The sequence below is a fragment of the Kribbella sp. NPDC003557 genome (assembly GCF_040610805.1).
Lineage (GTDB): Bacteria > Actinomycetota > Actinomycetes > Propionibacteriales > Kribbellaceae > Kribbella.
This window is the reverse complement of the sequence record NZ_JBEXMY010000006.1, coordinates 646873-701814: the sequence shown is the minus strand read 5'-3', so window position 1 is coordinate 701814 and position 54942 is coordinate 646873. Positions and strand designations below refer to the sequence as shown.

Here is a 54942-nt window from a genome sequence, read left to right as displayed (position 1 = left end):
CCGTCACCCACACTCGAGAACTTCGGCAGCTGCGGAGGGACCCGCACCAGCCTCGGCAACTGGTACACCCGACTGACCAAGCTCAGCCAGTAACCCGACCGCCCCCGCGGACCCGGTGATGGTGTGGGGAGTGAAGCGGATAGGTCAGTGGTGATGGTGTGGGGAGTGAAGCGGATAGGTAATTGGTGATGTGGGGGGAGCGAAGCAAACCCACGCGTGCTACGCAGACGCTCCGGTCGCTACGCTCCCTCCCGCGTCTGCTCCGCGCGCTCCCACCTACCCCCGGCTCAGCGCCGGAGCATTGGTTGCCGGCTGGCGCCGGCGAGTTGCGCGCTGCCGCGCCCTCGACCGCCGCGTGTTGACGGACGGGCAACCCATCGAGGCGAACCGCGTCGGATGTGGCCGGTGACCGGGGAAAGGTGATCGACCCGCGCGTACTACGCAGTTGGCCGGGCCGGCCGCTGCGGGTAGGCGGCAGCGGCCTTGACAGGCATCTCGCGGGCCCCGGGCCGGACATGTCCGGCTGGTCTAACAAGCATCAGCGGTCGGCCGGCTCCGGGGGAGCGCCCTGAGTACATGCTCTGCTCGTGGTCGTCTTTCAAGGAGTTTGGGACGTGGTGTCGGATCCGGGTGGGGATGCTCGTTGTAGGGGTGAGTAGGTGTGGGGGAGGCACCTGTTTTGCCGTGCGCCGGACGTGTCGGGCTTGGTGAGTCATGGAGGAGTGGTGACGATGAAGGTTCTGCTGACTTCTGCGGGTGTTCAGAACGCGAGTATTCATAGCGCGCGCTGGTTGAGCTGTTGGGTAAGCCGGTGGCCGAGGCAAGCGCGCTGTTCGTGCCTGCCGCGCTCTACCCGTTCCCCGGGGGAGCCGGGATGGCTTGGCGGGCTGTTCGTGGGGAGTCTCCGTCGCCGTTGGCCGAGTTGGGGTGGAAGTCCCTGGGGATCTTGGAGTTGTCGGTGTTGCCGAGCATTGACGAGGGGGCCTGGGTGCCGGCGGTTCGGGAGGCGGATGCGTTGCTGTTCGCGGGCGGTGACCCGTTGTTCTTGGCGGGTTGGATGCGGCGGTCGGGGTTGGCCGAGGTGTTGTCGTCGTTGCGGGCTGAGGCGGTGTACGTCGGGGTGAGTGCGGGCAGCATTGCTGCTGCGTCCACCTTTGTCGAGACGTACGTCGAGCCGCCGCGTGGCGCGGATGGGCCGTCGGAGTCGGAGAAGGTCGTCTTCGGTACGCCGCAAGGTGACGTCGACAGGATCCTGGTCAGCGGTCGGGGGGCGGGGCTCGTCGACTTTGCGGTGATTCCGCATTTCGAGCACGTGGACCATCCTGATGCTTCGCTCGCGAACGCGGAGAAGTGGGCGGCACGGATTCCCGCGCCGACGTACGCGATCGATGATCAGACCGCTGTCAAGGTGATCGACGGGGCTGTGGAGGTCGTCTCGGAAGGGAGTTGGCGGCTGTTCAAGCGCCCCGAGCACTAGGGTGACTGGCGTGACAGAGGCATTCCAGGGGTGGCCGCGGGGAGCGTTTGATGTGCTTTTGCGGCTTGAGGGGGAGCCTTCTGTTGAGGTGCGGCGGGGGTGTCGGCGGGAGCGGGAAGAGTTGGTTCGGCGGCCGATGGTGGGGTTGCTGAATGCGGTGGCTGATGCGGATTCGGCCTATGAGGACTTTGCGGTGTGGGGGTATGGGGAGGTGCTGCTGCAGGCGTGGCAGCGGCAGACGGCGATTGTTCGGGTGGCTCGGAATGTCGAGTTCGGGGTTCGGTTCGATCTTGATGGGTTAGAGGTCGGGCTGGCCTGGTGGTATGCGCCGTCGGTGCAGATCGAGCGGTACCGGGCGGCGGTGGCGGACGACGGGTCGGGGGACCGGTTGGTGACGGTTCTGGCGCGGCTCGAGCGGGACGGGTTCGGGATTTCGGGGGAGCGGTTGAAGCGGCCGTTGCGGGGGTATCCGGTGGACCATCCTCGGGCGGAGTTGTTGCGGCACAAGTCGGTGATCGCGTCGCGCGGGCTCGGGTGTGGGGAGTGGATTCATACGGCGGAGGCCGCGGATCGGGTGCTGGAGGCGTTCGGGCAGTTGCGGCCGCTGGCGCGGTGGCTGGTCAGGAATGTGGCTCTCGAGCCGGCTTGATGGTGGCGGGCGGGACGGGCGGCATGTCAGGATGCGAGAGGCTCACCTTCAGGCCCCCTTCGGATGGAAGGGGCAGGAGATGGCACACCAGGTCGAGTTTCGGTTGTCGGAGAATCCCTGGGCGCCGACGGCCGTCGTCGAAGAGGTGAACGCCCGGACGGGCAGTGGGCTGGTGCTGACGGGCCTGGCTGATCAGGTCGGCGGTACCAGCAGTGCGGCGTACGTCGCTTGGCCGGACGGGCGTGAGGCCGCGATGACGCGTACTCGGACAAAGCTGTCGACGATGCGGCAGACGGCGAGCGTGCTGAACGACGTACGCAGCGGGGGTCTGCCGGTTCCGGCGCATCAGTTGGTGCTGGAGCTTCACGACGGGTATGTCGCGGTTGTGCAGGAGAGGTTGCCGGGGCGGCATGTGGACTCGCTCGATCCGGGGACGGCCGCCGCGTTCATTGCCATGAACAACCGTTTCGCCGGTGTGCTGCGGGACCATCCGCAGGTTCCGCGGCCAGGAGCGTTCCGAGGCGGTGGCGTGTTCGAGCGCACCGTCGGACAGCTCGGTAGACGTGGTCGGCGGCTGCTGGAGCGGCTGCTCGAAGTCGATGGTGGGCGGCCCTTCCGGATGGAAGGCGATGATCTCGTGCACACCGACTACACGCCGGGCAATGTTCTGTTCGATGCCTCAGGCAACGTCAGCGGGGTTGTCGACTGGAACTCCGGTGCGGCGCGTGGCGACCGGCGGTACGCCCTCCTGGCGATGCGGTGGGGCGGCATCGGAGCCGGGGAGCCGGACCAGATCGAGGCGGAGCTGGCCCAGCTGACCCCGGCGACGAGACGTAGCTATGAGGCGCATTGGATGGTCGACCAGGTGCACGAGTCGGTGGTGAAGGGCTTCTCGCCGGAACGCGTTCAGGCCGACCTCGCACGCGCGGAGAAGGTACTGGGCTGAGGCCGGGAGCGAGGACGGTCAGCAGCAGGACCTCGTCCATTGAGGGACGGGGCGGCCGTCCTTGGCCCACCAGGTGTGGGTCGGGTGTTGGGGCCAGCCGTCGGGGGAGTCTTCCCAGGTCTCCTGGCGGCCGTACACGGTCAGGTCGAGCAGCCGGGCCTGCGTCATGGCTGCCTCGACGCCGCGCCCGATCGTCTCGTTGGTGAGATAGACCCGGTCTCCACGGCGCAGGTAGCACGCGAAGTAGCCGGGTTCGTCGATCAGGCCGGTACCGACCGCAGCGTCCCGCACTCCGAGCATCGAGTACCACGGCAACGTGTAGCCCATGAAGGCGCGGAACGGCGCGATCTCCTCCCACGGCCCCTCGCAGAACACCGCGAACGACACCCCGCGATGGTTCAGGTAGCCGGCGTCGTGCACGTCGAAGATGGACGCCGTACAGCCTTCGCACTGCCCTTCGATCCCGGCGCCCGCGTGCCACATGTGCTTGTACGCGATCAGCTGGTCGCGCCCGTCGAACACGTCGAGGAACGACACCGGCCCGTCCCCGCCGACGAGCGTGGCCGAGGCGTCGACCTCGGTCATCGGCAGGCGGCGCCGGGCCGCCGCGATCGCGTCGCCCTCGCGAGTGTGGGCCTTCTCGCGGACGAGCAGGTCGCGGCGTTCGCGGGCCCAGGTCTCACGGTCGACGATCGGCGGTGCTGCGGTCATGGGGGTTCTCCTTGTCGGTCCGGTGTCATCAGTACCGACGAGCCACCCGGCGTACCGTCATCGCACTTTCTTTGGAAGGATCCGGCGGTATGGCGGACGAGGCGTGGTTCCGGGAGGTGTTCGAGGCGCACCGGCGCCCGCTGCACGCGCACTGCTACCGCCTGACCGGCAACGTCGCCGACGCCGACGATCTGGTCCAGGAGACCTTCCTGCGGGGCTGGCGCTCCCGGTCGCAGTACGAGGGGAAGGCCTCGATCCGGACCTGGCTCTACCGGATCGCCACCAACGTGTACCTCGACCACCGCAAGGCCGCGGCGCGACGGACCGTATCGGTCGGCGACCCGCTGGAGTGGTCGACCGACATCGGTCCGTATCCCGACTCGCTGCTGGGCGAGGATCCGTCCGCCGCGCTGGTCGCGGGGGAGACGGTCGAGCTCGCGCTGATCGCGGCGTTGATGTTCCTGCCACCGAGGCAGCGGGCGGCGTTCGTACTGCGTGACGTGTCGGGCTGGACACCCGCCGAGATCGCCGCCGGCCTCGAGCTCGCCGTACCCGCGGTGAACAGCCTGATCCAGCGTGCGCGGAAGACCCTCCGGCACTACGCGCCGGGTGACGCCCGGAACTGGCGCCGGCCGACGCTGACCAGCGAGGACGAGGAGGTCCTGCGCCGGTACGCCGAGGCCGTCGATCCCGTGAGTGTGCGGGAGCTGCTGGCCGACGACGTACGGATCACCATGCCGCCGGACCCGCCCGTCGTCGGGCGCGAGGCGGCGGCCGAGTTCCTGGGCCGGCCGCTGGACTGGCTCACGTTCCCGTCGGCCGCCAACGGCCGGCCCGCGCTGATCTGCTATCTCCGCAAGACCGGCACCGACCTGTACGAGGCGACGGTCGTCGACGTGCTCACGATCAGCAACGGCCGGATCGTCGAGAGCAACGCCTTCGTCGGAGCCCACCACGTGACCGCCTTCGGCCTGCCCGCGACCATCGAGCGACCCGCCTGATGCATGCCACCGGCCACAATTCCGCGCACGTCGCGTGGCCGCCCGGGCCGGGGGAGTAGCTGGAGCTCAAACCGTTGTAGGTAAGGGGATCCGGGCGTAACGTCGGCAGCGGGATTCTGGCGACGCGGCCGGCTTGGGGGGCCTGGTGCGCGACCTCGCCTGGGGGGCCTGTTCGGCAGGCCGATGGGGAACACACGGGCTGCGTAGGGAGGGACTGCGCACGGCTCGCCGTGAGGAGACTGCCTGGCCCGAGACACGGGCCGGGACCTGGATCTCCAAAGGGGGAGAGATGGGGTCTTCACTGGGAGCCGGCCCGCGTGCCGGCACAACGCGTAGGACACGCCGGCCGTTGGTTCTGGCGGCGAGTCTGTTGCTGGTGGGTAGCGCCTTGATCGCGTCACCGGCACTCGCGTCCCATCCCGAAGTCAGTCTGCCGGGCAGCAACTTCGAGATCGACACCGACGCGAACCTCAAGGTCGACGACGCGGGATCGCTCGACTGGGCGAACGTCACCGAGACCCGCAAGGCCGACAAGACGAGCGGCCAGACCGACGACTCGTTCGGTCAGGGCACGAAGGAGGACACACCGGTACCGCAGGTGGTCGACGGCAGTATCCCGCCGCAGAAGAGCGATCTGCTCAACTTCGGTGTCTACCTGGAGGACACCGCGACGACGGACTTCCTGCACCTGTTCTGGCACCGTGTGCAGGAGCCGACCGGAACGACCAACATGGACTTCGAGTTCAACAAGTCGCTGACGCTGAGCGCCAACGGCACCACCCCGCTCCGGACCGCCGGCGACGTACTGATCCAGTACGACCTGGCCCAGGGAGGTACGAACCCGCAGCTGTTCCTGTCCCGCTGGGAGACCGCGGACAAGACCAAGTGCGAGGCGTCCAACTCGGTGCCGTGCTGGGACAAGAAGGTCAACCTGACCACCGCCGGTCTGGCGACCGGATCGATCAACACCTCGCCGATCCCGGCCGCGCAGTCCGACGGTCTCGGCGACGTCTCGGCGCGCACGTTCGGTGAGGCGTCGGTCAACTTCAGCGCGCTCGGCGGCGGCGACCCGTGTGTGTCGTTCGGTTCGGCGTACCTGAAGAGCCGGTCGTCCGACTCGTTCACCGCGGCGCTGAAGGACTTCATCGCCCCGACGCCGCTGAACCTCGCCAACTGTGGCGCGATCAAGGTCACGAAGCTGCGCAAGCACGCGGCCGACGGCTCCGGCGATCACCCGCAATCCGGCGTGACCTTCACGCTGAACGGCGCCAATGCGAAGGTGACCGACGCCAACGGCCAGGTCTGCTGGGACGCGCTGCAGTTCGGCACGTACACGGTGACCGAGACCTTGCCGGCGGGCTACGCGGCTGACGGTCCGCTGTCGCAATCGGTGACGGTGGACAACGTGGCGACCTGCGGTGGCTCGCCGTACGCCGGTGAGACCGCCACCTTCCACAACACCCCGTTGACGAACCTGTCGGTCTCGGTCGACTCGCAGATCAACGGCGGTACGGCGTCGACGATCGTCTGCACCGGCCCTGGCGGCGGAACCGTGGCGAGCGGCAGCACCGGCACGAACGGTGACGGCTCGGCGACGGCGTCCAACCTGCGGCCGGGTACATACACCTGCACGATCGTCATCGACCCGTAGGTAGACAGAACGCTCCGCCGTGGCATCCCTCCAGCCCGGTGGAGCTCAAGGGAGCCCGGGATGCGCGAGCCTCCCGGGCTCCTGCGTCAGACGAGGGAATCGCTGACTGCCTCGCAGTAGGACCTGATGAGGTGTGGTGTCGTGGTGGAGCCGGGTGGGACCGCGCTGCGGGCGGCGCGGGACAGTTCGACGACGGACCAGTGGGTGGCGGGGTTGCAGGCCATCATTCGCAGGCTCTGGTCGAGGTCGGCGGCGGTCATCGTGAGGAGTTCGTCGAGGGCCTCCCGCAGTTTGGTGCGGGCCACCAGGATCTCGCGGGCGTTGTAGCGGCCGAGGTTGCGGTACGCGACGAAGCTCGCGGTGTCGAAGAACTGGTTGAGGGTCGATTCCCGGGGGTAACTGGGATAGCGCTCGTGGAAGGCGAGCAGGGCCGCGGGCATCTCCTTGGCCAGGCCTGGCTTGGCGTACCAGAGAATGCCGACCCGGGTGTCGTGGGTGAAGGTGCCCGCGCCCTTGGTGAAGAAGCCGATGTTGACGGTGCGCGGGGAGTACGCCGGGACGCGCGAGCCGCTCGGCGCCGCGCGGAGCGGGTCGAGGCTGATGTCGATGCGGATGTCGCACTCGCTCGGCGCGATCGCGATCGCCTTGCCCAGCGAGGCCGTCGCGTCGCCGGGACCGGAGTCGGCGTCGACGCAGACGATCTCGGTGATCTCCGACATCCGGAGCAGTTCGACCAGGCCGGTGTTCTCCCAGTGGCCGCCGTCGGTCAGGTACAGGTACGGGTCGTCGAGGTCGTGGATCCCGAAGAACTCCTTGAACAGGTAGCCGAGCCCGGTGCCGGGATACCGGAGGCCGGGCTGGTCCTGGAGATTCGCCGCCTCGAGCTGGGTGATGAACCGGGGGTTCGCGATCCAGACGCCGAGCCGGATGTTGAAGAAGGTCAGCAGCATGCTGGTCGGCCCGATCTGGAACCGGCCCATCGCCGGCGAGACCGCGGCGCTGGAGATGGCCACCGCCATCATCGTGGTGATCCGCTTGTGCAGCCGGGCGCCGAGCCGGTCGAGCACCCGGGTCGAGGCGGCGAACTCCAGCGTGTTGCCGCGTCCGTCCTGGGGCAGGTGCAGGGTGGTCCGCTCGGGATCGAAGGTCACGCTGAGCGCCGGCGTGCCGTAGTGGGTCCGGACCGCGCGCGAGCTCACCGTGCTGGTGGTGCAGACGACGAGCGGCGTACGGACGGCCGTCTTGCCGTTGTTGAAGGCGAACAGGCCGGGCTCACGCTTGGTCAGGTCGGCGCCGGCGACGTCGTCGTTCTCGTACGGATGCACGCTGAACTCGCCCTGTGCGTTCCTGGTGCGGTACGTCGCGTAGGCCAGGCGCAACTTGCCGCGGTAGAACGGCGCCAGCGCCCAGCTCTCGGGGCTCGGCCCCAGGAGCGCCAGAATCACGAGACCGACGGCCAGAACCCAGTTCCAGCCGGATTGCCAGCTGACCAGATCGCTTCCTGACCAGGTCACCCCGTGCTTGGCCGCGGTCCAGGTCGACAGCGCCGCCAGACCCAGTGCGACGACGATGAACGCGAATCCGCCGAGCTTGGGTGCGAAGCGCGCGGCCGGCTTCCGGAGGATGCGGACGACCGAACCGACGACGCCGGCGCTGGCGGCCGCGGTGGCGACGAGCGCGGGCAAGGACAGGTAGGCGACCGCGCCGACGAGCTCGACGAAGGCCCAGATCGTGAGTGCGAGCAACGCCCCGATCGCGAGTGCGGCGTACGCCGCTCGCTTGAGCGTCCGCAGCGTCAGCCGCGCCCACCCCTGGTTCTGGGCGGTACCGATGAGGAGACGGCCGGCCAGAACCCAGAGCAGCAGTACGGCGAACCCGGCGACCAGGAAGACGATTCCGGGCAGCGCGAGCGAGTGTTCTTGGACGAGATCGTGCAACGCACCCTTCGGCAGCGTGCCGTCCAGGCCCGTGAAGTTGCGCAGTGCCCACCCCACCGGCCGGGTGATCGCCCAGAGCATGCTAAGCAGCACCACCACGTTGACGGTGAGGCCGGCGATGACGGTCGCGAACACGGCCGGCCGGTAGGAAGCCTGGTTGTCCGTGCTCTCGCCCTGCCGGGTCGCGTTCGTGGCGGCGGGGTCGGTGTCGGATCCGCGGGGCTCGTTCGACGCGAGGTAACCGAGGTTGTCGACCAGGTGCCGCTCTTCCGGGGTGAGCCAGCCGTTGTCCTGCCACTCCCACGGCACCGGGTTGAGCACGTCCGGACCGAGGCGGGCAGTGCTCCCGCCGTCGGTCGTGTCGTAGCTGGACCGCGAGATGCTCCAGCCGGCGGCCAGGTTCGAGCCTCCGGACACGGCGGTGACCGCACGGGCCCCGGACCAGCCGAGTACGCCGTCGTCGAGTGTCTGGAGCGCGCCGAGGCTGATCGACGATGCGCGGATACCGCCGCCGGACAGCGCGATGCCGTACTGCGCCGTTCCACGCGGGGCTGTGCCGCGTTGCGTCTGCTTGCCCTCGGCCTGCTGGGTGACCTCCTGCGACGGCGGTTCCTTGGCAGGTGTGGCGGCCGCCTTCCGGGCGTACGCCGGCAGCGCCCAGGAGGCGAGCCGGACCCAGCGCGGGGTCGACCACCACGCGAACGCGCCGGCGGTGACGTAGACGACGGCGACGAGCAGGATGGCGAACTTCGCCCACGCGCAGATCGCCACGAACTGCCAGGCCCGGTTCGACGATCCGGCCGACAGCATGAGGATGTTCTCGGCGATGTCGAAGGCGCCGGCGACGAAGACCGAGATGAGCACGGTGATGCGGGCCCGCCGCAGCGCGGGCAGCCGGAAGTACGCGCCGGCCCAGAAGACCAGCAGGCCGAGCAGGAGCACGTAGGAGACGATGAACCAGAAGTCCTGCTGCACGGCTCGCGTGAACTCGGCGTCGCACGCGCAGTCCGTCCACGCCTGGCTGGTGCCGGCGAGTTCGATGTCGACGATCGACTCCGACTGACCCTTGAGACTCGCCGCGGCGCCGAAGTGCGCGGCCACGAGTACGGCGAGCACCAGCGTGGCCCAACGCAGTACGGCGAACCAGTGAGGCAGCCTGTCGATGCGCGTGAAGAGCCGTTCGGCCCAGCCGGGGACCTTGCGACCCTCGACGCGGGCGGCCGCGAGCAGGACCGCCCCGGTGAGCAGGATGGTGACGAACAGCAGCACGATCCAGAACGCGTCCGGCAAGAAGTCCCCGAGCCGGTCGCCGAGCAGCGCCACGAGCACCCCGAAGACGGCAAGGCCCACGACCAGCCAGAACACCCGGCGCCCGTAGTGGAACGACACGTCCGTCTCCGGCGCCAGGCCGCCGGTCGGCGGATCCAGAAGAATCGCCATGATGCTGCACCCCCACGGGTTCATCGGCACGGAACGTGCTCACCTGTAAGAGGAGCGAAAAGAACGACTGATACGCCCACGGCAGGACAGTGACCTGCGGTGACGTCACAGTTCCGCATCGGCCCGGTGGCCTGTCGTGGAGGTTGGCCGCCAACGGGCATCAACTGGCGTTCTAACGGTGGAAGGCCAGCGCCGGTGCGGGGGAGTCTTGGAGCCATGATCACGGACGAGCTGCAGAGAACCTTCGTTCTGGTACCCGGGGCCTGGCATGGGGCTTGGGCGTGGGACGGCATCGTGGCCAGGCTTCGGCGAGCCGGTCACCAGGCTGTCGCCGTCACGCTCGACGGCCTGGAGCCGGACCCGTCGCCGGACAGCGCCGGAGCGAACCTGGATACCCACATCGAGCGAGTGCTCGCGGTGCTGGACAAGTGCGGCCCGGGGCCGATCACCTTGTGCGGACACAGCTATGCAGGGCTGGTGATCGCCGGCGCCGCGGATCGATCCGGCCGCTCCGTCGATCGGCTGGTCTTCTGCGATGCCTTCGTGCCGGCTGACGGCGACTCCTGGTGGTCACTGGCCAACGAGCACTATCGGACCCGCATCATCGACGGGGCGCGGGCGGATGGTCGCACGGCCGCTCCGTCCGCCGACGCGGATCCGCGGAGGCGACCGCATCCCGTCGCGTCGTTCCTCCAACGGCTTCGGCTCGGGGACGGTATCGACCGGGTGGCGCGGCGGACACTGATCCACGCGTCCGCCTGGGAAGCGACGCCGTTCCAGGCGCAGTTCGAGCGTCTGCGCACCGAGCCCGACTGGGAGGTCCACGAGCTCGCGGTCGGACATGCTGTCTACAACGAGGCTCCGGATCGCCTCGTGGACATCCTGACCGACAAGGCCCGTGGTTAGCGAGTGCGGCGGAGAAGGCGTTTGAGGAAAGGGAAGAGGGCCGCAGCGGCCAGGAGGGTGAGGCTGGCGACAGTTGCGTACTTGTCGATCATCAGGACCAGGTCGACGGCTTCTTGGCCGGCCCGGTAGCCGATGGCCGTGACCAGGGCCGTCATCAGCGCGGCGCCCGCGAAGTCGAGGGCGAGGAAGGTGACGAGCCGCATTCCTGCCCAGCCGGCCATCGCGTAGACGACCGCGGTGGGGACACCTGGCAGTACGGCGAGAAAGACCGCGGCGCGCAGCGTCCACGGGCTCAGGTCCCTGGCGCGGCCGGCGAAGCGTACGGCGCGCTCGCTGGTCGTGAACATCTTGATGATGCCGAGGCCCCAGCGACGGCCGGTCCACCAGGTCAGCCAGTCGAACTTCACCATTCCGGCCGCGCCGGCGACGACGACCAGCCAGAGGTCGGCCTCGCCGATCCGGGCGAACGCGGCCGCCGCACCGACGGCGGTCAGGTCGCCGGTGAGAAACTCGAGCAGCACCGGATGCGACGCGATCAGGAACGGCTTGGCCGGCCGCAGCGCCAGCCCGACCGCGACCACGCCGAGGATCGCGCCCATCAGCGCGAGATCACCTCGGTCGGCGGACCCCTCCCAGGGCACGAACCGGCGCCACGCCCGGCCGGCCGGCTGCTGTGCGTTGGTCATCAGTGCTCCTGGGACGGCTGATCTCGAACAACGGTGTTCGAGTTAATGTAGCATCTAACTCGAACATGCATGTACGGGTTATCGAAGCCATGTAGGTGCTAGCATCGCCAAATGGCGATGACATCGGATATGGGGGAGCCGGCCGTCGACGAGGCGGCGGCGCTCTCCGTGGCTGCGTGTCTGTTCAACGGCTTCAGCGACGCGTCGCGGTTGGCCATCGTCAGGCATCTCGCGTCGGGGGAGCATCGCGTCGTCGATCTGACGGCGCACCTGGGGCTCGCGCAGTCGACGGTGTCCAAACATCTGGCGTGTTTGCGGGACTGTGGGCTGGTGGAGTCCCGGCCGGAAGGACGAGCTTCGGTGTTTCGGTTGACGCACCCGGAGGCGACGCTGGAGTTGCTGTCGGCCGCCGAGCGGCTGCTGGATCTCACGGGTGACGCGGTTGCGCTGTGCCCGGTCTACGGACAGGGAGCCGGAGCGTGAGCACGCCCGAATTCCTGCAGATCAGCACCTGGACGGCGGATCCGGAGCAGCGCCGGCGACTCGGGCGGCGGGCGCAGCTGCTGGCCGCGGCGTCGGTCACGTACAACGTGATCGAGGCGGTCGTCGCCATCACCGCCGGCGCGATCGCCGGTTCGGTCGCGCTGGTCGGCTTCGGGCTGGACTCCGTGGTCGAGGTGTCCAGCGGGCTGATCATCTTGTGGCAGTTCCGGCACCGGATGCCCGAGAGCCGGGAACGGCAGGCGCTGCGGCTTCTGGCGATCTCGTTCTTCGCGCTCGCCGGCTACGTGACATTCGAGTCGGTCCGCGCGCTCATCGTCGGGACCGACCCGGACAGCTCACCTGTAGGCATCGGGCTGGCTATCGCGTCCTTGATCGTGATGCCGTTCCTGTCCTGGGCGCAACGCCGTACCGGCAAGGCGCTCGGGTCGAACGCGGTCGTCGCCGACTCGACGCAGACGCTGCTGTGCACGTACCTGTCCGCGGTACTGCTCGTCGGCCTGATCCTCAACGCGACCCTCGGGTGGAGCTGGGCCGACCCGATCGCCGCGCTGGTCATCGCCGCTGTCGCCGTCCGCGAAGGCATCGAAGCCTGGCACGGCGAGGGCTGCTGCGCCCCGTCCGGCGCAGGCACGAACTCGTGCACCGACGGCTGCTGCGACTGATCAGCCGCCGGGACGGTCGACCGGTAGCCCGGCCGCTTGCCAGGCCTGGAATCCGCCGATGACGTCGGTGCTGCGCAGCAGGCCGAGCTCGCGGAGCGACTCGGCCGCCAGGCTGGAGGAGTAGCCGCCTTCGCAGATGACGATCCACCGGATGCCGAAGGACACGGCTTCGGGGATCCGTGCGCCGCTCTCCGGATCGAGCCGCCACTCCAGGTGGTTGCGCTCGACAACGACAGCGCCCGGTACGGCGCCGGTCGCGCGGCGCTGGTACTCGGGCCGGGTGTCGACGATGATCCCGTCACCTCGACGGACGGCGTCGTACGCCTCGACGGGTGTGAGCCGGGGCAGCCCGGCCTGAACGGCCGCGAGCCGGTCGTCGATCGCCATCAGCCGCCTCCGATCCGCGCGTGCCGCACCGGATGGGTCTCGTACATGCGGACGGCGACGAGCAGCCCTGACAGACCGGTGAGGACGGCGACCACCCAGATCGCCGTCCGAAGCCCCCAGATGTCAGCGATGACTCCGGCCAGTACCGCGCCGACAGCGAAGCCGCCGTCACGCCAGAGCCGGTAGACGCCGACGGCGCGGGCGCGCCAGGCGGGGTGCGCCACGTCGCCGACGCTCGCGAGCAGCGTCGGGTACACCATCGCCGTACCGATCCCGAGCAGGACCGCGGCCGCTGCCCACAACGCGAAGGTATGGACGGCGGCGATGACGCCGAGTGCGACCGCCTGGGCGAGCATTCCGGCGGTGATCAGCCACTTACGGCCCCAGCGGTCCGACAGCGGACCCGTAAGCAGTTGCCCGACGCCCCAAACGGCGGGATAGAGCGCGGCCAGGACCCCGATCCGGGCGACGGACAACCCCGCGGTCGCGAACAGGATCGGCAACAGACCCCAGGCGAGCCCGTCGTTGAGGTTGTTCACCATCCCCGCCTGGCTGGCCGAGGACAGGGCCGGCTCGCGCAGGCTTGTCCGGCTGAACACCTGCCGATCTGTCAGTTCGCCGCCGGTCACGTGTCGCGAGGCCTCGAGGTGCGCGTGGCCGCGGGTTTCGCGGACGGCGAGACTCGACAGGCCGAGTCCGAGCGCCGCGAACGACAGCCCGAGGAGGAACGGTGCCGGGCGAAGGCCGTACCGGGCGGCGAGGTACCCGGTGGCCAGCGCGGTCACAGCGACAGCGACGTATCCGGCCGCCTCGTTGAGCCCCATCGCGAGGCCGCGGCGGTGCGGTCCGGCCAGGTCGATCTTCATGATGACCGTCGTGGACCACGTCAGACCTTGGTTGACGCCGAGCAGGACGTTCGCCGCGACGACCCAGCCCCAGGACGGCGCCCAGATGAGCAGCAGCGGCACCGGTACGGCGATGAGCCAGCCGATGACCAGCACCGGTTTGCGTCCGTAGCGGTCCGACCAGGTGCCCGCGAAGTAGTTCGTCGCTGCCTTGGTGAGGCCGAAGGCGAGGACATAGGTGAGCAGGAAGGTGTACCCGGTCAGCTGAAACGCCTGCTCGGCAAGCAACGGCAGGACGGTCCGCTCCTGCCCGAGCATGCCGCCGACGAGCCCGTTGACCGCGACCAGCAGGCTGAACTGGGCGAGGTTGGCGCGGATCCCGAGCCGTATCACCCGGTCTCCAGATCCAGCCCGGTCGCCGCCGCCCAGTCCTCCGCCCCGCCGACGAGAACGGCGACCTGGCGGTGCCCGCCGCGTTCGAGCAGACTCGCGGCGCTCATCGCGCGCTCGCCATGGCCGCACATCACGACCACCGGCTCGCGCCGTACCTCGCCGATCCGGCCAACGAGCGCGCCGAGTTCGATGTGCTGCGCGTGCGGGAGGTGGCCGGCCCGGAACTCGGCGTCCTGGCGGACGTCCAGCACCGTGCCGTAGAGGGGGCCTGGGGCAACGAGTTGTGTGGTGGCAGTCTCGGGGTCCGTCCCGCCGAGCAGTTCGCCGGCGAAGGTGTAGCCGATCTTGGCGGCCTGCCACACGATCTCGTCCGCGTCCTGGCCGGGACCGCGGACGACGACCAGCGGGCGGTCGGCCGGCGCCAGCCAACCCAGCCACGACACGAACGCGGGCCGCAGCGGGATCGACAACGCGTCCGGGACGTGCCCGGCGGCGAACTCCTTCGCCGGGCGAACGTCGACCACCTCGGCCTCCATCCGGCGAACCGCGGCGGCGTCCAGCGGTCGCAGGAACGGAGCGCGTTCGAGGATCGCCGGCCCGCGCCGGTTGATCTCGGGCAAGCGCAGGAAGTACGGCGGGAAGCTGCCCAGCGAACCCAGCAGTTCCTTCACGAACGCGTCCTCACTGCCGGCCCGCAGCAGCGGATTCGTCGCCCGCTCCCGCCCGATCGTGCTGACCCGGTCGGCGCCCGGGGGAGCGGAGCAGAAGGATCCGGCGCCGTGTGTCGGCCATACGGCTACGTCATCAGGCAGTTCGGCGAGACGTTGCAGTGAGGTGTACTGCGCACGCGCGAGCGATTCGGTCCGGTCGGGGGAGACGAGGTCGGTCCGGGCGGCCGCGCCGACGATCAGCGATCCGCCCGTGAAGACGCCGAGTGGACGGGTGCCGTCGAGAAGTACGAACGACAGGTGCTCGTGCGTGTGCCCCGGCGTACCGAGTGCTCGCAGGCGCAGCCCGCCCAGATCCACCTCGTCGCCGTCGTGCAGGCCGCGGTGGCCGAACGCGCGACGCCCCGCGGCGGACGCCAGGATCTCGGCGCCCTGGCTCGCGGCGAGTTGCCGCGCCCCGGAGAGGAAATCCGCGTGCAGGTGGGTGTCGGCGGCGTACGCGACCGTCAGCCCGCGGCGTGCGGCCACGGCGCCGGCGGCCCGCAGGCCGACGCTCACGTCGACGGCCAGCGCCCGCCCGTCGTCCAGGTCGACCAAGTACGCCGAGTTGCCGAGTCCTTCGTCCACGAGCGGAACAACAGTCATCGCCCCGACCTCTTCAAGAGATTACTTGAATAACACGCCGAGCCTCGGGGTATTGTCAAGAGAAGGTTTGAACAACCAGGTCAGGAGGCTGTCGAATGGCCGATCACGCGGCCAAGGCGGTGTTGTTCGAGGCGCTGACGGACGGGGCCAAGGCGCTGGCGAACGGGCGCCGGGCCGAGCTGATCGACGTCCTGGCCCAAGGGGAGCGGCCGGTCGAGGCGCTCGCCGCCGAGATCGGGCAATCGGTCGCCAACACGTCACACCACCTGCAGCGCCTGCTCCGCTCCGGCTTGGTGCGCACGCGGCGGTCGGGCACACGCGTCTACTACTCGCTGGCGAGCGCCGCGGTGGCCGATCTGTGGCGAGCGATGCGCCTGGTCGCGGAGGAGCATGTGTCCGGATTGGACCGGCTCGCGCGGGACTATCTCGGCGACCGCTCCTCGCTCGAACAGATGACCCGTGCCGAGCTAGTACGGCGGCTGCGGGCAGGCGACATCGTCGTACTGGACGTGCGGCCGGCGCCGGAGTTCGCGGCAGGGCATCTACCGGGCGCGATCTCCCTGCCGATCGGCCAGTTGGCGGATCGGTTGACGGAGTTGGCCGACGGAGCGGACATCGTGGCCTACTGCCGCGGTCCGTACTGCGTGTACGCCGACGACGCGGTCAGACTGCTGGCCGGACAGGGCCACCCGGCGTACCGCCTCGAGGACGGATTCCCCGAATGGGCCCTGTCCGGCCTCCCGGTCGAGCGCTCCCCAGGCCCGACGGCTAGCAGTTGAACTTGAGGTTGTCCGGGTCGGTGGTTTCGTACTTGCTGGTCTGCCAGGTGACGGCGGCCGCGGCGCGGATCGTGAAGAAGTGTTGTTTGAACTTCTCGTGGACGTCCGGGTCGGTGATCCGCAGGATCACGTCGTCGTTGTGCCAGGGGGACTTCCGGTTCAGGTTGTGGCTGCCGGTGAAGACGACCTTCTGGTTCGGGTTCCCGGCGTAGTTGCCGTCGATCAGGATGTTCTTCTCGTGCGTTCCGCACTGGTTCGTGCTGAACTCCCGCACCTCCGGGCCGTGGAACTCGCCGGTCGGAGCGCGCAGCAACCCGCCGCGGAGTGGTCCGTCCTCGGCCTGGCTGACGTCCGTGCCGACGACGTCGACGTAACAGCCCTCGTTGTCGAGCCGCCACAGTTCCGCGGCGACGGGCGCCCCGCCACCCTTGGCGAGTTGGGCCGCGGCCACCCGGACGATGGTGCGGTGCCCGTCGTCGGTCCCGCCGGAGGTGTTGCCGCCGCACTTCACGCTCTTCAGGATGTTCGCGAAGGTGACCGTGCTGCTGGACTCCTTGCGCGGTGAGACGTACATCTTGTACTTCGCGTTCGACACCGGCGCGTGCTCGGTGTTGAAGTGCGTGTACTGGTCGTCGCGCTTCTCCTCGGTGCTGAGATCGAAGAAGTACTCCTGGTACTTGGCGTAGAGCCACTTGCCGTCGTCGCCCATCGCGGTGAACGCGGTGTTCCACATCTTCGGCCCGGAGTGCTCGCTGAGGTTCGAGCTCGTCTGCACGACCACGTTCGACTGCCCGCGGGTCTTGCTGAACAGGTAGAACTTGTTGTGCATGATGTGGTCGCCGATGCAGGACGTGTGCTTGTTGCCGCCGGAGCTCGTCCCGGGTTCGCAGTACTTGATCCAGGACAGCCGGCTGGCGTCCGCGGCGATCTTGACGTCGCGGTACGGCTTGGTCCCGCGGTGCTCGGCGTCGACGATCACCTTCACCGTCACCCGTTTGGTGTTGATCTTGTCGATCAGCGCCTTCGCGATCTCGTAGTCGTCGAAGCGGTAGGACGCGATCGTGATGGTCGAGTCCTGCTCGGCGCCCTTGATCAGATTGACGAGGTAATCGCGGATCCGGTACCGCTCGCTCGTCGAGCCGTTCGGATCGTTGTCCACGAACGTGGTGGGTTTGTCGGGTGCGGCGTTCTCCTTGTCCTGTGCCGTGCCGGCGGCCTGAGCACCCCCGCCGTACACCAGTGCGCAGGTCGTCGCGGCGACCACGAGTCCTTTGACCAGATCCGAAGGTTTCATGACCGCGACGGTAGACACCGCGGCTATGGACCGGTTATCGCGCGGGGATAACCGGTCCATAGCGAGTGCTCCTACCGTCCTGGAATCGGTCATCCAGGAAAAGGAGTGGTGATGGGTACGCGACTTGTGCTGACCTCGGCGGCAACTGGTGTTCTGATGGTCGGCGGCGTCAGTGCGGCCGCACTGACACCGGAGGCCGGACCTGCCGTCAAGGCAGGCGCCGAGGGCACGCGGGAGAACGACTGCCGGGCGACCGCGAACAGTCTGCCGAGCAGCGACAAGCACATCTATCTGTACACGGCGTCGAAGTGCAAAGGCGCCAACGACGCCAAGGACGACTCCGCCGCGGACAGCGACTACGGCGACGGAGAAGGCCAGATCAAGGACTTCGACAACAAGGCCGGCTCGCTGATCAATCACAGCGACGCGACCGTCGAGTTCTACACCCGCACGAAATACAGCGACGACGGCGACCGCTTCTGCGTCCGCCCCGGTCATTACGTGACCAAGCTCTACATGTACGGCGACGGCAAGGCCGAAGCAGGCAACTGGAGCAACAGCATCAGCTCGCACCGCCGGGTGGACCCGGACAAGTGCAAACGCTTCTTCGGCTGGCGAGTCAAATAACTCGACGGGGGAACCTCGGCACACCAGGTGCCGCGACGCCGCGGAACATCCTGTGCGACAACGACGAGCTGTGCCCGGAGGAGGGACCCGTTCGTCGCCTAACCTGAAGTGATGGTCGGGGACGGGGTGGAGATCCGGGTGCTGGGCCCGGTCGAGGTGAGCGTCGGTGGGAGAGCGGCGTGCCTCGGGGGGCCGCGGGCTCGTCAGGTGCTTGCCGCCTTGCTGATGGAGGCCGGGCGGGCGGTGTCGGCCGACGCGTTGATCGACGCGGTGTGGGACGACAGCCCGCCGGCGTCGGCGCGGACGCAGTTGTCGATCCAGGTGTCCGCGCTGCGGCGCGCGTTCGCCGAAGCGGGCTGCGATCGCGAACTCATCGAGACCACGCAGCACGGCTACCGGCTGAACGACCAGGAGGTTCGGATCGACCTGGCAGAGGCCGAGCGGCTACGCGCCGAGGCACAGGCCGCGTCCGATCTCGAGGACGCGGCTGACCGGCTGCGGGCCGCTCTCACACTGTGGCGCGGTACGGCGTTGCGCGACCTGTCGACGCGCGCGCTGAGCGCCGGCGCCCAACGGCTGGCCGACCTGCGGCTGACCATCGCTGAGCAGCTGTACGACGTGGAGCTCGCACTCGGGCGGCACCGCCAGGCGATCGCCGAACTGAGCGCTCTCGTGACCGAGCAACCGTTGCGCGAACATCTGCGTGCGCAGCTCATGACGGCTTTGTGGCGTTCGGGCCGGCCCGCCGAGGCGCTGCAGTGTTACCGGGACGGCCGCGACGTTCTGGTCGAAGAGCTCGGGATCGAGCCCTGCCGCGAACTGCGCGAGCTGGAGCGTTCGGTGCTTGCCGGTGCGTCGCCGGGCGATCCGCGAGCAGGCCCGGAACTCGTCGTACCCGCGGAGCTGCCGCTCGGCGTACCGAGCTTCACCGGACGGGACGCCGCGGTCCGCCGGCTCCGCGAGCAGCTGACCTCGGACCAGCTGCGGCCGACCGCGATCGCGGCCCTCGCCGGCCCGGGCGGCGTCGGCAAGTCAGAGCTCGCGGTGCACGTCGGGCACCTGATCGCGGACGCGTTTCCCGACGGCCAGTTGTACGTCGACCTGCGCGGGTCGACCCCGGACGTCGCGCCCTTGGAGCCGGCCGACGTGCTCGGGCGGTTCCTGCGGTCGCTCGGAGCGGCCGATGGCACGATCCCGGTGGAGGCCGACGAGGCCGCCGCCCGGTTCCGGTCGATGACGAACGACCTGCGGCTCCTGGTGGTTCTCGACAACGCCCTGGACGTCGCGCAGGTCGAGCCCCTCATCCCGGCGGGGCAGAACTGCCGGACGATCGTCACCAGCCGACGGATCCTGGCCGCCCTGCCCGGCGCCGTGCACGAGCCGCTCGAGATGCTGCCCGAGGACGACGCGGTCACGCTGCTGGGCCGGCTGGTCGGTCCGGAGCGCGTCGACCTCGCGGACCAGGCGCAGCGCCGGGCGGCGGCGGACGTCGTACGGCTGTGTGGATCCCTTCCACTGGCTGTCTCGATCGCGGCGTCCCGGCTGACTTCCCGGCCGTCCTGGACTCTTGAGACCTTGGCCGATCGTCTCGCCGCCACCGAGCAGGGCGTTGGATCGCGACGGCTGGCGGAGTTACAGACCGAGGACCGCGGCGTACGGGCCAGCTTTCAGGTCAGTTACCAGGAGCTCGGCGAGCCGGAGCAGCGGTTGTTCCGGCAAGTGAACCTGCTGGACGCCGCCGATGTCGGCGTGCCCGTCGTCGCAGCGTTGGCGGGGACCGACTCGCATACCGCCGAGGACCTGCTCGAGAGCCTGGTCGACATGCAACTGCTCGAGAGCCAGCGGCCCGGGCGGTACGGCGCGCACGACTTGCTGCGGCTGTTCGGCCGCGACCGCGCCGGCGAAGCAGATGACGAGATGAGCCGCGCCAGCGCCGTACGCCGAGCTCTGCACTGCTACCTGGCCACCTCCCGTACGGCGTGCCGGCTGCTGAACGCCGACGCCGCGTGGAGAACCGAGGTCGGGCCGGCCACCCTCGAGGCCCGCGGCGTCGAGCTCCGCGGTCGCGACGAGGTCTACTGCTGGCTCGACGCCGAGGTCGGCAACCTGTCCGCGGTCGTCCGCCAGGCCGCGATGCTCGACCCGGGCCTGGCGGCCGCGATCTGCTCGGCCGTCGGTCTCGGGCTGACGCTGCGCGGCCGGCATCGCGACAGGCTGCGGATCGGTGAGCTGCTGCACGCCGCGGCCGTCGAGCCGCAGCACCACGCGGTCGCACACGAGAACATCGGCGCCGCGCTGCTGCGCTGGGGCGACTACGGCCTCGCGCTCGAGCACCTGTCGAGGGCGCTGTCGGGATACCAGGAGATCGGGAACGCGGCGGGCCAGGCGGTGCAGCTCGCCGCGATGGCCACCACGTACCGGCTGCTCGGCCGCTACGACGAGTCGGTCTCGCGTTCGCGCGCGGCCATCGAGCTCAACCGCCGGACCGAACGACCCACCGCGTTGGCCGACAGCCTGACCAGCCTCGGCCTGACGTACCGGCACGCCGGCCGGCCCGCAGACGAGGTCGCCGCTCACACCGAGGCCCTGGCGATCGCTGAGCCGCTCGACGAGACCAACTGGCTCGCGAACATCCTGTGCAATCTGGCCGAGGCGACCCGGCTGGCCGGTGATCCCGATCAGGCGCTGGACCATTTCGAGCGGGCACGCGAGGCCAGCCGGCGGTCCGAGGCCACCCAGACGCTCCTCGACGCGGAGATCTGGTGGGGCCTCGGTCGTACCAGAGCCGATCTCGGCGCGGCCGGCACCGCCCGGGACTGCTGGCGCCGCTCCGCCGCCATCCTGCACGATCTCGGCCTGATCTCCGCCGCGGAGAAGCTCGACATCAGCCGCTCCGGAACTCCGGCCGCCCCGGACCCGATCGGCCGCAACACCTGACCGGGTCCGTGGCGATTGTTGTCAGCCGCAACAACTTGACTGGTTGACGGGCTTGTCGTCGATGATCGTGAGGAGGCCGCCGCTGATGCCGGTGGCCAGGCCGCGCCCGGCGGGTGCGGAGATCGCTTGCGGGGCCGGGCCGCAGCAGCCGCCGGCTTCGTCGTCGGATCCGCCGTACGCCAGGTTGGACGAGCACACGCCGGTCTCCGGCAGGTTGAGCTGGACGTCGCGGGCCGCGTCCCAGTCGCCGGCGAGTGCGGCCGCGACCGAGCGGGCCTGCTCGTAGCCGGTGGCGAGCAGGAAGGTCGGGGCGCGTCCGTACGACTTCGCGCCGATCGCGTAGTAGCCGGGCTCGGGGTGTGCGAGCTCGTCGGCGCCGTGCGGCGGGACGGTGCCGCAGGAGTGCTGGTTCGGGTCGATCAGCGGCGCGAGCGCACGGGTCGAGCCGAGGACCGGGTCCAGGTCGAGGCGCAGCTCGGACACGATGTCGTGGTCGGGCCGGAAGCCGGTCGACTTCACCACCGTGTCCGCGACGACGCGGCGGTCGCCGGCCGTCAGCTCGATCCGGTCGTTCGTGGTGATCGACTCGATCCGGAACGAGCTGACCAGCTCGACCCGCCCCGACTGCACCAGTGCGCGGAGCCGGCTGCCGAGCGCGCCGCGCGCGGGCAGTTCGTCGGCGTCGCCGCCGCCGTACGTCCGCGCTTGGTCGGAACCGCGCACCACCCACACGATCTCAGTGCCCGGGACCTGCCCGGCCAGCACGCCGAGGTCGAGGAGCGTGGTGGCGGCCGAGTGGCCGGCGCCGACCACCGCCGTACGACGGCCCGCGAAGCGCTCCCGATCGCGGCCGAGGACGTCGGGCAGGGCCGGCGAGATGAACGCGGCAGACTGCTCCTCGCCGCGCGCCGGGATCCCCGAGCCGCCGAGGACGTTCGGCCGGCGCCAGGTCCCGGCGGCGTCGACGACCGCGGACGCGAGCAGCTCGGTGCCGTCGGCGAGGCGGACGAGGTACGGCGCGTTCTCGCGGCCGGCGGTGCGGATCCGGTCGAAGCCGACGCGGGTGACGGCCGCGACGGGGGAGTTGTAGCGGATCTTGTCCGTCAGGGCCGCGGTCTTCGCGAGCGGGGCGAGGTAGCCGTCGATCAGGTCGCCGCCGGTGGGCAGGGTGTCGAGGTCCGGCTCGGTCCAGCCGCCTGCCTGCTCCAGCAGGCGCCGGGCCGCGGCGTCGATGTCGTAACGCCAGGGGCTGAACAGCTTCACGTGGCGCCACTCGTCGATCGCGGACGCGACCGAGGGGCCGGTTTCCAGGACGAGGAAGTCGAGCCCGCGCTCGGACAGGTGGGAAGCGGCGGCGAGGCCGATCGGGCCGGCGCCGACGACCACGACCGGCAGGTCAGGCGTGGTGGTGTTCATAGATCTTCTCCAGAGGTGCTGGCGGCCTTGACTAGACGATCATCTAATCAACAGCTCCCACCTTGCCTCTTGATTCGACAAGAGTCAAGATAGATGTATGTCGAAACAGGAGATCACGCTGGTGACCGACGGCGGGTGCTGCACGCCGATCTCGGAGGCCGCGCTCGATCCGGCCGCGGCGGCCGAGGGTGCCGCGGTGTTCAAGGCCCTGGCCGACCCGATCCGGCTGCGGCTGATGTCGATCATCGCGTCGGCCGGCGGCGAGCTGTGCGTCTGCGACATCACACCGCAGTTCGAGGTCTCCGGCCCGACCATCTCCCACCACCTACGCGTCCTGCGCGAAGCGGGCCTCGTCGACTGCGAGCGCCGCGGCACCTGGGTCTACTACTGGCCGATGCCCGACCGCCTCCGCTGGCTCGCCGCCCTGCTGTCTGCGCCGGCCGCAACCACGCCGTGATCAAAGGCCGCCGCGGTCTGGCAGGTTGACGGCCGGCAATTAGCTCAGTGATCATTGACTCAATGAGTACTGAGCGAAGCGAGTTGGTGCGGCGGGCGCGGGTGCATGCGGCGCTCGGGGATTCGGCGCGGCTGGCGATTGTGGACACGTTGGTCGCCGGTGATGCCGCTCCGGGTGAGCTGGGTGCGGCGCTGGACCTGCCGACGAATCTCGTCGCGCATCATCTGAAGGTCCTGGAGGACGCGGGCGTCGTGGTGCGGACGCGGTCCGAGGGGGACAGGCGGCGTACCTATGTGCGGCTTCGCCCGGAGGCGATCGCCGCGATCGGTAGCCCGGCGCTCGAGGCGGCCAAGCGCGTGGTGTTCGTGTGCACGCGGAACTCTGCCCGGTCGCAGCTGGCCGCGGCGATCTGGTCCGGCCGCAGCGAGATCCCGGCGGCCTGCGCTGGTACGGCGCCCGCCGAGCGTGTGCACCCGCGGGCCCTGAAGGTCGCGCGTCGTCACGGCCTCGAGACGGCCGGGTGGCGTACCGCGCGGATGCGCGACGTCGTACGGCGCGACGACCTGCTGATCGCCGTATGCGACAACGCGTACGAGGACCTGCGGCCCGAGCAACGCCCGCGCCTCCACTGGTCGATACCGGACCCGGCGCCTGTCGACACCGACGCCGCCTTCGAGGCCGCCTACGCCGAACTCGCCGAGCGCATCGACCGGTTGGCTCCCGCCCTGCCCCGGAGTACGCGATGAACGACCGGTGGGCGTTGGGGCGGCGGGTCCTTGCCGAGGCACTCGGAACCGGGTTGCTGGTGACCGTTGTCGTCGGCTCGGGGATCGCGGCGGCGAAGCTGTCGCCGGGGGACACCGGGTTGCAGTTGCTCGAGAACTCGTTCGCGACCGCGTTGGGGCTCGCCGTGCTGATCCTGATGCTGGGACCGGTGTCCGGTGCGCATTTCAACCCCGTCGTTTCTGCCGTCGATTGCTGGCTTGGCCAACGAAACGGTGGTGGCTTGACCGTACGGGACCTGATTGCGTACGTGCCGGCGCAGATCCTGGGGGCGATCGCGGGCGCCGTGCTGGCCAACGTGATGTTCGGCGAGGCCGCCGTGTCGTGGTCGGCCACGCAGCGGTCAGCCGGCCACCTCTGGATGGGTGAGTCGGTTGCCACCGCGGGGTTGATTCTGCTGATCTTCTCGCTGGCGCGGTCGGGGCGATCCGCGGCAGCGCCGGTGGCGGTCGGGGCCTATATCGGGTCTGCGTACTGGTTCACCTCGTCGACGTCCTTCGCCAACCCCGCGGTCACTGTCGGACGGGCGTTCAGCGACACCTTCGCGGGGATCGCGCCCGGGTCGGTGCCGGCCTTCGTGGTCTTCCAGGTGGCCGGCGCGATCGTCGGCACGCTGCTCCTCGTCGTGCTCTATCCCGTCGTCGCTGAGTCGGCGGACGAGGTCGTCGTACCCCATCCAGAGGCAGGAGTCGGATCGTGAGCAAGCCTGTGGTTCTGTTCGTCTGCGTGCACAACGCGGGCCGGTCGCAGATGGCCGCCGGGTGGCTGCGGCACCTGGCCGGGGACAGCGTCGACGTCCGCTCGGCCGGGTCGGCGCCGAAGGACCAGATCAACCCGGTCGCGGTGGAGGCGATGCGCGAGGTCGGGATCGACATCACCGGCAACGTGCCGCAGTTGCTGGAGTACGACACCGCCAGGAGCAGCGATGTCATCGTCACGATGGGCTGCGGCGACGCGTGCCCGGTCTTCCCGGGCAAGCGCTACGAGGACTGGGAGCTGACCGACCCGGCCGGGCAGCCGATCGAGGTCGTCCGCGAGGTCCGCGACGAGATCCGCACCCGGATCGAGAAGCTGCTGGCCGAGCTGCAGGTCGCCTAACCCTGGCCGATCGTCAGTTGACGCCGGTGGAAGTCGTAGTGCTGGGTGGGGGAAGTGGTAGACGTCCGCCAGCGTCATACAGTCCTGGAAGAACGGATCCCGGCGCGTCGGGCTGACGGTGCGGCCGGCGGCGTACGAACCGAGGAAGTTGATCTCGTCGAACGGTCTGGTCGCGGCGTTCAGCAGGCGCGGGTAGCAATTGCCGGTTGTTCCAGCGTGTGCCGTCCGACGGACGCCGCAGTACGTCGTCGTCGGCGGACTCGACCAGCTGCCGGAAGTCCGCGCGCACCCGCTCGAGCTCGTCGTGCACGGACTGCCTGTCCATGGACCCATGGTCCGCCGTCAGGTGTGGGCGCCGGCGAGGAGGGTGGTGGCGATCTCGTCGGCCCAGGTGCGGATCTCCGGCCAGTCCCTGGAGTCGGTGGTCAGTCGTTCGAGGTCGGGGTGGTGGAGGACCGCGTCGGGCTGCAGGTTGCCGGCGAAGGTCTTGATCGGGGGTGCGGCGATCAGGCGGGCCAGCCGGGCCACGTCCGGAGGGACGGGCTGGTCCTGGTGGCTGGTGATGCCGACCGGGCCGGAGTGGAAGAGCCACACGGACCTGTTGCGCAGCTGGCGCTCGTGCCGCCGCAGGAAGCGGACGGCCTCCGGAAGCCAGTGCCCCTGGTAGATCGCGCTGCCCAGCACCACAGCGTCGTACGGCGTCACGGCCTGGGCGGCGCTGAGCTCATGGACGTCGACCTCGAAACCGGCGGCGCGCAGCTCGGAGCCGACGGCGGCGGCGATCCCGGCGGTCGCACCCATCTTGGTCGCGTAGGTGACCAGCACCTTCTCGGACATCAGCGGCTCCTTCCATCGGTCACGTCAGTCACGGCGAAGGGAGCCGGCCGCCGCTGCAACGGGGCTGCGGGCACGGTTCGCGGGAAAGGGGAGCGCCCGCCACTTCGTGCCTCGCCCAGCTCCCTCCGCCTCCTTCGATTGCACGCCTGATCCCGGGACCGGGTCAGGGCCGAAGGTCAGCGATCCGTGGAGTCCTCGGACGTGTCTTCGCCGGCAGGCTTCCCGTCCTGGTGCCGTTCCTTGTAGAGCTCGACGCCGAGGTGCCGCAGGACGGCCTGCTCGGCCACGGCCGAGCCGGTCGGGCGGCGGACGACGGCGCGGCGTGCGTCGGCCTGGGTGCGGTGCTTCTCGAAGTCGCTCATGGCGGACCCCCTTCTCACGCCTCCAGCACACGCCGGGCCGCGCCCGCCCGGCAGGGTAGAAGTTCCCCCACTGCAGGTCCGGACGGCCCTGGCAGACGGCCGGTGGATTTCCGACGATGGCCGGGACAGTGCAGACCTGCCGGGGCGGAAGGACGAGATCATGATCATCAGCAGGCGGTGGCGGGTGGACATCTACGTCGACGAGCACGATGACGACCGGACGACCCGGGCGGAGGCCCGGTTGCACACCGGGGACAACACCCGACTGGTCGGCAACGGCGCCGCGCACCGGAACCCGGTCGACGCCGAGATCGCCGAGATCGGCGACGAGCTGGCCGTCGCCCGGGCCTTGTCGGACCTCGCGCACAAGCTGCTGCAGGCCGCGGCATCGGATATCGAGGCGATCACGCACGAGCGCGTCCGCCTGCACGGCTGACGCCGACCGGCCCGTCCTGATCGGGACGTTCGCCTCTGGGAGGTGTGCCTGACCCGTTCGACCCTCGGCTGCATCGCCGCTGTCCTGCGGCGGTGCAGGAGGGGGAAGGACGATGAGATTCAAACGAGCGTACTGCGTGATCGTTGGAATCGCCGTTCTCCTGCTGGGGGCGGGAACGACGGCCGGCGCAGCCCGGGGGCCTACAGCCGCACCGGCGATCACGACAGGCATCACGATCGATCCGGCATCCGAGGACCCGGGGGAGTCCCAGTTCGTGCCGGGCGCGAGCAACGTCGTACCCGCGACGGCCGCGCCGGCCACGGACATCGGCACCGCGGCGGTGCAGAGCCTGGTGGCACCGTTCTACGCGTGTCCCGGCTACAGCGGGATCGAGAAGACCAATCCGTTGGCGAACCTGTACGCCGACAAGTTCGCCTGGGGGCCGTACGCGGCGTACAAGGTCGGTAACGGCGGCGGCAACATCAACTGGTCGCTGAACCCGTACAAGAACGCCAGCTGGTACATGTGGTTCCACTCGCTGCGTTGGCTCGGCCAAGGAATCGCGGCCGCCGGCGCGGGAAACCTGACCGCGTTGACCCGCGTGAACACGATCGCCTACGACTGGTACGCGACAACCCGTACTCGTGGAAGGCGAACGTCGGCGCGTGGGAGTCGACCATGCACCGCACGAACGTGCTGATCTGCCTGCGCCAGGCAATCCTGTCCGGGCTGAAGGTGACCGCGGTCCCGACCCGGTATGCCTGGGTCAACGCCGCACTGCTCAGTCACGCCCGGTTCCTGACCAACTACTGGAGTGGTGCCTGGAACCACGGCACCGACGAGAGCATCGCGCTCTTCGGCGTTGGTGTCACCCTCAATCGCAGCGACTACAAGAACCTCGCCGTCAAACGGCTCGCCGCGGGCATCACGACGTCGATCGACGCGCAAGGCTCGACCAACGAGCAGTCGACCGGGTACGCAGCGTTCAACTACCGGCTGTGGGGCCGGGCGATCACCGTTCTGCAGAACGGCGGCGTGTCACCCGGTACGACGATCCAGACACGGCGCGCGCTGCTGGCCAAATGGTTGACGCTGGCCACGAACTCGGTCGGCCGGGTGCCGCAGATCGGCGACACCGAGGTCCAGGCGACCTACCCGTACGCGGGCACGCCGATGGAGTACGCCGGTTCGCTCGGCACGAAGGGCACGCCGCCGCCGTGGCGGGTCGGGGTCTACTCGGCCGGCTACGTCTTCGGCCGCACCGGGTGGGGCACGGATCCCACCAGGGGCTTCAGGGGCGAGTCGGCCTACAGCATCAGGTACGGCCCGCCGCGGGCGTTCCACGGGCACTTCGACCACAACAGCATCACGTACACCGCGCGGGGCCGGGACATCATCATCAACGGCGGGTACGCCGCGTACAACGCCGGCGTCTGGCGCACGTGGACGCTCGGTCCGACCGCGCACAGTGTGATGACGACACCGATGTCGACGTACACGAACCCGACCACGCGGCTGACCGCGTACTCGGTCAAGACCACGTCGGAGGCCTATGTGTTCACCGACGCACCGGGCGCGGGAATCAGTCGCGTACGGCGGGTCCTGGTACTGAAGAACCCGGACATGATCGTCACCTGGGACACGGCCTCCGCGCGGACGGCCCAGGCGTTCCAGACGCTGTGGCACCTGCCGGCGGATCAGCGGGCGACCGTCTACTCGCGGACGACCGCGACCGCGATCGCAGCGGGTGACACCACGCGGACGGTCCTGTTCCAGGTCCCGTTCAAGCAGGCGCTGCCGCCCGGATCGACCTTGGTGAAGCAGGGGCAGACCAGCCCGATCCAGGGCTGGACCTACCCGAGCAGCTACGTCCGCAGGTCCGCGCCGACGATCATGATGGCCCGCTCGGGGAAGTCGGCGTCGATCCTGTCGTTCGTCGTCCCGGTCCGCGCTTCAGGAGCGGTGACCTTCCGGGCGCGTACCTCGGGGACGACGTTCATCGTCTCGCTGAACGTCGGCGGTAAGGCGGCAGCCGTCGCGATCTCAGGCGGCGGTTCGCTCTACCGAGCCGGCTGACAGCGGTCACCAGACCAGGCACTGAGGCCAGTACCACCGCGTACAGGACCTCGGTGCCTGTCACTGTCTGCAGGCCGAGGAGGTCGCGCAGCGGAGCGAGCGTCAGCGGGAGTACCTGGGCTGCCAGGGCGCCGGCGACCGCGAGATCGAGGAAGCGGACACGCCTGCCGCTCGATGGGTCCGGACGGCGCAACGCCAGCGCGACGCCGAGCTGCGCGAGGCCGAGAACGAGGTAGCTCATGGTCTGCCACGGCGCGCCCGCACTCCTCGCCCAGAGGGCGGCGGTCAGCGTCACGGTCGCGATCAGCGAGCCGGTCCACGCGATCCGTTGCCACAGCCCCGCGCCGAGGATCTGCTCCTGGGGCGAGCGCGGCGGTTTCCGCATGGCCCGCGGATCGGCGGGTTCGGCGCCGATCGCGACGCCGGGCAGGCCGTGGGTGAGCATGTTGATCCACAGGATCTGCCCGGGCAGCAGCGGGACGGCGAAGCCCAGCAGCGGGCCGATCAGCATCACCAGGACCTCGGCGAGCCCGCCGCTGAGCGCGTACCGGAGGAACGTGCGGATGTTGGTGTAGATCCGGCGGCCTTCCTCGATCGCGGCCTCGACCGTGCCGAGGTCGTCGTCGGTCAGGACGAGGTCGGCGGCCTGGCGGGCCACCTCGGTGCCGCCGCGGCCCATCGCGACGCCGATGTCGGCGCGCCGCAGCGCGGGAGCGTCGTTGACGCCGTCGCCGGTCATCGCGACCACGTGGCCCTTCGCCTGCCAGGCGCGGACGATGTCGAGCTTCTGCTCGGGCCGGATCCGGGCGAACACCCGCCCGGCGGTGGGGTCCTTGCCGTCGTCGATGTCGGCTCCGGTGACCACCTGGCCGTCGTGAACACCGATGCGTTCGGCGACCGCGAGGGCGGTCCCGGGCGCGTCGCCGGTGATCAGCAGCAGGCCGACACCCGCCCGGCCGAACGACGCGACCACGTCGGCGGCGTTGTGCCGGACGGGATCGGTGATCGCGACCAGACCGGCCAGCCGTAGATCGTTCTCGGTCCGGGGTGCGCCGGGCGGCAGGACGGTGTCGGCGACCGCCAGCACCCGGTAGCCGGCCAGCGAGAGCTCTGCGGCAACGGTCCTGGCCCGGGCGATGTCGCCGTACAGCGTGACGTCGGGGGTGAGCATGACTTCGGGGGCGCCTTTGCCGATCACGAGGAGGTCGTCACTGCCGGGTTGTTCGTGGAAGGTGGTCATGCGTTTGCGGCTGCTGTCGAACGGCAGCTCGTGGGTTCGCGGGTACGCCGCGCGCAGTTCGTCGGGGTCGGCCGCTCCGCGGTGCGCGAGGGTGAGCAGCGCGGCCTCGGTCGGGTCGCCGATCGGCCGCCACGAGTCGTCGTCGCCCTCCGGCGGCCGGAGCGCCGCATCGTTGCACAAGGCAATGTCACGCAGCAACCGCCGGACGGCGGGATCGGCCGGCTGGGGCCGCGCCGTGGTCGGATCGGACGGCTGGTGCCGTGCTGCGGTGGGATCGGACAACTGGAGCTGTCCCGTGGGGCTGTAGCCGGTGCCGGTTGCGGTGGCGGTGGCCGACTCGGTCCAGAGTCGGTCGGCTTGCATGATGCCTTCGGTGAGGGTGCCGGTCTTGTCGGTGGCGACGACCGTGACGGCGCCGAGAGTCTCGACCGCCGGCAACTTGCGGACGACCGCGGCGCGTTGCGCCATCCGGTGGGCGCCGATCGCCAGGGCGAGGGTGACCACCGCGGGCAGCGACTCGGGGACGGCGGCCACCGTCAGGCTCACCGCAGTCACGACCATGCTCGGGAGCGGCAGCCCGCGGACCAGGCCGGCGACGGCGACGATCGCGGAGATGGTGACGACGACGATGCTGAGCGTCCGGCTGAGCGCGCCGAGCCGGCGTTGCAGGGGTGTCGCTCGTGGACGCTGGTTCGACAGCAACGCCGCGATCCGGCCGAGCGCGCTCCCGGTACCGGTTCGTGTGACAGTGCCGGCGCCGCGGCCACGGGTGACGACGGTGCCGGCGAACAGCTCGTCGGCCGGATCCTTCTCGACCGGTACGGATTCGCCGGTGAGGGTGGCTTCGTCGGCCTGGAGCTGGACCGCGTCGAACAGCACGAGATCGGCCGGTACGACGTCACCCGCCTGGAGCAGGACCACGTCGTCGGGTACGACGTTCGCGGCCGGCACCACGATCGTGCGCCCGCTGCGCCGTACGGCGGCCTGCGGCGCGGCCAGCCGGTTCAGCGCGGCCAGCGCGTGCTCGGCGCGGATCTCTTGCACGACACCGACGGTGGTGTTGAGGACGACGACGACCAGGATCACCGACAGGTCGGTGAAGTCGCGCAGGCTCGCGGTCAGGACCGCGGCCGCGATCAGCAGCAGGATCATCGGATCGCGCAGCTGGACGAGGACGCGCAGCCAGGGCGATGGCGGCCGCGGCGCCGGAATGGTGTTCGGGCCGTGTTCTACCAGTCTCCGGGCGGCCTGATCGGTGGACAGACCGCGCGGTGTGGTCTGCTGAACGGTCATCGGCGCACTGCGGCGTCATGCCGCGGGCTGCCAAGGTCGAGCAGGTCCAGAGCGATCACGAGCAACAGGCTGCACACGAAGGCGGCGAGCAACAGTTCGACGGCGCCCGTCGCGGCGAGCGCGATGGTCAGCACGTACAGCACCACGGCCAGCCCGGCCGCGCCGCCCTCGACGCGTCCGAGCCGGGTCGCGCGGTGACCGCCACGAATCACCCAGAACGCGATCCCGCCCAGGAAGAGCCCGGTGGAGGCCATCGCGCGCGGGTCGTCGATCAGCGGTACGTCGCTGTCGACGAGATATCCGCCGTACGGCACCAGAACGGCGAGCAGCAACACCAACGCGAGGATGTCGCGCACACGCAGTCGCATCGGGTTCACCTCCGGCCCGACCTGGGCCTGGGGATCGAGACGATGGTCCAGACGGCGGCGAACAGGATCACGAGGGTGGTCCGGAGTGCCTCGGACCAGTCGCTGGTCCAGACGGCCGTGGCCAGGACCTGGGGGAAGAACGCGATCCAGACGAGGATCTCGAGTACCAGCGGCAGGTCCCGGATCCAGGCGGCCAGATCGTCCAGTTGGCCCTGTGACAGCAGCACGAAGAAGACGACCCACAGCCCTGTCATCCAGACGAACCATCCGGTCGAGGATGCGGGGGCCCGGCGTGCTTCGTGGGTCGCGTTTCCGGTCGACGACTTGGACATGGCGACTCCCTTCGACAGGCTCGGGGCGGCGGTCGGGCGGGACGGCGCCGTCCTCACTTCGAGCATCTGTCGTGGCCGGAGTCGCCACAGGGGTCGTTGGACCCGTTCCGGCGGGGCCGGTCAGCGGGTCAGTACGGCGAGGTTCTTGCCGATCGCGCCGTCGACTCCGAGGCGATGCGCGTCGGCGAGGTCGGCCGCGGTGTCGACCGGCCAGGTGAAGACCACCTCGGCGGTGCGGCGCAGCTCGGTCACCGTCTCGGGCGTGAGCAGCCGCCGGTGGACGCAGACGCCGTACGCCGGTCGCCGTCGCAGCCGGGCGCGCAGCCGGCGGAGGCCGCGCCGGCTACCCGCGGACAGGACGAGCCGGACGTTCGCGAGGTCACGGAACGCGGACAACATCCACCAGTGCTGGGTGCAGACGGTGATCGTCGTGCCGGGCAACGCGACCGCCAGCCGCCGGGCGAGCCACGGATGGATCCCTTTGAGATCCAGCATCAACCGTGGATCGCCGCCGGCGGCCGTGAGCAGCTCCCGAACCTCGGGCACCTCGACGTGGCGGCGCCGCACCAGCTCACCGCGGTCCCACAGCCACCAGGGACCGAGTGTCTTGCGGTGACGGACTTCCAGGCGGCCGCGATAAGCGTGGATGTCGGCCTCGACCAGATCAGCGCCGTCGTCGAGGGCAGAGCGCAGCAGGCCGAGGTCGTTGCCGGCCCGGTGGGCGATGGCGAGCGGGCGGGTCATGCCGGCTCGTGGTGTCGCTCGGTGAACCAGCCGCGCCACCGCAGGAACATCAGGCTGCCGCCGATCAGCAGCGCCGGGATCCAGTACAGCAACGTGGTCAGCGCGACCGCGCCGAACGCCTCGCGCCACGAAACGCCGATCGCGGCCAGCCCGGCCACCAAAGCTCCGTCCCGCGGGCTCGCGCCGTGGACGCCCGGCAGCGCGCCGGCCACCTGGCTCGCGCCGAAGACCGCCACCAGCTGAAGTCCCGGCACCGGGCCGCCGACCGCGCTGATCGCGCCGATGAGCAGCCCGAGGATCGTCGCCTGGTAGCCGATCGACAGCAGCACACCGAGCACGAACACCTTCGGCGACGGCCATGGCCAGCGGCCGATGAGGCTCGGGCGCCGGCGTCGGACGACGAGTGCCACCACCAGGATGACGGCCGCGGCGCCGAGCGCGATCGCCAGCACCGTCCACGGCAGCGTCACGCCGGTGACCGCGACCGCGACGACCAGACCGACAGCGCCGATGAACCGGTCCAGCCCGACCTCGGCGGCCGCGCTGGCCCGTCGGACGCCGGCGGTCTCCAGGCGATGGACGCGCCACAGGTCGGCACCGGCGTGCCAGGGCGTGATCAGCCCGAGGATCTCGCTCTCCGCGTACGCGCGCAGGTGCCAGCGCCGGGTCCGGCCGCTGGTCGAGATCGCGTGCCACCGCAGTGGACACAAGATGTACTTGCCGATCGCGAACGGCAGCAGGCCGAGCACGGCAGGCAGTACGGCGGTGTGCGGGACGCGGTCGACGTTCCACAGCGAGACGGCGACCGCCGCCACGAGGGTGACGAGACGTACGCCGCGATGGGTGACAATTTTTCGGCCGCCACGCCCCAGACGTGCGAAATGTTCTCGGCCCAGTTGCATGAGGGGTCCTTCCGGGGCCTCCGGGATGACGCACGGTGACACGCCGCCCGGCAATGCGATGCCAGGACCATAACCGGCCGGTGCAAATCCGGCATCTCGGCGCCTGTCGCGGACCTTGGTCCCGGCCCACCCGGGCGGTATGCCTCTAGGTCGCGGGACCGCCGGATTGCGAGCGTGGACGAGGGAGGTGCGGCCGATGGTGGCAGGGGATGTGACGGCGGTACTGCGGGTGACGCACCAGATGCGTCAGGTGGCTCGGGAGGTGTTCCTGATCACGGCGGCGATCGTCTTGTACTTCGGGGTCCGCGGACTGATGACGACACGCATCGACACCGCCTACCGCAACGCCGGGAACGTCATCGCCCTGGAACAGTCGACCGGGATCTTCGTCGAGCCACAGCTGCAGGAGTCCGTGATCCGGCACGGCTGGCTGGCCGAGGTGCTCGGGTACATCTACATCTACGGGCACTGGCCGGTGGTGCTCGCCACCCTGCTGTGGTTGCTGATCCGGCATCGTGAGGCGTACGGGCTGTTCCGGAACGCGATGCTGTTGTCCGGCGCGGCCGGGCTGGTGATCTTCGCGGCGTTCCCGGTCGCGCCGCCGCGGTTCCTGACCGGGTACGGGTTCGTCGACACGGTCAGCGAGCGCACCTCGGCGTACCGCGTCCTGCAGCCGCCCGCCTTCGTGAACCAGTACGCGGCGGTGCCGAGCCTGCACTTCGGCTGGAACCTGCTGATGGGGATCGCGGTCGCGAGCCTGGGCGCGCACTGGATCATTCGTTTGTTCGGCTGGCTGATGCCGGTGCTGATGTTCTGCGCGATCGTGCTGACCGCCAACCACTACATCGTCGACGGCGTCGCCGGCGGAGTGATCGCGCTGCTCGGTCTGCTGGCGGCCTACCGCCTCGGCAGGAAGCCGCGCTGGGCGCGCAGGCTCAGATAGCACAGGCCCGCCGCGGGAACCGGTGCCCAGAACTGCAGCAGGCGCCAGGACAGGACGGCGAGGACGGCGGTCTCGCCGGGGACGCCGAAGCCGATCAGCGTGGAGATCGCGATCCCCTCGACGATCGCGATCCCGCCGGGGGTGAGCGGGACGGCGGCGGCCAGGTTGGCGGCGCAGTACGCGAGCAGCAGCGGTACCGGCCCGACGAGCTCGCCGTACGCGAGGAGGAAGGTCCACAGCACGGCGGCGTCGAGGAGCCAGTTCAGGGTTCCCCAGAGCAGGAAGGCTTTGCGCACCTCACGATCGGCGAGCAGGTCGCGCAGCCGGAGGGCGACCGATTTCACCCACGGACGCCCGCGGCGGGGGAGCCTGCGCAGGACGACCCGCAACAAGCGCGCCGCGCACCGTTCCAGGGCGGAGCGTTCCCGGACGGCGAGGCCGCCGGCCGCGATCGTCACGAGCCCGATCAGGAACATCGTCAGGTACGCCGGTGTCGCGTCGCGGAGGAACAGTGCCGGGATCGAGACCAGCCAGGCGATCAGGAGCAGCGCGAGGTACGAGCCGACCGCCTCGGCCGTGATGGTCGCGGTGATGTCCGTGGTGCGCGCGCCGCCCGACTGCAGCAGCCGGAAACGGAGCGCGGTCGCCGTCGCCGCGCCGCCGGGTACGACGTGGCTCACGCCGTACCCGGTGATGTCGGAGCGCAGGATCCACGAGAACCGGACCCGGCTCCGGCCGAGCAGCGCGCGGGTGAAGAGCGAGTAGCTGACCAGGCAGGCGGCCTCGAGCACGCCGGCGGCGACGATCCAGAGCGGGTCGAGCCGGGTGACCCGGTCGAGCGAGTCACGAGCCGGCGCGAGCCTCGGGAGGACGACGTACTCGACGAGCGCGACCAGCAGGACGAGCGAGACCGCGGACCAGACCCGGCGATACCAGGCCGGCCGGGACCCGGTCGCTCTGTGCATGCGTCGCTCCTTCCTCTCCGCAGCGTCGCCGTCCGAACGCCGCCGCGGGAGGGCCGAAGGTCCGGGCTGTTCCGGTGCGGAGGCCCCTGCTCCCGTGATCGGCCGCGAGGTGAGGTGGAAGGGCAAGGAAAGGAGCTGACGATGAGACGGTTGGTGATTCTCGGTGGCGGTACGGCCGGCACCGTGGTGGCCAACAAGCTGCGGCGACGGCTGTCGCCGGACGACTGGCGCATCACGGTGATCGACGGCCGGCGTGATCACCTCTACCAGCCCGGTCTGCTGTTCGTGCCGTTCGGCGGCCGGGAGGATCTGCTCGAGCCGCGCCGCCGGCTGCTGCGGAACGGGATCCACCTGCTGATCGGCGAGGTCGCCGCCGTCGACCCGGAGGCCAGGTCCGTCCGGCTCTTCGACGGTGACGTGGTCGGGTACGACTACCTGGTCATCGCCACCGGCACGACCCCGCGGCCGGACCAGACCCCGGGCATGCTGGGCAGTGAGTGGCACCGCACGATCCACGACTTCTACACCTACGACGGCGCCTTCGCGCTGCGCGACGCCCTGCAGGGCTTCACCGGCGGCCGCCTCGTCGTCCACGTCGTGGAGCAGCCGATCAAGTGCCCCGTGGCGCCCCTGGAGTTCACCTTCCTCGCGGAGGCGTTCTTCCGCCGGCTCGACATGCGCGACCAGGTGGAGCTGGTCTACGTGACACCGCTGGACGGCGCGTTCACCAAGCCGATCGCCTCGCGGTACCTGGGCCGGCTGCTCGACGACCGCAAGATCGCGGTCGAGACCGACTTCCTGGTCGAGCGCGTCGACGCCGAGCGGAAGGTCCTGGTCAGCTACGACGAGCGGGAGATCGGCTACGACCTGCTGGTCACCGTGCCGCTCAACATGGGCGCGGACTTCGTCGGCGCCTCCGGGCTCGGCGACGAGCTGAACTACGTTCCCGTCGACAAGGGCACCCTGCAGTCCACGGCGCACCCGGACATCTTCGCCGTCGGTGACGCCAACGACCTGCCGACGTCGAAGGCGGGCTCGGTCGCGCACTTCTCCGCCGAGGTCTTCGTGGACAACTTCTGCCAGTACGTCGAGGGCCGCGCGATGACGCACCGCTTCGACGGGCACGCGAACTGCTTCGTCGAGACCGGCGACGGCAAAGGCCTGCTGATCGACTTCAACTACGACACCGAACCGCTGCCGGGACGCTTCCCGCTCGGACGTCTCGGACCGCTGTCCCTGCTCCGCGAGACCAGGGCGAACCACTGGGGCAAGGTCGCATTCCGCTGGATCTACTGGAACCTGCTGCTCCCGGGGCGGCGGCTGCCGGTCCCCACCCGGATGTCGATGAGCGGGAAGCACCGACCGGACGAGGAGGTCCGACCATGACCACCGTTCACCCGCAGATCCACACCGACGCGGAGGGTTTCCTCACCGAGTACGACGAGTGGACCGAGGAGCTCGCCGGGCAGCTCGCCGAGCGGATCGGCATCGAGCTCACCGACGAGCACTGGAAGGCGATCCGGTTCCTGCGTCAGGACTACCCGACGCACGGCGAGACCGCCACGCTGCGCCGGGTGTCGACACTGGCCGGCATCCCGGTGAAGCAGCTGTTCGTGCTGTTCCCGGGCAAGCCGGCCAAGAAGATGGCGTACGTCGCCGGCCTGCCGAAACCCCGCGGATGTGTCTGAGGAGGACATCATGACCACGACGATGCCGCTGGTGACGCCGGACTTCGGTGACGAGGCGACGGCCGGCCGGAAACTGGCCATCATCTGCTCGAAGGGCAACCTGGACATGGCCTACCCGGGCCTGATCCTGGCCAACGCCGCCCTCGGCGAAGGCGTCGAGACCCATCTGTTCTTCACGTTCTGGGGTTTCGACATGATCACCAGGTCCCGGATGCACGACCTGAAGTTCACCATGCTCGGCAACACCGCGACCCACCTGCCGCAGGGCCTCGGCGGCCTGCCCGGGATGACCGCGATGGCGACGCACCAGATGAAGAAGCAGATCCAGGACATCGGCGTCCCCGACGTCCCGGAGTTTCTGGACCAGATCGTCGCCTCCGGCGGTCACCTGTGGGCCTGCCGGATGTCGGCCGACATGATGCACCTCGACGAGTCGGACCTGTTCGAGGACGTCGAAGGCATCATCAGCGCCGCCGACTTCATCGAGAAGACCGAGGGCGCCCAGATCATCTTCATCTGAGCGTGCCGGAGTGGTCAGCCTCCGGCCGCGGCGGCCGGGATGATCGCGACGGGGCAGTCGGCGTGGTGCAGGACGGTCTGGCTGACCGAGCCGATGAGCATGCCGGCGAAGCCGCCGCGGCCGCGGGCGCCGAGGACGACGAGGGCGGCGTCGGACGACAGCCGCAGGATGTGCTCGGCGGGGTGGCCGGTGATGTGGACCAGCTCGGCGTCATGCCCGCCGCGGGAGTGGACGGCCTCGCGGAGTTCGTTCTCGGTGATCCGGTGCAAGGCGGTTCCGGTCGGCTCGGCGGCGATCACCCGGACCGCGAGGTCGTGCCGGCGCGCGTACTCGAGCCCGAAGTCGAGCGCGGTGTCGCCGGCCGGCGAACCGTCGTACCCGATGACCACCCGGATGCCGGCCAGGCTGCCGAGGTCGGGCCGGACGACGACCACCGGGCAGCGCGCGTTCGCGGCCAGGTCGAGTCCTGTGGAGCCGACGAGAGCACCGATCATCACGCCGAGGCCGCGGCTGCCGATCACCACGACCGCTGCCGTGCCGGACGCCTTCACGAGCGCCGCCGACGGCGAGCCGCTCTCGATGCGGGAGTCGATGACGATCCCCGGCATCAGCCCGCGGGCCTGCGCGACCGCCTTGTAGACGACCTCACCGGCCTGTGCCGGCGAGCTGCCGGGAGCGACGGCGTACACCAGATGCAGCGGGCTGCGGAGCGACGCGGCCTCCGTCGTACCCCATTTGATCGCGACGTCCGCCGCGGGAGAGCCGTCGATGCCGACGACCACCGGCAGGTGTTTCATCCGAGCCTCCGGGAGTGGACGGGCGCGGCGGCCGCGGTGTCCGGTGCGGGGATGCCGTCACCGGTCAGCAGCAACTCGCGCAGCCGGGCGATGAACCGGGCGGCCGGGGCGCCGTCGACGATGTCGTGGTCGGCGCTGACGGTCAGCTGCAGGAACTCGCGCTCGACGAGTACGCCCTGGAAGAGCACGGGCCGGCGCGCGATGCCGCCGACGACGATGCTCAGTGTGTGCAGCTGGAAGCCGATGCCCCAGCCCGCGCCGGCGTCGAACATGCCCACGCTCGTCAGGCCGATCGTCCCGGCCAGGGCGCGCTGCCGGTGCGGCATCCGGTGCAGCATGCCGAGCAGCCGGACCCGGACGAACCCCGGCAGCAGCAGGTAGCCGTGCACCCACGGCGCCTTACGCACCGACGGGCTGCGCCGCGGATCCGCCTTGACCGCGTGGATCTCGTCGTGGAGGTCCACGACCGTACGCCGGCCCGCGTCGCGCAGCACATGGGTGAAGGCGAACGGCCGGCCGTCCACGTCGACCTCGACCGGGAGCCCGACGTCGACCTGGTCGAAGATCACCTCGCGGCCACGGAAGTCACGGTACGCCTGGACCACCGGGTCGGCCGCGACCGCGGCGGCGACGCAGTGGACGACGAACGCGGTGAAGTACCGGGTGGCGTCGTCGCGGCGCAGAGCGGCCCGGGCGGACGTGACGTCGACCTCGAAGAGGCCATGGATGGCATGGCGCCGGCGGGCGGCACGACCGGCGTCGATCACCAGCTGCCGGACCCACGGCACCCGTCGTACCTGCGCGTCGTGCACGGGGCCACCTCCTGAACCGATCTCGTTCGAGCATCGGCTTCCCGGACCGCCGTGCGCACCGGCCGTCGGTCCTCCGGGCGCGGGACCTTGGACCTCAGTCGTCCGCCGGGTCGCGCAACCGGGCCGCATGGTCGGGGACCTGGGTCTGCATGTCCCGCGGCGTCCGTTCGTACCCCTTGGACGGCGGCCGCGGCGGCAGGTCGAGCGGCGGTCGCTGCACCTCGTGATACCGGACCGTCGACAGCAGGTGCGCGATCATGTTGATCCGGGCGGAGCGTTTGTCCTCGCTCTCCACGACGTACCAGGGCGCCTCCGGGATGTCGGTGTGGACGAACATCTCGTCCTTCGCGCGCGAGTAGTCCTCCCAGCGGGTGATCGACTCCAGGTCCATCGGGGACAGCTTCCAGCGCCGCATCGGGTCCTCGAGCCGGCTGCGGAACCGCCGCTCCTGCTCGCCGTCGCTGACCGAGAACCAGTACTTGCGCAGCAGTACGCCGTCCTCGACCAGCAGCCGCTCGAAGATCGGGCACTGGTGCAGGAACCGCGCGTACTCCTGGTTGGTGCAGAACCCCATCACGCGTTCGACGCCGGCGCGGTTGTACCAGCTGCGGTCGAACAGGGCGATCTCGCCGGCCGCGGGCAGGTGCTCGACGTACCGCTGGAAGTACCACTCGGTGCGTTGCCGCTCGGTCGGCGCGGGCAGCGCCACGATCCGGGCGACGCGGGGATTGAGGTACTCCGTCACGCGTTTGATCGTGCTGCCCTTGCCGGCCGCGTCGCGCCCCTCGAAGACGATCACCAGCCGCTCGCCCTCCGCCCGCACCCACTCCTGCAGCTTCACCAGCTCGGCCTGCAGCCGCAGCAACTCGCGCTCGTAGGCCTTCTTCGGCAACTTCTTCATCCCTGAACGATGCCGCATTCCGGCACCCGGCGGACAGGTCTTTCGGCCCTACGAGCGAAGTCCGGGCGGCTGTTCGCTCGAAGGGCACGGACACGTCGAGCCGAAGGAGCAGGTCCATGCAGTACGTCGTACCCGCCCGTTCCGGGGTGCCGGAGGCCTCGGGCCCGGCAGTTCGCATCACGGCCACCGAGGCGGCCCGGCAGGCGATCCGGCACCTGACCGAGACCCGCGGGGCGCCGGTGATGTTCGTCCAGTTCGGCGGCCGTGGCGTCGAGCGCACGCCGCGGTGCTACCCGGAGAACGAGTTCCCGGTCGGTCCCGGCGACGTACTGCTCGGCGAGGTCGAGGGCAGCCCGTTCTACGTCGACCGGCGCCTCGAGCAGGCCTGGAGCGAGGAAGGTTTGCTGCTCGACGTCGCGCCCGGCGGCCCGGAGGGGTTCTCGCTGCCCGCCGGACTCGGCGGCCACTTCGTCACCCGTCCCGGCGGTCGTGTTCGTCCGTCCACACCCGTCACCTCCGAAAGGAACGTCATGAAGGCAGCCGTCGTCACCGATTTCGCCAAGCCGCTGGAGATCCAGGAGATCCCGGTTCCCGAGCCGGCGCCGGGCGAGGTTCTGGTGCGGATGGAGACCAGCGGTCTCTGCCACACCGACATCCACGCCGCCCACGGTGACTGGCCGGTGAAGCCGAACCCGCCGTTCGTCCCCGGCCACGAAGGCATCGGGATCGTCGAGAAGCTCGGCGACGGTGTGACGCAGCGGGCCGTCGGCGACCGGGTCGCGATCGCGTGGCTCGGCTACGCGTGCGGCACCTGCCGGTACTGCATCGGCGGCTGGGAGACGCTGTGCCCGGAGCAGCGCAATTCGGGGTACTCCGTGAACGGCAGCTTCGCCGAGTACGCCGTGCTGCCCGCCGCCTTCGCGAACCCGGTGCCGGACGAGGTCTCGTCCCGGGACGCCGCGCCGCTGACCTGTGCCGGCGTGACGACGTACAAGGCGATCCGGGTGGCCGGCGTGGCGCCGGCGGAGACCGTGGCGATCTTCGGGGTCGGCGGACTGGGGCACCTGGCCCTGCAGTACGCGCGCATCGCCGGCGGCGTAACCATCGCCGTCGACATCGAGGACAGCAAGCTCGAGATGGCCGAGGAGCTCGGCGCGGACCACCTGGTGAACGCGGCGACCAGCGATCCGGTCGAGGCGATCCAGGCGCTCGGCGGCGCCGACGTCGCGGTCGCGCTGGCGGCGAACCCGCAGTCGTTCGACCAGGCGTTCCGGTCGTTGCGCCGGGGCGGGCGGCTGGTCTGCGTCGCGTTGCCGGCCGACAACGGAGCGTTCAGCCTGCCGATCTTCGACACCGTGCTGAACGGCAAGACCGTGATCGGCTCGATCGTCGGCACCCGCAACGACCTCGCCGACGTCTTCGCGCTGCACGCCGCGGGCCGGACGAAGGTCATCGCCGTCGACCGCAAGCTCGACGACGTCAACCAGTCGATCGCGGACGTGCTGGCCGGCGACATCCCGGCCCGTGTGGTGTTCCGGTTCTGAAGGGTGATCCTGATGGACGAGCTGCTGGGCGAGGACGACCGGAAGGCGTTGCTGGCGGCCGCGGTGCTGGCGCCGTCGATGCACAACACGCAGCCGTGGCGGTTCCGGTTCGCGGCCCGGGCGGTCGAGGTGTACCGGGACCGCGAGCGCGAGCTGCCGGCCGAGGACCCGTCGCGGCGGATGCTGTTCGTGTCCCTCGGTGCGGCGATCTTCAACCTCCGGGTGGCTGCGGCGGCCCGGGGGATGGGGTCGGTGGTCCGGCACCTCGTCGATCAGCGGCGGCCGGACCTCGTCGCCGTCGTGGAGCTGCACGCGGCGCCGAGCGATCCGATGGCCGCGCTCGCACCGTCCCTGACCGAGCGCCGGACGAACCGGGAGCCGTTCACCGATCGGCGGCTGCCCGCGCAGCTGCGGGTCGAGCTCGACCTGTGCGCCCGCACCGAGGGCGCCGTCCTGCAGTGGATCGACAAGCCGACCCGACGCTGGTGGTTGCAAATGGCAACGAACGACGCGACGGCCGCGGACGACGAGAGCCAGGCGCGGACGGCCGAGCGCCGGCACTGGGTCGGCGGCGACCGGGCCGCCGACGGCGTGCCGTCGAGTGCGTTGGGTTCGCGGGCCGCGGGTGGTGCGCCGGTCGTGCGGGACCTGGCCGCGACGGACGCGGACGCGGCGCGGCCGGTGGCCGACTTCGAGCGGGAGCCGCAGCTGGCGGTGCTCGCGACCCGCTTCGACGGGCCGATCGAGTGGCTGCGCGCCGGCCAGGCCCTGGAGCACGTGCTGCTGGAGGCCACGGCGCGCGGAGTGTCGACCTCGCTGCTCAACCAGGCGATCGAGCACGAGGAGCTGCGCGGCGAGATCAACGATCCTCTCGGGCCGTGGCAGCGCCCGCAGTCGGTGATCCGGTTCGGCTACGGTACGGCGGTTCCGGCGACACCCAGGCGCCCGGCCGAGGACGTGCTGATCAGCGAGTGACGTGGGTCCGGACAGGTCGGGACCTTGGGCCCTGACCACGGAGCGCCGCACAGCCGAACCTGGGAGGTGCGGGGGGAGCCGCAGTCAGGAGGGGTTGTCATGACCGCCGCCAAGCAACGGTCCGGGGAACTGTGGGTGCTCATGCAGACTCGTCGGCTCGGGATCGGCCGCAACCCGTTGCGTCGTCCGTCGGACCGGTTGGAGAGCATGCTGCTCTGGTGCGCGCTGATCGCCGCGCTGCTGATGCTTCCGATCGGGGCGGCGACCGGCAACGCCGTACGGAACACGCTCGACGCGTCGTCGGCGCGGCAGCGGGCGGCGTTGCACCAGGTGCAGGCCCGGACGCTGGAGAGCGCCGAGCATGAGGTGCCGAGTGTGCCCGGGGACGTACTGACGGTCATCAAGGTCGGATACGTCGACACGCAGAACGCCGAACGACAGGGCTACACGACCGTGGTCCGCGGTACCAAGGCCGGCGCCAACGTCAGCGTCTGGCTCGACAGTTCCGGAACCATCGTCACCGCACCGCGCTCGACGTCGGACGACGCCGCGTTCGGCGCCACCGCGGGCGTCTCGACCGTCCTCGGTTCGTGGCTGCTGCTGTGGGGCCTGTTCCGCCTCGCCCGGGTCCCCCTGGACCGCCGCCGCCTGCGCGCCTGGGACGCCGAGTGGACCACGATCGCCCCACGCTGGCACCGCGGCCAGAAGTAGGCCGCACGGTCAGGACCAGCAAGACGTGGCTTTGGGGGACCTTCGGCCCTGCTGTCGCGGTCCCGTGCGGTTCGACGCTGGGAGGGACGGACAGAGAACGGACGCAGGGGAGGACGTGATGAGTACGACGACGTACCCGGTCCGGGTGGACGGGGCGCTCGACGACCGGCTGAATCGCTGGTTGTGGTTGGTGAAGTGGGTGCTGGTGATCCCGCACCTGTTCGTGCTGGCGGTGTTGTGGATCGCGTTCGCCGTGCTGAGCTTCGTGGCGTTCTTCGCGATCCTGTTCACCGGCCGGTACCCGCGGGGCATCTTCGAGTTCAACGTCGGGGTACTGCGCTGGTCGTGGCGGGTGCAGTTCTACGCGTACGGCGCGCTGGGCACCGACAAGTACCCGCCGTTCACGCTGGATGACGTCCCGGACTACCCGGCGCATCTGGAGGTGAAGTATCCCGAGCACCTGTCGCGCGGTCTGGTGCTGGTCAAGTGGTGGTTGCTGGCGATCCCGCAGTACATCGTGGTCGCGTTCTTCGTCGGCAGCGGGACCTGGTTCGCGACGCAGGCGGACGACCGGATCTGGGCCTGGAGCGGCGGGCTGGTGGGCCTGCTCGTCCTGGTGGCCGCGGTCGTGCTGCTGTTCACGGGGCGCTACCCGCGGTCGGTCTTCGACCTGGTGCTCGGGATGAACCGCTGGGTGTTGCGGGTGGCGGCGTACGCCGGGTTGATGGTCGACCAGTACCCGCCGTTCCGCCTGGACATGGGCGGTGACGATCCCGGGACGACGAGGCTGAACGAGCCGCCGCCCGGAGGCCCGCCGGTCACCGACCGGCCGTACCGCGAGCCACTCCAGCCGGGCCAGCCCGGTCAGCCCGGTCAGCCGGGACAACCGGGTCAGACGGGCCAGTCGGGACCGGCGCCGCAGCCAAGGGCGAGGATGTCGGGCGGACGCATCGTCGCCCTCGTCCTCGGCATCATCGTCACGCTGGCCTCGATCGCCGGCCTGGTCGTCGGGGGCGCGCTGGCCTGGCTCGACGAAGGACGCCGGGACTCGGCGGGCTTCGTCTCCTCGGACCAGGTGACGCTGAGCACGACGGGATACGCGCTGGTCAGCGAGAACCTCGTGATCGACGCCGGCGCCGCGAACGTCCCGCGGGACTGGTTCGGCGACACGCGGGTGCGAGTGACCTCGACGACCGGCGTACCGGTGTTCGTCGGCCTGGCGAGGTCCGCGGACGTGCAGTCGTATCTGGCCGGTGTCGGCTACGCGACGGTCAGGTCGATCGGCGCGTACCGCACCTCGTACGACAACCACGTCGGCGGCGCACCGTCGACCCCGCCCGCCGGGCTCGAGATCTGGCGCGTCCAGGCGTCCGGCCCGGGCGAGCAGACGATCACGTGGCCGATCGAGAGCGGTGACTGGACGCTGGTCGTGATGGCCGCGGACGCGAGCGCGAACGTCGCGGTCAGAGCGGATGTCGGCGCGACCGCACCGGCGCTGGAGTGGGTCTGGATCGTCGTGCTCGCCAGCGCCGGCCTGACGCTGCTGATCGGCCTGACGCTGGTCGTGCTGGCGGTCGTCCGGCGGCCGCAGCCGGGACCTTCGGCCCTGCAAGCGCCACCGCCCGCACCGATGCAATGAGAGCGAGGAGAACACGCCGACCGACGGAGGGCCGATCATGAGCGTACGAGTAGGGATCAACGGGTTCGGGCGGATCGGGCGGGACTACCTGCGCTGTGTGCTCGACCGCCGGTCCAGCGGCATCGAGGTGGTGGCGGTCAACGACGTCGCCGCACCGGAGACGCTCGCGCATCTGCTCCGCTACGACTCGACGTACGGCCCCCTGAAGGAGGAGGTCGGTCACACCGGGAACACCATCACGGTCGGCGGCCGGCAGTTGCGTGCGACCGCCGAGCGTGACCCGGCCCGGGTGGACTGGGCCGCGGTCGGCGCCGACATCGTGATCGAGTCGACCGGCAAGTTCCGCACCCGCGAGGGCGCCGGCGCCCACCTGGCCGCCGGCGCGCGCAAGGTGATCCTGTCGGTGCCGGGCAAGGATGTCGACGCGACCGTGGTCCTCGGCGTGAACGAGGACGACTACGACCCGGCGGCCCACGACGTCGTCTCGAACGCCTCGTGCACGACGAACTGCGTGGCGCCGATGGTGTCGGTGCTGCACCGGGCGTTCGGCATCGAGCGTGGGCTGATGACGACGATCCACAGTTACACCAACGACCAGGTGCTGCTGGACTCGCCGCACAAGGACCTGCGGCGCGGCCGGTCCGGCGCCGCCAACCTGATCCCGACCAGCACCGGCGCGGCCCGCGCGGTCGGGCTGGTGATCCCGGAGCTGGCCGGGAAGATCGACGGCGTCGCGGTGCGGGTGCCGATCGAGGACGGCTCGCTCACCGACCTCACGGTCGAGCTGTCCCGGCCGGTCACGGCCGAGCAGGTGAACCAGGCGTTCGCCGACGCCGCGGCCGGTCCGCTCAAGGGGATCCTGCGCTACACCACGGATCCGATCGTGTCGCGCGACATCGTCGGCGACCCGGCGTCGTGCATCTTCGACGCGCAGCTCACACAGGTCCAGGACCACCTGGTCAAGGTCTTCGGTTGGTACGACAACGAGTGGGGCTACACGAGCCGCCTGGTCGACCTGACCGAGCTCGTCGCGGCCTCGCTCTGAGCCCAGCAGCTCTGGAGGAGAGATGAACACCGAGTACGTCGTACGGCTCGACGGCGACGCCGGATCGGAGCAGATCGGGGTGAAGGCCGCCCGGCTGGCCGCGCTGGCCGGCGAGGGCATCCGCGTGCCCGACGGGTTCGCGCTGACCGCGGCGGCGTACCGGGAGTTCGTGCGCGAGGCCCGGCTGGAGCCGTTGATCGCGCACTGGATCCGCCGCTTCCGGGCCGGCTGTGACCTGGTCGTCGCCGCGGCGGAGATCCGCTCGGCGTTCCGCGACGCGCCGGTGCCGCCGGCGCTCACCGAGGAGATCCTGGCCGGGTACGACGCGCTGGGCGGCGACGGCACCGACGTCGCCGTGCGCTGCAGCCCGGTCGACTCGGCGGACGGTGTGCAGGACGACGTGTTCCTGCACCTGCGCACCGGCGCGGACGTGGTCGCGGCCTGCCGCCGGTGCTTCGCCTCGCTGTTCAGCACGGTTGCCGTTGGCAACCGTGAGGCGCTCGGCCTGGATCACCTCGACGCCGTGATGCCGGTGACCGTGCAGACCATGGTGCGCGCCGACCTCGGGGCCTCCGGTACGGCGCGCGGCGAGAGCACGTTCGTCCGGGTGCGGGCCGGCTGGGGCCTGGGAGAGCCGCCCGCCGGTGACGTCGACCAGTACTCCGTCCACCCCGGCCGCAGGCCGCTGATCGTGCGGCACCACGGCGCCAAGCTGACCAAGGTCGTGTACGCCGACCCGCGCGGGACGCGGACCGTGCCGACGACGTACGACGAGCGGATGGCCCTGGTGCTGAGCGACGAGGAGCTCCAGCAGCTCGCCGTGTGGTCGAAGCGCGCCGACCGGCACTTCCGCCGTCCGATGGCGCTGGAGTGGGCGAAGGACGGGGTGACCGGGACTCTCTACGCGGTCGAGGTCCGGCCGTGGGTGGTGCCCACGGTGACCATCGCCGCGCGCGGCCGGACCGTCTCCGAATCGCGGCTCGGGTGACGGTCATGTTCGAGGTCCGGATCCACGGCCGCGGCGGCCAGGGAGTGGTGACGACGGCCGAGCTGCTGTCGGTCGCGGCGTTCACCGAGGGCCGGCACGCGCAGGCGTTCCCGACCTTCGGCTCGGAGCGCACGGGTGCGCCGGTCGTCGGGTTCTGCCGGATCGGCGACCGGCCGATCCGGACCCACGAACCGGTCGCGGAACCGGACGCGCTGATCGTCCAGGACGCCACGCTGATCCATCACACCGACGTGTTCGGCGGACTCCGCGACGACGGGTACCTGCTGATCAACACGTCGTGGTCGCTCGCTGAGCTCGGGCTGGACGCGTTCGCGCGCCGGTTCCGGCCCGGACATGTGCTGACGGTACCGGCGACCGAGCTGGCGCTGACCCATCTGGGCCGGCCGCTGCCCGGCGCCGTCCTGCTGGGCGCCTTCGCCGCGCAGACCGGACAGGTGCGGCCGGAGTCGGTCGTCACCGTCGTCCGGGACCGCTTCGCCGGACAGGTTGCCGAGGGCAACGCCGCGGCCGTGCACGCGGCGTACGACCTGGCGCGCCGGACGCTCGGGGAGGCTGCTGATGCGCTCACAGATTGAGGGCTCGCGCGCGGTCGCGGAGACCGTTGCGCGCTGCCGTCCCGAGGTGATCTGCGCGTACCCGATCTCGCCGCAGACCCACATCGTGGAGGCGCTCAGCGGGCTGGTCGCCTCCGGTGCGCTCGCGCCGTGCGAGTTCGTGAACGTCGAATCGGAGTTCGCCGCGATGTCGGTCGCGATCGGCGCGTCGGCGGCCGGCGCCCGCGCGTACACCGCGACCGCCAGCCAGGGCCTGCTGTACATGGCGGAGGCGCTGTTCAACGCGTCCGGGCTCGGCCTGCCGATCGTCATGACGGTGGCGAACCGCGCGATCGGCGCCCCGATCAACATCTGGAACGACCACAGCGACGCGATGTCGCAACGCGACTCCGGCTGGATCCAGCTGTACGCCGAGAGCAACCAGGAGGCGGCCGACCTGCATGTCCAGGCCTTCCGGATCGCGGAGGAGCTGTCCCTGCCGGTGATGGTCTGCATGGACGGTTTCGTGCTGACGCACGCGGTCGAGGGGGTGGACGTGCCGTCGCAGGGGCAGGTCGACGCGATGCTGCCGCCGTACCGCCCGCGGCAGGTGCTGGATCCCGACGACCCGATGACGATCGGCGCGATGGTCGGGCCGGACGCGTTCACGGAGGTCCGGTATCTCGCGCACCTGCGGCACCGGGAGGCGCTGAAGGTCATCCCGCGGGTCGCCGACGAGTTCGCGCAGGAGTTCTGGCGGAGCTCCGGCGGGCTGCTCCGGCCGTACGGGTGCCTGGGCGCCGAGACGGTGGTGGTGGCGCTCGGCTCGGTGCTGGGCACGCTCAAGGACACCGTCGACGAGTTGCGCGCGGATGGCCTGAGCATCGGGGTGCTCGGTGTGACGACGTTCCGGCCGTTCCCGGCGAGCGCCGTGCGGGCCGTGCTGCGCGGCGCGCGCCGGGTGGTCGTGCTCGAGCGGGCGCTCGCGGTGGGCATGGGCGGCATCGTCGCCGCGGACGTCCGGGGGAGTGTGCCGGAGGCGTCGATCGCGACCGTGATCGCGGGTCTCGGCGGGCGGCCGGTGACCAAGGCGTCGCTGCGGGCGATGCTGACCGACGCCGCCGCCGGCCGCCTGGAGCCGTTGACGTTCCTGGACCTGAAGGCCGACGTCGTCGAGCGCGAGCTCCGGCGTACGGGCTGAGTTGGCAGCGGAGGAGGCACCATGCCTGCGGAGCGGATCAAGTTCTACCAGACCGGTAGCTTCGTGGTCGGGAACCGGCTGCTCGATCCGGATCGGCGGTCGGTGCAGGCCGACGCCGGCCGGACGAACTCGCTGACCATGGGCCACCGCGCCTGTCAGGGCTGCGGCGAGGCGCTCGGCGCGCGGTACGTGCTCGACGCGGTGATGCGTGCCGCCGGCAACCGGGCGGTGACGGTGAACGCGACCGGCTGCCTGGAGGTCTTCTCCACGCCGTACCCGGAGTCGTCGTGGCGGGTCGCGTGGCTGCACTCGCTGTTCGGCAACGCGCCCGCGGTGGCGACAGGTGTCGCGGCCGCGTTGAAGGCGAAGGGCCGGACCGACGTCCGCGTGGTCGGGCAGGGCGGTGACGGCGGCACGGTGGACATCGGTATGGCGTGTCTGTCGGGGATGTTCGAACGCAACGACGACGTGCTGTACGTCTGCTACGACAACGGCGGCTACATGAACACCGGCGTCCAGCGGTCCGGGGCCACTCCGCACGGCGCCCTGACCACGACGACACCGGCCGGGAACTCGTTCGGCCAGGGCAAGAGCCTGCCGCTGATCGCGATGGCCCACCGGATCCCGTACGTCGCCACCGCGACCGTCGCCGACCTGCGCGACCTCGAGTACAAGGTCACCAAGGCGATGGGGTACCACGGCGCGCGCTACCTGCACGTGCTCGTGCCGTGCCCGCTCGGCTGGCGGACGGCGTCGGACGAGACGATCCGGATCGCCCGGCTGGCCACCGAGACCGGGATCTTCCCGGTCTTCGAGGCCGTCGACGGCGAGGTGACGGACGTGACGCGGATCCGCCGGCTCCGCCCGGTCACCGACTACCTGCGGCCGCAGGGCCGGTTCGCGCACCTGTTCGGCGACACCCCGCGCGACGACGTGATCAGCCGGATCCAGGCCGAGGCGGACCGCACCGTCCGCACCTTCGGCCTGACCGAACCCGACGAGGTGGTTTAGATGCCTGAGGCAAGCAGCGTGCATCCGTACGCGATCACGCTGGACGTCGGCTCGAGCCTGGCCAACAAGACCGGGTCGTGGCGGACCGAACGGCCGGTGTACCTGGACCGGATGCCGCCGTGCAACGACGCCTGCCCGGCCGGGGAGAACGTGCAGGAGTGGCTGTCGCTCGCCGAGGAAGGCAACTACGAGGCGGCCTGGCGGCAGATCATGGTCGACAACCCGTTCCCGGCCGTGATGGGCAGGGTCTGCTACCGGCCCTGCGAGACGGCCTGCAACCGGGCGACCCTCGACGAGCCGGTCGGGATCAACTCGGTCGAGCGGTTCCTCGGCGACGAGGCGCTGAAGCAGGGCTGGACGGTGACGGTGGAGGCGCCGCCCACCGGCAAGCGCGTCCTGATCGTCGGTGCGGGCCCGTCCGGGCTCTCGGCGGCGTACCACCTGGCGCGGCTCGGTCACGAGGTGGTCGTGCGGGACGGCTCGCCGGAGGCCGGCGGCATGATGCGGTACGGCATCCCGGCGTACCGGCTGCCGCGGGACGTCGTCGACGCCGAGATCCGCCGGATCGCGGGCCTCGGCGTACGGCTGGAGCTCGGCCACGCGGTCACGGACCTGGGCGGCGTCCTGGACGAGTTCGACGCCGTGTTCCTCGCGGTCGGCGCGCACATCGGGCGACGGGCCGACATCCCGGCCGGCGACTCCGCGCGGATCGTCGACGCGGTGTCGATGCTGGCCGGGCTGGAGAAGGGCGAGCGGCCGCTGCTGGGCCGCCGGGTCGCGGTGTACGGCGGCGGGAACACGGCGATGGACGTCGCCCGGACCGCCCGGCGGCTCGGGGCCACGGACGCCGTCGTCGTGTACCGGCGGACCCGCGAGCGGATGCCGGCCCACGACATCGAGGTCCGCGAGGCGCTCGAGGAGGGGGTGCGGATGCGCTGGCTATCGACCATCGTGTACGCCGGGGGCGATCGGGTGCGGATCGAGAAGATGCGGCTCGACGAGACCGGGTTCCCGCGGCCGACCGGCGAGTTCGAGGAACTGGACGCGGACTCGGTGGTGCTCGCGCTCGGGCAGCAGGCCGATCTGGCGCTCGTCCGGGACCTTCCCGAGGTGACCGTCGCCGACGGCGTGGTGCAGGTGGACGCCGCGATGATGACGGGCCGCCCGGGCCTGTTCGCGGGCGGCGACATGGTGCCGGGCGAACGCACCGTCACGGTGGCGGTCGGCCACGGGAAGCAGGCCGCGCGGAACGTCGACGCGTGGCTGCGGGGTACGTCGTACGCGCATCCGGACCGGCCGGAGCTCGCGACGTACGAGCGGCTGAACACCTGGTACTACTCGGACGCGCCGGCGACCGTCCGGCCGCAGCTGGACGTCGCGCGCCGGATCACGACGTTCGACGAGGTGACCGCCGGCCTGACCGCCGAGACCGCGCTGTTCGAGGCCCGGCGCTGCATGTCGTGCGGCAACTGCCTGGAGTGCGACAACTGCTTCGGTGTCTGCCCTGACAACGCGGTCATCAAACTCGGCCCGGGCAAGCGCTACGAGATCGACCTGGACTTCTGCAAGGGCTGTGGCCTGTGCGCGGCCGAGTGCCCCAGCGGAGCCATCACCATGGTCCGTGAGCGTTCGTGACGGCCGCGGTGGAGCCGAGCAGGGCGTAGTGGCCGTCGTAGCGGGCGTACAGGACGTGCAGGCGGCCGGTGAACTTCTCGGTGAAGATGTCGACCGGTGCGCCGGTCAGGTCGAGGCGGGCGACGGCCTGCGGGATGCTGCTCGGTTCGGCGACGGCGAGCGCGATCGGCGGCGACGTGGCCTCGAGACCGAGCGGGTTCGGCCGGGACTGGAGGATCCGGTAGCGGCCGGGACCGGCGCGCATCACGATGCTGTCCTGGCGGCTGTACCTCTCGCGGAACAGGTGGAAGCGGTAGTCCATCGCCTCCAGCGCACTGATCGCCTCGGCCGCCGTCACCGCCGTCGGGTGGCAGTTCTTGCGCCGGATCACACGGCGGTCCGCCGGCGGCAGCAGCTCCGGGGGCGAGGGCGGCAGCAGCGTGGTCACGCGCTGCCGCAAGCACTCGGCGAGCACGGACGGGAACAGGTGCAACTGCTCGAGGGTGCGGTTCGCGAGCAGCCCGACGAGATCGGACATGGTGGCCGCGGCGACCTGGGCCCGGACGCGATGGCCGCCGCTCAGCTGGACGTCGACCTGCGCGACCAGCGGCCGGAGCAGGCCGGGCTGCGTCAGCCGGGTCAGCCGCACCCGGCAGTGCGGCGCCCAGGTCCCGAGGATCGGCGCCAGGTGCTCGCGGATCACCTCGGCCGCGTCGGTCGGCAGGATCCCCGCCGTACTGACCGGGATCGCGGCCATCCGCAACGGCACCGCGCGTAACGGCACCGCGCCATGACTCTCAGTGCTCATCGTCCCCCCTTGCCCTCCGCCTCAGCTCCGACCGCGGTTCCACCGTCGCACCGCGCCCGGCCCGGCGGGCAGGTCCGTTGGGCCCCGAAACAGGGCCGTTGGTCCCTGCCGCGACGGGTGTCGCGGCGGTCAGGATCGTGGGGCACCGGCGAGAGGAGCTTCCGTGGACGAGTCCGGCAAGGTACGACGGTTGGAGGCGCGACCGGTCGTGGTCGGCTACGACGGCTCGGCGGCGAGTGACGCGGCAGCGCGCTGGGCCGCGGGTGCGGCGCAACGGCTGGGCCGGCAGGTGCGGATGATCCACGTGATGCCCTGGCCGGCGGTGCGCGGTACCGGCGGCGCCGCGGTCGCTCTCGGCACGGATGCCCTCGGCCGGGCGGCCGAACGGCTGCTGGACAAGTCCTGCCGGGACATCCGCAGCGAGCACCCCGGGGTGGTGATCGACGCCGAGGTGGTGATCGGCGACCCGGTCCCGGTGCTGTTGCGGGAAGCGGCCGGCGGGTCGGTGCTGGTGCTCGGCTCCCGCGGCCTGGGCGAGCTGCGCGAACTCGCGGGAGGGTCGGTGATGACGCACATCGCCACGCACGCGGCCAGCCCCGTTATCGTCGTACCGGCGGACTGGCAGCCGCGGCCGGAAGGCCCGCGCCAGGTGGTCGTCGGTGTCGACGGATCGGCAGAGAGCTGGAACGCGGTCGCGGTCGGGTTCGAGTTCGCCGAGCAGACCGACGCCTCGGTCACGGCCGTGCTCGCGTGGCACGACCCGAAGAGCACAGGCCCCGGCGACATGTTGTACCCCGTCCACGACCTCGACGCCCTCGAGGAGGACGGCGCACTCGTGCTGAGCGAGGCCGTGGCGGGTCAGACAGTCGATCATCCGGACGTGAAGGTCACCGAGAAGGTCATCCACGGCGTGCCGTCGAGAGTGCTCGCGGAAGAGTCCCGGGACGCTGACCTGCTGGTCGTCGGGTCCCGCGGCAGGGGCCGGGTCCGCGGCTTCCTGCTCGGCTCGGTCAGCCGCGCAGTCCTGCATCATGCGACCTGTCCGGTGGCTGTCGTGCGCTGACGTTCCTGACCGGGACAGGACATTCGGCCCTGCTCAGCACCGGCCGGACGGCGGACGCTGGAGCCATGAGGGCATCCGGCAGCGACTGGCGGTCGACGTCGCGACTGATCGACCATTGGCTGGCCGAAGGGCTCATCACGCCCGCGCAGGCCGACCGCATGCACCACGAGGTCGACCGGCCCGCAGCGGACAGCCCTCCGGCGGACACGCATCGCAGTACGTCGTTGGTGGTTGAAGCTCTCGCGTACCTGGGTGGCGTGATCGTGCTGGTCGCCGCCGGCCTGATCAGTGCGCAGTACTGGCGTGCGCTCGGGGATGCCGGCCAACTGGCTGTCGTCGGCGGCGCGGCGGCCGCGCTGCTGCTGGCCGGAGGCTTGGTGCCGAGCCGTAGTGCGCCAGGCGTCCGGCTGCGGTCTGTGGTGTGGCTGCTGGCCACGGCTGGTGCCGGAGCCTTCCTGGCACTGTTCGCCGACATCGTGCTGGAGTTCGACGGCAGTGCGATCGGAGTGGTCGCCGGCGGGGGAGCGGCCCTGCTCGCCCTGGTGCTCTGGTGGCGTTTGCCCGTCATGACCCAGCAGGCGACGTTCTTCGTCGCCACGATGGTCACGGCCGGGGCTCTCGTCGCCCAGTTGACCAGCAACCCACAGCTGCCGGGCCTGGCCGTCTGGGGCACCGGTGCGATCTGGTTCCTGCTCGGCTGGCGCGGCACGGTGAAGCCCCGCCGACCGGTCCAGGCACTGGCCGCGGCCGCCACGCTGATCGGCGCCTTGATGACCCTGCCGACCGACGCCGGGATGGTCCTCGCGCTGTGCACCGTCGTGGCCGTCGTGGTGCTGGCTGTGGTCGTCCGCGACCTGTTGTTGCTCGCCGTAGGCGCGCTCGGAGCCCTGAACACCCTGCCGGTCGTGGTCAACGAGTGGTTCCCCGGCGAGCTGGCGGCGCCCCTGGTGCTGCTGGTTGTCGGCGCGCTCCTCGTCACGGCCGCGGTCTACACAGCCAAGAGGGGCAACCGTGAGTGACAGCGGACCGGACAGTCCAAGGTCCCTGGGGAAGTAGGCCCGTCGGCTCTGCCGGGCCGGGACCGGCGGAGCGACAGTGGGAATGGGGCTGAGTGAGTGGAGTGTGAGTGGAGGTCATCATGCAGACCAGGCCGGCTCTGAACGAACTCGGTTTGAACGCCGGTAAGAAGGCGCGGTTGCGGCGGATCCTGTTCGACCACGGTCTGCGCAACGGTACGGCGCTGTTCCTCCCGTACGACCAGGGTCTCGAGCACGGGCCGCGGGACTTCTTCGCGAACCCGGTCGCCTCGGACCCGGCGTACATCCTGAAGCTGGCGATCGCCGGCGAGTTCAACGGGGTCGCGCTGCAGATCGGGCTGGCGGAGAAGTTCTTCTGGGACTATGCCGGCGAGATCCCGCTGATCCTGAAGCTCAACGGCAAGACCGACATCCCGCCGGACGACGCCGCGCTGTCCCCGGTGCACGCGAGTGTCGAGGAGGCGGTGCGGCTGGGCGCCGACGCGGTCGGCTACACGCTGTACGTCGGGTCGCCCGCCCAGGAGGCGGACTTCGCGCAGTACCGGACGATCCGGGCCGACGCGGAGCGGCTCGGCATGCCGCTGGTCGTCTGGGCTTACCCGCGCGGCTCGGCGATCGAGGCGAAGGGCGGCAAGGA

At 70.4% G+C, this 54942-nt stretch carries 56 protein-coding genes (2 of these 56 cut by a window edge); 36 read left to right on the top strand and 20 right to left on the bottom strand.

Features of this window, described 5'->3' with window-relative positions; translation table 11 throughout:
* The 4 genes from ABZW60_RS28090 to ABZW60_RS28075 form a co-directional block, all read left to right on the top strand.
* Positions 1-93, top strand: partial view of a hypothetical protein gene (locus ABZW60_RS28090; protein ID WP_355481735.1) — the final stretch only. 1902 nt of this gene lie to the left of the window's left edge; the window shows 93 of its 1995 coding nt (coding positions 1903-1995); the start codon falls outside the window, past its left edge; the stop codon is at positions 91-93.
* 718 nt (positions 94-811) lie between these two features.
* The gene (locus tag ABZW60_RS28085; RefSeq protein WP_355481733.1) at positions 812-1477 is read left to right on the top strand and encodes a Type 1 glutamine amidotransferase-like domain-containing protein; all 666 of its coding nucleotides are present in this window, start codon (positions 812-814) and stop codon (positions 1475-1477) included.
* Between the two features lie 10 nt (positions 1478-1487).
* Positions 1488-2126 carry a DUF2461 family protein gene (locus ABZW60_RS28080; protein ID WP_355481731.1) on the top strand — a complete coding sequence of 213 codons (639 nt, stop codon included), beginning with the start codon at positions 1488-1490 and terminating at the stop codon, positions 2124-2126.
* 79 nt (positions 2127-2205) lie between these two features.
* On the top strand, positions 2206-3072 hold the full coding sequence (locus ABZW60_RS28075) for a phosphotransferase (RefSeq protein ID WP_355481730.1): 867 nt from the start codon (positions 2206-2208) through the stop codon (positions 3070-3072).
* Positions 3073-3090: 18 nt separating this feature from the next.
* On the opposite strand, the gene ABZW60_RS28070 is transcribed toward ABZW60_RS28075, so the two are convergent.
* Positions 3091-3783, bottom strand: a complete 693-nt coding sequence (locus tag ABZW60_RS28070) for a DUF899 family protein (RefSeq protein ID WP_355481728.1) — start codon at positions 3781-3783, stop codon at positions 3091-3093.
* Positions 3784-3872: 89 nt separating this feature from the next.
* Here ABZW60_RS28070 and ABZW60_RS28065 point away from each other — a divergent pair, with 89 nt between their 5' ends.
* Together ABZW60_RS28065 and ABZW60_RS28060 are read left to right on the top strand one after the other, a co-directional pair.
* Positions 3873-4784 carry an RNA polymerase subunit sigma-70 gene (locus ABZW60_RS28065; protein WP_355481727.1) on the top strand — a complete coding sequence of 304 codons (912 nt, stop codon included), beginning with the start codon at positions 3873-3875 and terminating at the stop codon, positions 4782-4784.
* A 376-nt stretch (positions 4785-5160) separates the two neighbouring features.
* Positions 5161-6435 carry a prealbumin-like fold domain-containing protein gene (locus tag ABZW60_RS28060; RefSeq protein ID WP_355481725.1) on the top strand — a complete coding sequence of 425 codons (1275 nt, stop codon included), beginning with the start codon at positions 5161-5163 and terminating at the stop codon, positions 6433-6435.
* 86 nt (positions 6436-6521) lie between these two features.
* On the opposite strand, the gene ABZW60_RS28055 is transcribed toward ABZW60_RS28060, so the two are convergent.
* On the bottom strand, positions 6522-9812 hold the full coding sequence (locus ABZW60_RS28055) for a hypothetical protein (RefSeq protein ID WP_355481723.1): 3291 nt from the start codon (positions 9810-9812) through the stop codon (positions 6522-6524).
* Between the two features lie 216 nt (positions 9813-10028).
* Between ABZW60_RS28055 and ABZW60_RS28050 the strand changes: the two genes are divergently transcribed.
* Positions 10029-10718: an alpha/beta hydrolase family protein gene (locus tag ABZW60_RS28050; RefSeq protein ID WP_355481722.1), complete on the top strand. Its 690-nt coding sequence runs from the start codon at positions 10029-10031 to the stop codon at positions 10716-10718.
* Here ABZW60_RS28050 and ABZW60_RS28045 read toward each other — a convergent pair.
* Positions 10715-11404, bottom strand: coding sequence for a VTT domain-containing protein (locus tag ABZW60_RS28045; protein WP_355481720.1), 690 nt, complete (start codon positions 11402-11404; stop codon positions 10715-10717). The genes ABZW60_RS28050 and ABZW60_RS28045 overlap by 4 nt on opposite strands.
* 111 nt (positions 11405-11515) lie before the next feature.
* Here ABZW60_RS28045 and ABZW60_RS28040 point away from each other — a divergent pair, with 111 nt between their 5' ends.
* Positions 11516-11887, top strand: a complete 372-nt coding sequence (locus tag ABZW60_RS28040) for a metalloregulator ArsR/SmtB family transcription factor (protein WP_355481718.1) — start codon at positions 11516-11518, stop codon at positions 11885-11887.
* A complete protein-coding gene (locus ABZW60_RS28035; protein ID WP_355481716.1) occupies positions 11884-12570 on the top strand; it encodes a cation transporter in 687 nt (228 codons plus the stop codon). The genes ABZW60_RS28040 and ABZW60_RS28035 overlap by 4 nt, the downstream gene beginning before the upstream one ends.
* On the opposite strand, the gene ABZW60_RS28030 is transcribed toward ABZW60_RS28035, so the two are convergent.
* The 3 genes from ABZW60_RS28030 to ABZW60_RS28020 are packed head-to-tail and all read right to left on the bottom strand — an operon-like array spanning position 12571 to position 15508.
* The gene (locus ABZW60_RS28030; RefSeq protein WP_355481714.1) at positions 12571-12957 is read right to left on the bottom strand and encodes a rhodanese-like domain-containing protein; all 387 of its coding nucleotides are present in this window, start codon (positions 12955-12957) and stop codon (positions 12571-12573) included. It abuts the gene before it with no gap.
* Positions 12957-14195 (bottom strand): MFS transporter, encoded by a 1239-nt coding sequence (locus tag ABZW60_RS28025; RefSeq protein WP_355481712.1) that lies wholly within the window; start codon positions 14193-14195, stop codon positions 12957-12959. Before ABZW60_RS28025 ends, ABZW60_RS28030 begins: the two co-directional genes overlap by 1 nt.
* Positions 14192-15508, bottom strand: coding sequence for an MBL fold metallo-hydrolase (locus ABZW60_RS28020; RefSeq protein ID WP_355481710.1), 1317 nt, complete (start codon positions 15506-15508; stop codon positions 14192-14194). Before ABZW60_RS28020 ends, ABZW60_RS28025 begins: the two co-directional genes overlap by 4 nt.
* 95 nt (positions 15509-15603) lie before the next feature.
* Here ABZW60_RS28020 and ABZW60_RS28015 point away from each other — a divergent pair, with 95 nt between their 5' ends.
* Positions 15604-16287, top strand: coding sequence for a metalloregulator ArsR/SmtB family transcription factor (locus ABZW60_RS28015; RefSeq protein ID WP_355481708.1), 684 nt, complete (start codon positions 15604-15606; stop codon positions 16285-16287).
* Here the strand turns inward: ABZW60_RS28015 and ABZW60_RS28010 are convergent.
* A complete protein-coding gene (locus ABZW60_RS28010) occupies positions 16277-17581 on the bottom strand; it encodes a phospholipase D-like domain-containing protein (protein WP_355481706.1) in 1305 nt (434 codons plus the stop codon). The two genes, ABZW60_RS28015 and ABZW60_RS28010, sit on opposite strands and share 11 nt — an antisense overlap.
* 111 nt (positions 17582-17692) lie before the next feature.
* Here ABZW60_RS28010 and ABZW60_RS28005 point away from each other — a divergent pair, with 111 nt between their 5' ends.
* Both ABZW60_RS28005 and ABZW60_RS28000 read left to right on the top strand, forming a co-directional pair.
* On the top strand, positions 17693-18208 hold the full coding sequence (locus ABZW60_RS28005; RefSeq protein WP_355481704.1) for a hypothetical protein: 516 nt from the start codon (positions 17693-17695) through the stop codon (positions 18206-18208).
* A 111-nt stretch (positions 18209-18319) separates the two neighbouring features.
* Entirely contained in the window at positions 18320-21145 is a 2826-nt protein-coding gene (locus ABZW60_RS28000) for a BTAD domain-containing putative transcriptional regulator (protein WP_355481702.1), read from the top strand.
* Between the two features lie 21 nt (positions 21146-21166).
* On the opposite strand, the gene ABZW60_RS27995 is transcribed toward ABZW60_RS28000, so the two are convergent.
* Positions 21167-22561, bottom strand: coding sequence for an FAD-dependent oxidoreductase (locus ABZW60_RS27995; protein WP_355481700.1), 1395 nt, complete (start codon positions 22559-22561; stop codon positions 21167-21169).
* Positions 22562-22658: 97 nt separating this feature from the next.
* On the opposite strand from ABZW60_RS27995, the gene ABZW60_RS27990 reads away from it, so the two are divergent.
* The 4 genes from ABZW60_RS27990 to ABZW60_RS27975 all read left to right on the top strand — a co-directional run bounded on the left by ABZW60_RS27990 (position 22659) and on the right by ABZW60_RS27975 (position 24899).
* The gene (locus tag ABZW60_RS27990; RefSeq protein ID WP_355481698.1) at positions 22659-23018 is read left to right on the top strand and encodes a metalloregulator ArsR/SmtB family transcription factor; all 360 of its coding nucleotides are present in this window, start codon (positions 22659-22661) and stop codon (positions 23016-23018) included.
* A gap of 62 nt (positions 23019-23080) precedes the next feature.
* Positions 23081-23764: a helix-turn-helix domain-containing protein gene (locus tag ABZW60_RS27985; protein WP_355481696.1), complete on the top strand. Its 684-nt coding sequence runs from the start codon at positions 23081-23083 to the stop codon at positions 23762-23764.
* Complete coding sequence (locus ABZW60_RS27980) at positions 23761-24501, top strand: MIP/aquaporin family protein (protein ID WP_355481694.1); 741 nt, start codon at positions 23761-23763, stop codon at positions 24499-24501. Before ABZW60_RS27985 ends, ABZW60_RS27980 begins: the two co-directional genes overlap by 4 nt.
* On the top strand, positions 24498-24899 hold the full coding sequence (locus ABZW60_RS27975; protein ID WP_355481692.1) for an arsenate reductase ArsC: 402 nt from the start codon (positions 24498-24500) through the stop codon (positions 24897-24899). Before ABZW60_RS27980 ends, ABZW60_RS27975 begins: the two co-directional genes overlap by 4 nt.
* Before the next feature lie 342 nt (positions 24900-25241).
* Here the strand turns inward: ABZW60_RS27975 and ABZW60_RS27970 are convergent, their stop codons facing one another.
* Complete coding sequence (locus ABZW60_RS27970) at positions 25242-25736, bottom strand: flavodoxin domain-containing protein (RefSeq protein WP_355481690.1); 495 nt, start codon at positions 25734-25736, stop codon at positions 25242-25244.
* A 176-nt stretch (positions 25737-25912) separates the two neighbouring features.
* Positions 25913-26098, bottom strand: a complete 186-nt coding sequence (locus ABZW60_RS27965) for a hypothetical protein (protein ID WP_355481688.1) — start codon at positions 26096-26098, stop codon at positions 25913-25915.
* A gap of 160 nt (positions 26099-26258) precedes the next feature.
* Between ABZW60_RS27965 and ABZW60_RS27960 the strand changes: the two genes are divergently transcribed.
* From ABZW60_RS27960 to ABZW60_RS27950, 3 genes are all read left to right on the top strand, one after another.
* Positions 26259-26534, top strand: a complete 276-nt coding sequence (locus ABZW60_RS27960) for a DUF1876 domain-containing protein (RefSeq protein ID WP_355481686.1) — start codon at positions 26259-26261, stop codon at positions 26532-26534.
* A gap of 112 nt (positions 26535-26646) precedes the next feature.
* Positions 26647-27234, top strand: a complete 588-nt coding sequence (locus ABZW60_RS27955) for a hypothetical protein (protein ID WP_355481684.1) — start codon at positions 26647-26649, stop codon at positions 27232-27234.
* On the top strand, positions 27213-28610 hold the full coding sequence (locus ABZW60_RS27950; protein WP_355481682.1) for a heparinase II/III family protein: 1398 nt from the start codon (positions 27213-27215) through the stop codon (positions 28608-28610). The genes ABZW60_RS27955 and ABZW60_RS27950 overlap by 22 nt, the downstream gene beginning before the upstream one ends.
* Here ABZW60_RS27950 and ABZW60_RS27945 read toward each other — a convergent pair.
* The 5 genes from ABZW60_RS27945 to ABZW60_RS27925 all read right to left on the bottom strand — a co-directional run bounded on the left by ABZW60_RS27945 (position 28531) and on the right by ABZW60_RS27925 (position 33402).
* A complete protein-coding gene (locus ABZW60_RS27945) occupies positions 28531-31143 on the bottom strand; it encodes a cation-transporting P-type ATPase (protein WP_355481680.1) in 2613 nt (870 codons plus the stop codon). The genes ABZW60_RS27950 and ABZW60_RS27945 overlap by 80 nt on opposite strands.
* Complete coding sequence (locus ABZW60_RS27940; RefSeq protein WP_355481678.1) at positions 31140-31511, bottom strand: hypothetical protein; 372 nt, start codon at positions 31509-31511, stop codon at positions 31140-31142. Before ABZW60_RS27940 ends, ABZW60_RS27945 begins: the two co-directional genes overlap by 4 nt.
* A 5-nt stretch (positions 31512-31516) precedes the next feature.
* Positions 31517-31843, bottom strand: a complete 327-nt coding sequence (locus ABZW60_RS27935) for a hypothetical protein (protein WP_355481676.1) — start codon at positions 31841-31843, stop codon at positions 31517-31519.
* Positions 31844-31963: 120 nt separating this feature from the next.
* Entirely contained in the window at positions 31964-32587 is a 624-nt protein-coding gene (locus tag ABZW60_RS27930) for a glycerophosphodiester phosphodiesterase (protein WP_355481674.1), read from the bottom strand.
* Positions 32584-33402 carry a lysylphosphatidylglycerol synthase domain-containing protein gene (locus ABZW60_RS27925; RefSeq protein ID WP_355481672.1) on the bottom strand — a complete coding sequence of 273 codons (819 nt, stop codon included), beginning with the start codon at positions 33400-33402 and terminating at the stop codon, positions 32584-32586. The genes ABZW60_RS27930 and ABZW60_RS27925 overlap by 4 nt, the downstream gene beginning before the upstream one ends.
* 283 nt (positions 33403-33685) lie before the next feature.
* On the opposite strand from ABZW60_RS27925, the gene ABZW60_RS27920 reads away from it, so the two are divergent.
* Positions 33686-34432 carry a phosphatase PAP2 family protein gene (locus tag ABZW60_RS27920; protein WP_355481670.1) on the top strand — a complete coding sequence of 249 codons (747 nt, stop codon included), beginning with the start codon at positions 33686-33688 and terminating at the stop codon, positions 34430-34432.
* On the opposite strand, the gene ABZW60_RS27915 is transcribed toward ABZW60_RS27920, so the two are convergent.
* Positions 34387-35397, bottom strand: a complete 1011-nt coding sequence (locus tag ABZW60_RS27915) for a lysylphosphatidylglycerol synthase transmembrane domain-containing protein (RefSeq protein ID WP_355481668.1) — start codon at positions 35395-35397, stop codon at positions 34387-34389. The genes ABZW60_RS27920 and ABZW60_RS27915 overlap by 46 nt on opposite strands.
* A gap of 141 nt (positions 35398-35538) precedes the next feature.
* Between ABZW60_RS27915 and ABZW60_RS27910 the strand changes: the two genes are divergently transcribed.
* The 3 genes from ABZW60_RS27910 to ABZW60_RS27900 are packed head-to-tail and all read left to right on the top strand — an operon-like array spanning position 35539 to position 37605.
* The gene (locus ABZW60_RS27910; RefSeq protein ID WP_355481666.1) at positions 35539-36783 is read left to right on the top strand and encodes an FAD/NAD(P)-binding oxidoreductase; all 1245 of its coding nucleotides are present in this window, start codon (positions 35539-35541) and stop codon (positions 36781-36783) included.
* Entirely contained in the window at positions 36780-37085 is a 306-nt protein-coding gene (locus ABZW60_RS27905) for a TusE/DsrC/DsvC family sulfur relay protein (RefSeq protein ID WP_355481664.1), read from the top strand. Before ABZW60_RS27910 ends, ABZW60_RS27905 begins: the two co-directional genes overlap by 4 nt.
* Before the next feature lie 10 nt (positions 37086-37095).
* Positions 37096-37605, top strand: coding sequence for a DsrE/DsrF/DrsH-like family protein (locus ABZW60_RS27900; RefSeq protein ID WP_355481662.1), 510 nt, complete (start codon positions 37096-37098; stop codon positions 37603-37605).
* 14 nt (positions 37606-37619) lie between these two features.
* Here ABZW60_RS27900 and ABZW60_RS27895 read toward each other — a convergent pair whose 3' ends face one another.
* From ABZW60_RS27895 to ppk2, 3 genes are all read right to left on the bottom strand, one after another.
* A complete protein-coding gene (locus ABZW60_RS27895; RefSeq protein WP_355481660.1) occupies positions 37620-38402 on the bottom strand; it encodes a universal stress protein in 783 nt (260 codons plus the stop codon).
* Positions 38399-39214 carry a 2-oxo acid dehydrogenase subunit E2 gene (locus ABZW60_RS27890; RefSeq protein ID WP_355481658.1) on the bottom strand — a complete coding sequence of 272 codons (816 nt, stop codon included), beginning with the start codon at positions 39212-39214 and terminating at the stop codon, positions 38399-38401. The genes ABZW60_RS27895 and ABZW60_RS27890 overlap by 4 nt, the downstream gene beginning before the upstream one ends.
* 94 nt (positions 39215-39308) lie before the next feature.
* On the bottom strand, positions 39309-40115 hold the full coding sequence (gene ppk2 / locus ABZW60_RS27885; RefSeq protein WP_355481656.1) for a polyphosphate kinase 2: 807 nt from the start codon (positions 40113-40115) through the stop codon (positions 39309-39311).
* Between the two features lie 116 nt (positions 40116-40231).
* Here ppk2 and ABZW60_RS27880 point away from each other — a divergent pair, with 116 nt between their 5' ends.
* From ABZW60_RS27880 to ABZW60_RS27835, 10 genes are all read left to right on the top strand, one after another.
* Positions 40232-41659 (top strand): DUF779 domain-containing protein, encoded by a 1428-nt coding sequence (locus ABZW60_RS27880; protein ID WP_355481655.1) that lies wholly within the window; start codon positions 40232-40234, stop codon positions 41657-41659.
* 12 nt (positions 41660-41671) lie between these two features.
* The gene (locus ABZW60_RS27875) at positions 41672-42634 is read left to right on the top strand and encodes a hypothetical protein (RefSeq protein WP_355481653.1); all 963 of its coding nucleotides are present in this window, start codon (positions 41672-41674) and stop codon (positions 42632-42634) included.
* Between the two features lie 99 nt (positions 42635-42733).
* Positions 42734-43345: a hypothetical protein gene (locus ABZW60_RS27870; RefSeq protein ID WP_355481651.1), complete on the top strand. Its 612-nt coding sequence runs from the start codon at positions 42734-42736 to the stop codon at positions 43343-43345.
* A gap of 118 nt (positions 43346-43463) precedes the next feature.
* Positions 43464-44984: a DUF4389 domain-containing protein gene (locus ABZW60_RS27865; RefSeq protein WP_355481649.1), complete on the top strand. Its 1521-nt coding sequence runs from the start codon at positions 43464-43466 to the stop codon at positions 44982-44984.
* A 37-nt stretch (positions 44985-45021) separates the two neighbouring features.
* On the top strand, positions 45022-46029 hold the full coding sequence (gene gap / locus ABZW60_RS27860) for a type I glyceraldehyde-3-phosphate dehydrogenase (protein WP_355481647.1): 1008 nt from the start codon (positions 45022-45024) through the stop codon (positions 46027-46029).
* A 22-nt stretch (positions 46030-46051) separates the two neighbouring features.
* Entirely contained in the window at positions 46052-47017 is a 966-nt protein-coding gene (locus ABZW60_RS27855; RefSeq protein WP_355481645.1) for a PEP/pyruvate-binding domain-containing protein, read from the top strand.
* Between the two features lie 5 nt (positions 47018-47022).
* Positions 47023-47613 carry a 2-oxoacid:acceptor oxidoreductase family protein gene (locus ABZW60_RS27850; RefSeq protein WP_355481643.1) on the top strand — a complete coding sequence of 197 codons (591 nt, stop codon included), beginning with the start codon at positions 47023-47025 and terminating at the stop codon, positions 47611-47613.
* A complete protein-coding gene (locus tag ABZW60_RS27845; protein ID WP_355481642.1) occupies positions 47597-48772 on the top strand; it encodes a transketolase C-terminal domain-containing protein in 1176 nt (391 codons plus the stop codon). The genes ABZW60_RS27850 and ABZW60_RS27845 overlap by 17 nt, the downstream gene beginning before the upstream one ends.
* A gap of 21 nt (positions 48773-48793) precedes the next feature.
* Positions 48794-49783 (top strand): thiamine pyrophosphate-dependent enzyme, encoded by a 990-nt coding sequence (locus tag ABZW60_RS27840; RefSeq protein ID WP_355481639.1) that lies wholly within the window; start codon positions 48794-48796, stop codon positions 49781-49783.
* Positions 49784-51418, top strand: a complete 1635-nt coding sequence (locus ABZW60_RS27835; protein WP_355481638.1) for an NAD(P)-binding protein — start codon at positions 49784-49786, stop codon at positions 51416-51418.
* Here ABZW60_RS27835 and ABZW60_RS27830 read toward each other — a convergent pair.
* Positions 51393-52205: a sigma 54 modulation/S30EA ribosomal C-terminal domain-containing protein gene (locus ABZW60_RS27830; protein WP_355481636.1), complete on the bottom strand. Its 813-nt coding sequence runs from the start codon at positions 52203-52205 to the stop codon at positions 51393-51395. The two genes, ABZW60_RS27835 and ABZW60_RS27830, sit on opposite strands and share 26 nt — an antisense overlap.
* 163 nt (positions 52206-52368) lie before the next feature.
* Between ABZW60_RS27830 and ABZW60_RS27825 the strand changes: the two genes are divergently transcribed.
* The 3 genes from ABZW60_RS27825 to ABZW60_RS27815 form a co-directional block, all read left to right on the top strand.
* Positions 52369-53268: a universal stress protein gene (locus ABZW60_RS27825; RefSeq protein ID WP_355481634.1), complete on the top strand. Its 900-nt coding sequence runs from the start codon at positions 52369-52371 to the stop codon at positions 53266-53268.
* A gap of 65 nt (positions 53269-53333) precedes the next feature.
* On the top strand, positions 53334-54287 hold the full coding sequence (locus ABZW60_RS27820; RefSeq protein ID WP_355481632.1) for a DUF2157 domain-containing protein: 954 nt from the start codon (positions 53334-53336) through the stop codon (positions 54285-54287).
* 119 nt (positions 54288-54406) lie between these two features.
* On the top strand, positions 54407-54942 hold the 5' portion of the coding sequence (locus tag ABZW60_RS27815) for a fructose-bisphosphate aldolase (RefSeq protein ID WP_355481630.1). The gene runs 358 nt beyond the window's last position; 536 of the gene's 894 nt are visible here — the first part of the coding sequence; the start codon lies at positions 54407-54409; its stop codon lies off the right edge, out of view.

What these genes read in the sequence shown, in the direction of transcription:
- ABZW60_RS28075 (WP_355481730.1), top strand. Translation starts at nt 2,206, where the DNA reads ATGGCACACCAGGTCGAGTTTCGGTTGTCGGAGAATCCCTGGGCGCCG.
- ABZW60_RS28070 (WP_355481728.1), bottom strand. Translation starts at nt 3,783, where the DNA reads ATGACCGCAGCACCGCCGATCGTCGACCGTGAGACCTGGGCCCGCGAA.
- ABZW60_RS28065 (WP_355481727.1), top strand. Translation starts at nt 3,873, where the DNA reads ATGGCGGACGAGGCGTGGTTCCGGGAGGTGTTCGAGGCGCACCGGCGC.
- ABZW60_RS28055 (WP_355481723.1), bottom strand. Translation starts at nt 9,812, where the DNA reads ATGGCGATTCTTCTGGATCCGCCGACCGGCGGCCTGGCGCCGGAGACG.
- ABZW60_RS28050 (WP_355481722.1), top strand. Translation starts at nt 10,029, where the DNA reads ATGATCACGGACGAGCTGCAGAGAACCTTCGTTCTGGTACCCGGGGCC.
- ABZW60_RS28045 (WP_355481720.1), bottom strand. Translation starts at nt 11,404, where the DNA reads ATGACCAACGCACAGCAGCCGGCCGGCCGGGCGTGGCGCCGGTTCGTG.
- ABZW60_RS28040 (WP_355481718.1), top strand. Translation starts at nt 11,516, where the DNA reads ATGGCGATGACATCGGATATGGGGGAGCCGGCCGTCGACGAGGCGGCG.
- ABZW60_RS28030 (WP_355481714.1), bottom strand. Translation starts at nt 12,957, where the DNA reads ATGGCGATCGACGACCGGCTCGCGGCCGTTCAGGCCGGGCTGCCCCGG.
- ABZW60_RS28020 (WP_355481710.1), bottom strand. Translation starts at nt 15,508, where the DNA reads ATGACTGTTGTTCCGCTCGTGGACGAAGGACTCGGCAACTCGGCGTAC.
- ABZW60_RS28015 (WP_355481708.1), top strand. Translation starts at nt 15,604, where the DNA reads ATGGCCGATCACGCGGCCAAGGCGGTGTTGTTCGAGGCGCTGACGGAC.
- ABZW60_RS28010 (WP_355481706.1), bottom strand. Translation starts at nt 17,581, where the DNA reads ATGAAACCTTCGGATCTGGTCAAAGGACTCGTGGTCGCCGCGACGACC.
- ABZW60_RS28005 (WP_355481704.1), top strand. Translation starts at nt 17,693, where the DNA reads ATGGGTACGCGACTTGTGCTGACCTCGGCGGCAACTGGTGTTCTGATG.
- ABZW60_RS28000 (WP_355481702.1), top strand. Translation starts at nt 18,320, where the DNA reads ATGGTCGGGGACGGGGTGGAGATCCGGGTGCTGGGCCCGGTCGAGGTG.
- ABZW60_RS27995 (WP_355481700.1), bottom strand. Translation starts at nt 22,561, where the DNA reads ATGAACACCACCACGCCTGACCTGCCGGTCGTGGTCGTCGGCGCCGGC.
- ABZW60_RS27990 (WP_355481698.1), top strand. Translation starts at nt 22,659, where the DNA reads ATGTCGAAACAGGAGATCACGCTGGTGACCGACGGCGGGTGCTGCACG.
- ABZW60_RS27985 (WP_355481696.1), top strand. Translation starts at nt 23,081, where the DNA reads ATGAGTACTGAGCGAAGCGAGTTGGTGCGGCGGGCGCGGGTGCATGCG.
- ABZW60_RS27980 (WP_355481694.1), top strand. Translation starts at nt 23,761, where the DNA reads ATGAACGACCGGTGGGCGTTGGGGCGGCGGGTCCTTGCCGAGGCACTC.
- ABZW60_RS27970 (WP_355481690.1), bottom strand. Translation starts at nt 25,736, where the DNA reads ATGTCCGAGAAGGTGCTGGTCACCTACGCGACCAAGATGGGTGCGACC.
- ABZW60_RS27965 (WP_355481688.1), bottom strand. Translation starts at nt 26,098, where the DNA reads ATGAGCGACTTCGAGAAGCACCGCACCCAGGCCGACGCACGCCGCGCC.
- ABZW60_RS27960 (WP_355481686.1), top strand. Translation starts at nt 26,259, where the DNA reads ATGATCATCAGCAGGCGGTGGCGGGTGGACATCTACGTCGACGAGCAC.
- ABZW60_RS27955 (WP_355481684.1), top strand. Translation starts at nt 26,647, where the DNA reads ATGAGATTCAAACGAGCGTACTGCGTGATCGTTGGAATCGCCGTTCTC.
- ABZW60_RS27950 (WP_355481682.1), top strand. Translation starts at nt 27,213, where the DNA reads ATGCACCGCACGAACGTGCTGATCTGCCTGCGCCAGGCAATCCTGTCC.
- ABZW60_RS27945 (WP_355481680.1), bottom strand. Translation starts at nt 31,143, where the DNA reads ATGACCGTTCAGCAGACCACACCGCGCGGTCTGTCCACCGATCAGGCC.
- ABZW60_RS27940 (WP_355481678.1), bottom strand. Translation starts at nt 31,511, where the DNA reads ATGCGACTGCGTGTGCGCGACATCCTCGCGTTGGTGTTGCTGCTCGCC.
- ABZW60_RS27935 (WP_355481676.1), bottom strand. Translation starts at nt 31,843, where the DNA reads ATGTCCAAGTCGTCGACCGGAAACGCGACCCACGAAGCACGCCGGGCC.
- ABZW60_RS27930 (WP_355481674.1), bottom strand. Translation starts at nt 32,587, where the DNA reads ATGACCCGCCCGCTCGCCATCGCCCACCGGGCCGGCAACGACCTCGGC.
- ABZW60_RS27920 (WP_355481670.1), top strand. Translation starts at nt 33,686, where the DNA reads ATGGTGGCAGGGGATGTGACGGCGGTACTGCGGGTGACGCACCAGATG.
- ABZW60_RS27915 (WP_355481668.1), bottom strand. Translation starts at nt 35,397, where the DNA reads ATGCACAGAGCGACCGGGTCCCGGCCGGCCTGGTATCGCCGGGTCTGG.
- ABZW60_RS27910 (WP_355481666.1), top strand. Translation starts at nt 35,539, where the DNA reads ATGAGACGGTTGGTGATTCTCGGTGGCGGTACGGCCGGCACCGTGGTG.
- ABZW60_RS27905 (WP_355481664.1), top strand. Translation starts at nt 36,780, where the DNA reads ATGACCACCGTTCACCCGCAGATCCACACCGACGCGGAGGGTTTCCTC.
- ABZW60_RS27900 (WP_355481662.1), top strand. Translation starts at nt 37,096, where the DNA reads ATGACCACGACGATGCCGCTGGTGACGCCGGACTTCGGTGACGAGGCG.
- ABZW60_RS27895 (WP_355481660.1), bottom strand. Translation starts at nt 38,402, where the DNA reads ATGAAACACCTGCCGGTGGTCGTCGGCATCGACGGCTCTCCCGCGGCG.
- ppk2 (WP_355481656.1), bottom strand. Translation starts at nt 40,115, where the DNA reads ATGAAGAAGTTGCCGAAGAAGGCCTACGAGCGCGAGTTGCTGCGGCTG.
- ABZW60_RS27880 (WP_355481655.1), top strand. Translation starts at nt 40,232, where the DNA reads ATGCAGTACGTCGTACCCGCCCGTTCCGGGGTGCCGGAGGCCTCGGGC.
- ABZW60_RS27875 (WP_355481653.1), top strand. Translation starts at nt 41,672, where the DNA reads ATGGACGAGCTGCTGGGCGAGGACGACCGGAAGGCGTTGCTGGCGGCC.
- ABZW60_RS27870 (WP_355481651.1), top strand. Translation starts at nt 42,734, where the DNA reads ATGACCGCCGCCAAGCAACGGTCCGGGGAACTGTGGGTGCTCATGCAG.
- ABZW60_RS27865 (WP_355481649.1), top strand. Translation starts at nt 43,464, where the DNA reads ATGAGTACGACGACGTACCCGGTCCGGGTGGACGGGGCGCTCGACGAC.
- gap (WP_355481647.1), top strand. Translation starts at nt 45,022, where the DNA reads ATGAGCGTACGAGTAGGGATCAACGGGTTCGGGCGGATCGGGCGGGAC.
- ABZW60_RS27855 (WP_355481645.1), top strand. Translation starts at nt 46,052, where the DNA reads ATGAACACCGAGTACGTCGTACGGCTCGACGGCGACGCCGGATCGGAG.
- ABZW60_RS27850 (WP_355481643.1), top strand. Translation starts at nt 47,023, where the DNA reads ATGTTCGAGGTCCGGATCCACGGCCGCGGCGGCCAGGGAGTGGTGACG.
- ABZW60_RS27845 (WP_355481642.1), top strand. Translation starts at nt 47,597, where the DNA reads ATGCGCTCACAGATTGAGGGCTCGCGCGCGGTCGCGGAGACCGTTGCG.
- ABZW60_RS27840 (WP_355481639.1), top strand. Translation starts at nt 48,794, where the DNA reads ATGCCTGCGGAGCGGATCAAGTTCTACCAGACCGGTAGCTTCGTGGTC.
- ABZW60_RS27835 (WP_355481638.1), top strand. Translation starts at nt 49,784, where the DNA reads ATGCCTGAGGCAAGCAGCGTGCATCCGTACGCGATCACGCTGGACGTC.
- ABZW60_RS27830 (WP_355481636.1), bottom strand. Translation starts at nt 52,205, where the DNA reads ATGAGCACTGAGAGTCATGGCGCGGTGCCGTTACGCGCGGTGCCGTTG.
- ABZW60_RS27820 (WP_355481632.1), top strand. Translation starts at nt 53,334, where the DNA reads ATGAGGGCATCCGGCAGCGACTGGCGGTCGACGTCGCGACTGATCGAC.